Annotated in this window: 53 protein-coding genes and 2 tRNA genes (2 of these 55 only partly in view); 6 read left to right on the top strand and 49 right to left on the bottom strand. The window is 59.6% G+C overall.

From position 1 onward, the window contains the following. Both HDE75_RS04660 and HDE75_RS04665 read right to left on the bottom strand, forming a co-directional pair. A protein-coding gene (locus HDE75_RS04660; RefSeq protein WP_183676006.1) for an NAD(P)-binding oxidoreductase crosses the window boundary here: on the bottom strand, positions 1-85 show its 5' portion. 590 nt of this gene lie to the left of the window's left edge; 85 of the gene's 675 nt are visible here — the first part of the coding sequence; its start codon is at positions 83-85; its stop codon lies off the left edge, out of view. Next, entirely contained in the window at positions 82-909 is an 828-nt protein-coding gene (locus HDE75_RS04665; RefSeq protein WP_183676005.1) for an inositol monophosphatase family protein, read from the bottom strand. The genes HDE75_RS04660 and HDE75_RS04665 overlap by 4 nt, the downstream gene beginning before the upstream one ends. An 80-nt stretch (positions 910-989) precedes the next feature. On the opposite strand from HDE75_RS04665, the gene HDE75_RS04670 reads away from it, so the two are divergent. After that, a complete protein-coding gene (locus HDE75_RS04670) occupies positions 990-1,607 on the top strand; it encodes a TetR/AcrR family transcriptional regulator (RefSeq protein ID WP_183676004.1) in 618 nt (205 codons plus the stop codon). A 65-nt stretch (positions 1,608-1,672) separates the two neighbouring features. On the opposite strand, the gene HDE75_RS04675 is transcribed toward HDE75_RS04670, so the two are convergent. Further along, positions 1,673-1,987, bottom strand: a complete 315-nt coding sequence (locus HDE75_RS04675; RefSeq protein WP_221291753.1) for a hypothetical protein — start codon at positions 1,985-1,987, stop codon at positions 1,673-1,675. Positions 1,988-2,374: 387 nt separating this feature from the next. Between HDE75_RS04675 and HDE75_RS04680 the strand changes: the two genes are divergently transcribed. Beyond that, the gene (locus HDE75_RS04680; RefSeq protein WP_183676003.1) at positions 2,375-3,355 is read left to right on the top strand and encodes an alpha/beta fold hydrolase; all 981 of its coding nucleotides are present in this window, start codon (positions 2,375-2,377) and stop codon (positions 3,353-3,355) included. 143 nt (positions 3,356-3,498) lie between these two features. Here HDE75_RS04680 and HDE75_RS04685 read toward each other — a convergent pair. From HDE75_RS04685 to HDE75_RS04700, 4 genes are all read right to left on the bottom strand, one after another. Beyond that, a tRNA-Asn gene (locus HDE75_RS04685) sits at positions 3,499-3,574 on the bottom strand. A gap of 91 nt (positions 3,575-3,665) precedes the next feature. Next, the gene (locus tag HDE75_RS04690) at positions 3,666-3,995 is read right to left on the bottom strand and encodes a Dabb family protein (protein WP_183676002.1); all 330 of its coding nucleotides are present in this window, start codon (positions 3,993-3,995) and stop codon (positions 3,666-3,668) included. Between the two features lie 136 nt (positions 3,996-4,131). Continuing rightward, a tRNA-Asn gene (locus tag HDE75_RS04695) sits at positions 4,132-4,207 on the bottom strand. Positions 4,208-4,336: 129 nt separating this feature from the next. Then, positions 4,337-5,551 carry an amino acid aminotransferase gene (locus tag HDE75_RS04700; RefSeq protein WP_183676001.1) on the bottom strand — a complete coding sequence of 405 codons (1,215 nt, stop codon included), beginning with the start codon at positions 5,549-5,551 and terminating at the stop codon, positions 4,337-4,339. Between the two features lie 110 nt (positions 5,552-5,661). Here HDE75_RS04700 and uvrB point away from each other — a divergent pair, with 110 nt between their 5' ends. Then, the gene (uvrB, locus tag HDE75_RS04705; protein WP_260173681.1) at positions 5,662-7,749 is read left to right on the top strand and encodes an excinuclease ABC subunit UvrB; all 2,088 of its coding nucleotides are present in this window, start codon (positions 5,662-5,664) and stop codon (positions 7,747-7,749) included. A gap of 2 nt (positions 7,750-7,751) precedes the next feature. Here uvrB and HDE75_RS04710 read toward each other — a convergent pair whose 3' ends face one another. From HDE75_RS04710 to HDE75_RS04745, 8 genes are all read right to left on the bottom strand, one after another. Continuing rightward, positions 7,752-8,150 (bottom strand): DUF3224 domain-containing protein, encoded by a 399-nt coding sequence (locus tag HDE75_RS04710; RefSeq protein WP_183676000.1) that lies wholly within the window; start codon positions 8,148-8,150, stop codon positions 7,752-7,754. After that, the gene (locus tag HDE75_RS04715; RefSeq protein ID WP_183675999.1) at positions 8,147-10,390 is read right to left on the bottom strand and encodes a DEAD/DEAH box helicase; all 2,244 of its coding nucleotides are present in this window, start codon (positions 10,388-10,390) and stop codon (positions 8,147-8,149) included. Before HDE75_RS04715 ends, HDE75_RS04710 begins: the two co-directional genes overlap by 4 nt. 16 nt (positions 10,391-10,406) lie before the next feature. Then, positions 10,407-11,714 (bottom strand): ATP-binding protein, encoded by a 1,308-nt coding sequence (locus HDE75_RS04720; protein WP_183675998.1) that lies wholly within the window; start codon positions 11,712-11,714, stop codon positions 10,407-10,409. Then, the gene (locus tag HDE75_RS04725; protein ID WP_183675997.1) at positions 11,711-13,756 is read right to left on the bottom strand and encodes a TerB N-terminal domain-containing protein; all 2,046 of its coding nucleotides are present in this window, start codon (positions 13,754-13,756) and stop codon (positions 11,711-11,713) included. Before HDE75_RS04725 ends, HDE75_RS04720 begins: the two co-directional genes overlap by 4 nt. A 457-nt stretch (positions 13,757-14,213) precedes the next feature. Then, positions 14,214-14,519: an NIPSNAP family protein gene (locus tag HDE75_RS04730; RefSeq protein ID WP_183675996.1), complete on the bottom strand. Its 306-nt coding sequence runs from the start codon at positions 14,517-14,519 to the stop codon at positions 14,214-14,216. Further along, entirely contained in the window at positions 14,516-15,442 is a 927-nt protein-coding gene (locus HDE75_RS04735) for a WD40 repeat domain-containing protein (RefSeq protein ID WP_183675995.1), read from the bottom strand. The genes HDE75_RS04730 and HDE75_RS04735 overlap by 4 nt, the downstream gene beginning before the upstream one ends. Further along, positions 15,439-15,948: a GNAT family N-acetyltransferase gene (locus HDE75_RS04740; RefSeq protein WP_183675994.1), complete on the bottom strand. Its 510-nt coding sequence runs from the start codon at positions 15,946-15,948 to the stop codon at positions 15,439-15,441. Before HDE75_RS04740 ends, HDE75_RS04735 begins: the two co-directional genes overlap by 4 nt. A gap of 79 nt (positions 15,949-16,027) precedes the next feature. Continuing rightward, positions 16,028-16,660 (bottom strand): NAD(P)H oxidoreductase, encoded by a 633-nt coding sequence (locus tag HDE75_RS04745; protein ID WP_183675993.1) that lies wholly within the window; start codon positions 16,658-16,660, stop codon positions 16,028-16,030. A 102-nt stretch (positions 16,661-16,762) separates the two neighbouring features. On the opposite strand from HDE75_RS04745, the gene HDE75_RS04750 reads away from it, so the two are divergent. Beyond that, positions 16,763-17,656: a LysR family transcriptional regulator gene (locus HDE75_RS04750; RefSeq protein WP_183675992.1), complete on the top strand. Its 894-nt coding sequence runs from the start codon at positions 16,763-16,765 to the stop codon at positions 17,654-17,656. A gap of 177 nt (positions 17,657-17,833) precedes the next feature. Here HDE75_RS04750 and HDE75_RS04755 read toward each other — a convergent pair whose 3' ends face one another. The 16 genes from HDE75_RS04755 to ndk all read right to left on the bottom strand — a co-directional run bounded on the left by HDE75_RS04755 (position 17,834) and on the right by ndk (position 34,811). Next, positions 17,834-18,379 (bottom strand): phosphoribosyltransferase, encoded by a 546-nt coding sequence (locus HDE75_RS04755; protein ID WP_183675991.1) that lies wholly within the window; start codon positions 18,377-18,379, stop codon positions 17,834-17,836. Between the two features lie 79 nt (positions 18,380-18,458). Further along, on the bottom strand, positions 18,459-19,772 hold the full coding sequence (locus HDE75_RS04760; RefSeq protein WP_183675990.1) for an adenylosuccinate synthase: 1,314 nt from the start codon (positions 19,770-19,772) through the stop codon (positions 18,459-18,461). Positions 19,773-19,775: 3 nt separating this feature from the next. Beyond that, positions 19,776-20,936, bottom strand: a complete 1,161-nt coding sequence (locus HDE75_RS04765; RefSeq protein WP_183675989.1) for an ATP phosphoribosyltransferase regulatory subunit — start codon at positions 20,934-20,936, stop codon at positions 19,776-19,778. Between the two features lie 248 nt (positions 20,937-21,184). Continuing rightward, positions 21,185-22,072: a protease modulator HflC gene (gene hflC / locus HDE75_RS04770; RefSeq protein WP_183675988.1), complete on the bottom strand. Its 888-nt coding sequence runs from the start codon at positions 22,070-22,072 to the stop codon at positions 21,185-21,187. Beyond that, complete coding sequence (hflK, locus tag HDE75_RS04775) at positions 22,072-23,364, bottom strand: FtsH protease activity modulator HflK (RefSeq protein ID WP_183675987.1); 1,293 nt, start codon at positions 23,362-23,364, stop codon at positions 22,072-22,074. Before hflK ends, hflC begins: the two co-directional genes overlap by 1 nt. 2 nt (positions 23,365-23,366) lie before the next feature. Further along, a complete protein-coding gene (gene hflX, locus HDE75_RS04780) occupies positions 23,367-24,596 on the bottom strand; it encodes a GTPase HflX (RefSeq protein ID WP_183675986.1) in 1,230 nt (409 codons plus the stop codon). A gap of 144 nt (positions 24,597-24,740) precedes the next feature. After that, the gene (gene hfq, locus HDE75_RS04785; protein WP_008450615.1) at positions 24,741-24,977 is read right to left on the bottom strand and encodes an RNA chaperone Hfq; all 237 of its coding nucleotides are present in this window, start codon (positions 24,975-24,977) and stop codon (positions 24,741-24,743) included. Positions 24,978-25,253: 276 nt separating this feature from the next. Next, positions 25,254-26,597: a ribosome biogenesis GTPase Der gene (gene der, locus HDE75_RS04790; protein ID WP_183675985.1), complete on the bottom strand. Its 1,344-nt coding sequence runs from the start codon at positions 26,595-26,597 to the stop codon at positions 25,254-25,256. 4 nt (positions 26,598-26,601) lie between these two features. Then, positions 26,602-27,747: an outer membrane protein assembly factor BamB gene (gene bamB, locus HDE75_RS04795; protein WP_183675984.1), complete on the bottom strand. Its 1,146-nt coding sequence runs from the start codon at positions 27,745-27,747 to the stop codon at positions 26,602-26,604. 84 nt (positions 27,748-27,831) lie between these two features. Then, complete coding sequence (locus tag HDE75_RS04800; protein WP_183675983.1) at positions 27,832-28,500, bottom strand: YfgM family protein; 669 nt, start codon at positions 28,498-28,500, stop codon at positions 27,832-27,834. Between the two features lie 90 nt (positions 28,501-28,590). Beyond that, positions 28,591-29,952, bottom strand: a complete 1,362-nt coding sequence (gene hisS, locus HDE75_RS04805; RefSeq protein ID WP_183675982.1) for a histidine--tRNA ligase — start codon at positions 29,950-29,952, stop codon at positions 28,591-28,593. Positions 29,953-29,986: 34 nt separating this feature from the next. Next, positions 29,987-31,252, bottom strand: a complete 1,266-nt coding sequence (gene ispG / locus HDE75_RS04810; RefSeq protein WP_183675981.1) for a flavodoxin-dependent (E)-4-hydroxy-3-methylbut-2-enyl-diphosphate synthase — start codon at positions 31,250-31,252, stop codon at positions 29,987-29,989. Between the two features lie 40 nt (positions 31,253-31,292). Continuing rightward, on the bottom strand, positions 31,293-32,261 hold the full coding sequence (locus HDE75_RS04815) for a helix-turn-helix domain-containing protein (RefSeq protein WP_183675980.1): 969 nt from the start codon (positions 32,259-32,261) through the stop codon (positions 31,293-31,295). 13 nt (positions 32,262-32,274) lie between these two features. Further along, a complete protein-coding gene (gene pilW, locus HDE75_RS04820) occupies positions 32,275-33,087 on the bottom strand; it encodes a type IV pilus biogenesis/stability protein PilW (protein WP_260173684.1) in 813 nt (270 codons plus the stop codon). Positions 33,088-33,098: 11 nt separating this feature from the next. Continuing rightward, positions 33,099-34,274 (bottom strand): dual-specificity RNA methyltransferase RlmN, encoded by a 1,176-nt coding sequence (gene rlmN / locus HDE75_RS04825; protein WP_183675978.1) that lies wholly within the window; start codon positions 34,272-34,274, stop codon positions 33,099-33,101. A gap of 120 nt (positions 34,275-34,394) precedes the next feature. Further along, the gene (gene ndk, locus HDE75_RS04830) at positions 34,395-34,811 is read right to left on the bottom strand and encodes a nucleoside-diphosphate kinase (RefSeq protein WP_183675977.1); all 417 of its coding nucleotides are present in this window, start codon (positions 34,809-34,811) and stop codon (positions 34,395-34,397) included. Between the two features lie 220 nt (positions 34,812-35,031). Here ndk and HDE75_RS04835 point away from each other — a divergent pair, with 220 nt between their 5' ends. Further along, positions 35,032-35,718, top strand: coding sequence for a Bax inhibitor-1/YccA family protein (locus HDE75_RS04835; protein ID WP_183675976.1), 687 nt, complete (start codon positions 35,032-35,034; stop codon positions 35,716-35,718). Positions 35,719-35,783: 65 nt separating this feature from the next. Here HDE75_RS04835 and HDE75_RS04840 read toward each other — a convergent pair whose 3' ends face one another. The 4 genes from HDE75_RS04840 to HDE75_RS04855 all read right to left on the bottom strand — a co-directional run bounded on the left by HDE75_RS04840 (position 35,784) and on the right by HDE75_RS04855 (position 41,139). Further along, positions 35,784-36,635: a LysR family transcriptional regulator gene (locus HDE75_RS04840; RefSeq protein WP_183675975.1), complete on the bottom strand. Its 852-nt coding sequence runs from the start codon at positions 36,633-36,635 to the stop codon at positions 35,784-35,786. A gap of 40 nt (positions 36,636-36,675) precedes the next feature. Then, positions 36,676-37,836, bottom strand: coding sequence for a cyclopropane fatty acyl phospholipid synthase (cfa, locus tag HDE75_RS04845; RefSeq protein WP_260173685.1), 1,161 nt, complete (start codon positions 37,834-37,836; stop codon positions 36,676-36,678). Between the two features lie 264 nt (positions 37,837-38,100). Continuing rightward, positions 38,101-39,141, bottom strand: coding sequence for a cupin-like domain-containing protein (locus HDE75_RS04850; RefSeq protein WP_183676636.1), 1,041 nt, complete (start codon positions 39,139-39,141; stop codon positions 38,101-38,103). Positions 39,142-39,228: 87 nt separating this feature from the next. Then, the gene (locus tag HDE75_RS04855) at positions 39,229-41,139 is read right to left on the bottom strand and encodes a glycosyl hydrolase family 18 protein (protein ID WP_260173686.1); all 1,911 of its coding nucleotides are present in this window, start codon (positions 41,137-41,139) and stop codon (positions 39,229-39,231) included. Positions 41,140-41,248: 109 nt separating this feature from the next. Here HDE75_RS04855 and HDE75_RS04860 point away from each other — a divergent pair, with 109 nt between their 5' ends. Next, the gene (locus HDE75_RS04860) at positions 41,249-41,476 is read left to right on the top strand and encodes a hypothetical protein (protein WP_183675974.1); all 228 of its coding nucleotides are present in this window, start codon (positions 41,249-41,251) and stop codon (positions 41,474-41,476) included. A 45-nt stretch (positions 41,477-41,521) separates the two neighbouring features. On the opposite strand, the gene rlmD is transcribed toward HDE75_RS04860, so the two are convergent. From rlmD to odhB, 14 genes are all read right to left on the bottom strand, one after another. Beyond that, complete coding sequence (gene rlmD, locus HDE75_RS04865) at positions 41,522-42,865, bottom strand: 23S rRNA (uracil(1939)-C(5))-methyltransferase RlmD (RefSeq protein ID WP_183675973.1); 1,344 nt, start codon at positions 42,863-42,865, stop codon at positions 41,522-41,524. A gap of 133 nt (positions 42,866-42,998) precedes the next feature. After that, positions 42,999-44,030, bottom strand: coding sequence for an RNA polymerase sigma factor RpoS (rpoS, locus tag HDE75_RS04870; RefSeq protein WP_183675972.1), 1,032 nt, complete (start codon positions 44,028-44,030; stop codon positions 42,999-43,001). A gap of 8 nt (positions 44,031-44,038) precedes the next feature. Next, complete coding sequence (locus HDE75_RS04875) at positions 44,039-44,968, bottom strand: peptidoglycan DD-metalloendopeptidase family protein (RefSeq protein WP_183675971.1); 930 nt, start codon at positions 44,966-44,968, stop codon at positions 44,039-44,041. 43 nt (positions 44,969-45,011) lie between these two features. After that, positions 45,012-45,863 carry a protein-L-isoaspartate(D-aspartate) O-methyltransferase gene (locus HDE75_RS04880; protein WP_183675970.1) on the bottom strand — a complete coding sequence of 284 codons (852 nt, stop codon included), beginning with the start codon at positions 45,861-45,863 and terminating at the stop codon, positions 45,012-45,014. Next, complete coding sequence (gene surE, locus HDE75_RS04885; protein ID WP_183675969.1) at positions 45,860-46,597, bottom strand: 5'/3'-nucleotidase SurE; 738 nt, start codon at positions 46,595-46,597, stop codon at positions 45,860-45,862. Before surE ends, HDE75_RS04880 begins: the two co-directional genes overlap by 4 nt. A 71-nt stretch (positions 46,598-46,668) precedes the next feature. After that, a complete protein-coding gene (locus HDE75_RS04890; RefSeq protein ID WP_183675968.1) occupies positions 46,669-49,110 on the bottom strand; it encodes a tetratricopeptide repeat protein in 2,442 nt (813 codons plus the stop codon). Positions 49,111-49,131: 21 nt separating this feature from the next. After that, on the bottom strand, positions 49,132-49,737 hold the full coding sequence (locus HDE75_RS04895) for a toll/interleukin-1 receptor domain-containing protein (protein ID WP_183675967.1): 606 nt from the start codon (positions 49,735-49,737) through the stop codon (positions 49,132-49,134). A gap of 187 nt (positions 49,738-49,924) precedes the next feature. Next, a complete protein-coding gene (locus tag HDE75_RS04900) occupies positions 49,925-51,949 on the bottom strand; it encodes an ATP-dependent DNA helicase (RefSeq protein WP_221291754.1) in 2,025 nt (674 codons plus the stop codon). 63 nt (positions 51,950-52,012) lie between these two features. Beyond that, positions 52,013-52,213 carry a YdcH family protein gene (locus tag HDE75_RS04905; RefSeq protein WP_183675966.1) on the bottom strand — a complete coding sequence of 67 codons (201 nt, stop codon included), beginning with the start codon at positions 52,211-52,213 and terminating at the stop codon, positions 52,013-52,015. Between the two features lie 137 nt (positions 52,214-52,350). Further along, positions 52,351-53,061, bottom strand: coding sequence for a hypothetical protein (locus tag HDE75_RS04910; protein ID WP_183675965.1), 711 nt, complete (start codon positions 53,059-53,061; stop codon positions 52,351-52,353). A 19-nt stretch (positions 53,062-53,080) separates the two neighbouring features. Beyond that, entirely contained in the window at positions 53,081-54,178 is a 1,098-nt protein-coding gene (gene zapE / locus HDE75_RS04915) for a cell division protein ZapE (RefSeq protein WP_183675964.1), read from the bottom strand. 69 nt (positions 54,179-54,247) lie between these two features. Further along, positions 54,248-55,678, bottom strand: coding sequence for a dihydrolipoyl dehydrogenase (lpdA, locus tag HDE75_RS04920; RefSeq protein ID WP_183675963.1), 1,431 nt, complete (start codon positions 55,676-55,678; stop codon positions 54,248-54,250). Continuing rightward, on the bottom strand, positions 55,668-56,051 hold the full coding sequence (locus HDE75_RS04925; RefSeq protein WP_183675962.1) for a PspC domain-containing protein: 384 nt from the start codon (positions 56,049-56,051) through the stop codon (positions 55,668-55,670). The genes lpdA and HDE75_RS04925 overlap by 11 nt, the downstream gene beginning before the upstream one ends. A 102-nt stretch (positions 56,052-56,153) precedes the next feature. Next, positions 56,154-56,859, bottom strand: partial view of a 2-oxoglutarate dehydrogenase complex dihydrolipoyllysine-residue succinyltransferase gene (gene odhB, locus HDE75_RS04930; RefSeq protein ID WP_183675961.1) — the 3' portion only. Its footprint extends 551 nt past the window's final position; only the last 706 of its 1,257 coding nucleotides appear in the window; its start codon lies off the right edge, out of view; the stop codon is at positions 56,154-56,156.

Genomic DNA, 56,859 nt, shown 5'->3' on the forward strand with positions numbered 1-56,859 from the left:
GCACGGTATCATTGCGCGCCGCCAGCGCAGCGACAATTTCACGCCCCGTGCCGCTGCTGGCGCCGATCACGGCATAGCGTTTCATGCTTGCCCCGCATCGGCAAGGTCAACCGCAGCGCGCAGGCAGGCGACGGCCGCAGCGTGGATGCCGGGCGCGGCGGCCAGCATATCCAGGCTGGCAAAACTCCAGGGCTGGCCATGCGTGTCCGTGACCACGCCACCGGCTTCAGCGACCAATAAGGCGCCGGCAGCAAGACCCGAACGCACCTGGCTGTATTGCCAAAAACCATCCATGCGCCCGCTGGCCACCTCGATCAGCTCCAAGGTCGCCGGCACCGCCATCCGCACCAGCAAGGCAGATTCGAGCATGGCAAAGACCGAAGCACCGATCGCGGCATGCACGGCCCTCCCCTCGCCTGGCCGGGCTTGCCCCGTGCCGACAATCGCCGCATGCAGCTGCGTTTTTCTGGAGACCTGCAGCGGCATGCCATTGACTGTGGCGCCCTGCCCCCGCACAGCCGCATATACCGTTGCCATGGCTGGCAAGCTTACTACTGTCAACACAGCCAAGCCGTCAACCACCAGGGTTGCCGATACGGCCCACGCAGCGCTGCCATGAATATGGTTGACATTGCCTTCGACCGCATCGACGATCCACCATTCGCCATCCGGCAATGGTCCACCACCCTCTTCATCGTCCACCCAATGGCTGCCGGGCAGCATGTGCAGCAAAGTACTCTGCAATGCATCGCTGACCGACACATCATTTGCCTCGATGGCGGCAAGCAACGCCGCCAGGTTATCGGGCCTGGCATCGGCAGAAAAGCGCGCCAGCAAAGTACGGCCTGCCACTTCAACAGCATCTATCACTGCCGGCAACAATGCCTTTAAATCATTCGTATGCATCATGAAAGTTCCTTCGAGATAAGTTGCGGAAACAGGTTCATAATACGAGCAGATACTCGCATTTGATACTCGCATACGACGCCATGAGCCACCGCCCGCCGCCCCCATCCACGACGCCCCGCAAACAGCCTCGCCAGCGGCGCTCCGCCGTCACCGTGGCCGCCATCCTGGAGGCGGCCGCTCGCATTCTCGAAACCACGGGCTACGATGGCTACACCACCAATGCCGTGGCGGCGCGGGCCGGCGTCAGTGTCGGTTCGCTATATCAATACTTTCCCAACCGGGATGCGATCACGCGCGCACTGATCGAACAGGAGTCCGGCGCCCTGCTGAGCGACATTCTTGCCATGGAAGTTCAGGACAATGGCCAGCAAGGCATACGGTCATTGCTGGCCATTGCTGTCCACCACCAGTTGCGGCGGCCACGTCTGGCGCGCTTGCTCGACGCCGAAGAAGCCCGGCTGCCTGCCAGCGCGGAGTTACAACACAATGGGGAGCGCGCAGCAGCGGTGCTGCGGGGATGCCTGGAAAAAATGGGACTGCCGGAAGAGGCAATCGCCAATACCGCCGTGCGCGACGTGATGGCAATCACGCGCGGCATGGTCGATAGCGCAGGCAGCCATGGTGAAAGCGATCAGCAGGCTTTGCTGGTACGCGTGACGGCGGCGGTGTCAGGATATCTGGCGGCGATAGCAAGGTGACGCAATAGGGGATGTGGGGGACTTCAATCTGCCCGGCAGTGCGGCGCTGGCAAAGGCGTGCCGGCTCAGCGCGCTGCAACGGCTTGGGCGCCATTCTCTTGCCGCCACTTGCGCACCATCTCAGCCGTGATCTCGCGGTCATAGCAAATCGGCGCGTAGCCACCTTTGCGGCTCCACGCACTGCGGCCTCCGCAGGCACTGCCATTTTTGGCGGCATTATAGGGACAGGGACAACGTCCTGGGTAGGAGGCAATCGACTCGCCGATGATCTGCTGCCTGACCTGCGCATCCGAAGGCGGCTGGCCCTTTTGGGCATAAACCTGCGGCGCGCAAACCATACCGGCAATGATGATCAACAACCTGGCAGCAATATTTTTCATGAACGGGACGTCATCTTTCAGCTGGGTAAGCTAACCGGTGCGAATGGCATCCAACAGCCACGACCGCTCTTTTCAGCGCAAAGAGTATGACAGATGCATTTCGGCAAATTTACACCAAATGTCACGCCCCTGGTCCAAATGCAAAAGCCCAGGCAAGGGCCTGGGCTTTTTGATGCTGCGGATGTGCTGACTCCCGATCGCCTGACCAGGCCAAGTCTCGCAGCGGGAAGATGAGATGCTGCGCAGATATTTCATATCCAACATGCTATTCTAGCAATCTCAGCCGTTGCCTGGCAGCCACTGAGATCAAAAAACACCTATGCCGCAACTGTTTGAACTCTATGCAACATAAACCAACATCAACAATCCACAAATGATTGCAAAACAATGAAAAAAATTATATTGGCAATTTTATTTATAACACTTATTCCACTTCAGGAATCCAAAGGCCAAAACATAACAGAGCCAGAGCTTATTCCGCTTGCAATCAACAGATCCCTGACACCAGAAATTGGCGGCATAAAACAAGTTATAGAAATTAAAACTGATGATCTCAACAAACCAGTTCTTCTGTTTTTATCCGGCGGCCCAGGAAGCTCCATGATAAAGGGTGCGGACTCCTTTACCAATCTTTTGAAAAATAGATTTACCATCGTTCAATGGGATCAAAGAGATGCCGGGAAAACGTTGAAATTAAATCCCTCGCCAACGCAGCCAACGGTTGCACAAATGCAAAGCGATACGCATGAAGTTGTAGAGTTTGTCAGGAAAGAACTACATCAGGAAAAAATATACTTGCTAGGTAGCTCCTGGGGAAACGTTCTGGGATTTTACATGGTTAAAAATTATCCTGAACAACTTCATGCTTATTTTGCCTCCAATCCAGTGATCAATCAGTTTCCAAGCGAAAAAGAGTTACTTGAAACCTTGCAAGTTCATTTTAAAGACAACCCTATCGCCAGCAAAGAACTAGCTAGCGTAAACACTTCCTTTCAAACTGATGAGGATTTATTCTATCTACGAAAGTGGCTTTTCTACAAAGAAGGAAAAGAATTTGCAGTAAGCAATGAGTTCAAAGATATGTTTTTTCAATGGGCAAAAACCTGGTCGCCTGTGTGGAAAGATGTCATGAAAATAGACCTGACAAAAACCCTGAAAACGATTGACTGCCCAGTCTATTTTTTCGTTGGAAAAAATGACATTCAAACATCCAGAAAAATTACAGAAGCATACTTTGCCGAGTTAAAGGCGCCAAAAAAAGAATTATTCGTATTTGAAAATTCCGGGCATCAGATCCATCAAGAGGAATCTGAGAATTTTCAACATACCATCATCAACATATTGGATGCGAGTCAATCCGGGAAGTAAATAATGCTGAATTCCGCAAAAGTCCAGGGTGAAGATGCGCCACTGACGCCCAATACATAGAATCAATATATAGAATCAATACATGGACTTGAAATGCAAAAAGCCCAACCGAAAGGCTGGGCTTTTTGATACTGCTGATGTTCTGGCTCCCCGACCTGGACTCGAACCAGGGACCTGCGGATTAACAGTCCGTCGCTCTACCGACTGAGCTATCAGGGAAAAGAGGCCGCATTATATAGGGCAAATTTTCAACTGTCCAGATTTCCTCAGGAAAATGTTTATCTTTTCCCCAGCCACCTTTCAATCCATATCAGGCCAGCGTTTCCTGCGCTACATAGTCAATCACCAGCACCCTGCCCAGCCAGGGCTTGAGCAAGTCGACGAACAGCAGGTGCTCTGGGTGGACCAGATAGGCGTCGCGCGCGGCGGCGCCGCTGAAGGTCAGGGTGAAGCAATCGGTGTAGCCGTCATCCAGTCCTTCCGCGCTGACATTCTGCCCCCATTCGAACTTCAGTACGCCTGGTATGCGGTCTTTCAGCTGGGAAAACTCACGCACGAGTTCGGCGTGCTTGGCGGCGCTGATGTCGTCAATAAATTCGCACAGCACAATGTGGCGCAAGGGGGCGGTGGAACAAGCCATGGCTAACTCTCCTGTAGATAGTCTCAGCAGGATAGCGCAAATCGCTGGCAAGCATACTCAGGCGGCTGAAACCACCATGGCCCAGCTCAGCGCACAACGAAAAAAGCCACGTTTTTCAACGTGGCTTTTTGAATTCTGGCTCCCCGACCTGGACTCGAACCAGGGACCTGCGGATTAACAGTCCGTCGCTCTACCGACTGAGCTATCAGGGAAAAGAGGCAATATTATATGTCGTTTATTTGGTATTTACAAGATCCAGTTACTATCTTGCTTAACACGCTTATCACAACTTTTTATTGCCATCAGCGCGCTCTTGCAAGCAGCGCCGAAGAAGCAAGATATTAAAGGACTTTGGCGATGGCGTCAATAACGATGTCGATATTGCGCGAATTCAAGGCTGCCACGCAGATACGACCCGTATCGACGGCGTAGATCGATCGCTCGCGCAAGGCTGCCACTTGTTCCTTGGTCAAGCCCGAGTACGAGAACATGCCGATTTGCTCGCGCACGAAACCGAAGTCGTGTGCAGGCGCTTTCTCTTTCAGCTTGGCAACAAAGGCATTGCGCATTTCGCGGATACGCAGGCGCATGCCGGCCAGTTCCTCTTCCCACAGCTGGCGCAATTCCGGCGTAGCCAGCACGGTAGCGACCACCTTGCCGCCATGCGTAGGCGGGTTCGAGTAGTTGGTGCGTACTACGCGTTTCAGTTGCGACAGCAGGCGCGACGCTTCCTCGGCGCTGGCAGCGACCACGCTCAGGGCGCCCACACGCTCGCCATACAGCGAGAACGATTTCGAGAACGAATTCGACACCAGCAGCGGGCCGCCAGCATCCGCGAAACGGCGTACCACGGCGCCGTCTTCGGCGATGCCGTTGGCGAAGCCCTGGTAAGCCATGTCCAGGAACGGCACCAGGCCGCGCGCGGTGACTACCGAGATGATCTGATCCCACTGGGCCACGCTCAGGTCGGCGCCGGTCGGATTATGGCAGCAGGCGTGCAGCACGACGACAGAACCCGATGGCATGGCGTTCAGGTCAGCCAGCATGCCGTCGAAATTGACGCCGTGGGTAACAGCGTCATAGTAAGCGTAGTTGTTGACTACGAAACCGGCGCTTTCAAACAGCGCGCGGTGGTTTTCCCAGCTAGGGTCGCTGATGTAGACTTGCGCGCCTGGCGCGAAGCGCTGCAGGAAGTCGGCGCCGATTTTCAGTGCGCCCGTGCCGCCGATGGCTTGCACGGTGATGGCGCGGCGCTCTTGAATCACGGCGCTATCGGCCCCAAATACCAATTCTTGCACCGCTTTGTCGTAGGCAGCCAGGCCTTCGATCGGCAGATAGGTGCGTGGCGCGCCCTGTTCGATCAGGATCGCTTCTGCCTTGCGTACGCAAGCTAACAGAGGCACTTTGCCGTTGTCGTCATAATAAACGCCGACGCCCAGATTGATTTTGGCGGGATTCTGATCCGCGTTAAATGCTTCGGTGATGCCCAGGATCGGGTCGCGTGGGGCCATCTCGATGGCGCTAAACAGACTGGCAGAAACAGTTGGGTTCGTCATGATAAGATTGGATTCGATTGGAAGCAGGTTCACAGCGGAGTTGTCGGCAGCACCCAAAAATAACTCCAGGGCCGCCAGCAGAGCACTATTCTAACAAAGGTCTGATTCACATGCCCGATTTATCCCATGCCAATGACGCGCAAGCCACCGTCGTCACCTTTCCCGATTCGCCGTTTCGCCTGCACCAGCCGTTTCCGCCGGCCGGCGACCAGCCGACGGCGATTGCCGGACTGACCGAGGGCATCGCCGATGGCCTAGCCTTCCAGACCCTGCTGGGCGTGACCGGTTCGGGCAAGACCTACACCATGGCCAACGTGATTGCGCGCATGGGCCGCCCCGCCATCATCTTCGCGCCCAACAAGACCCTGGCCGCGCAGCTGTACAGTGAATTCCGCGACTTTTTCCCGGAAAACGCCGTCGAATACTTCGTCAGCTACTACGATTACTACCAGCCGGAAGCCTACGTGCCCCAGCGCGACCTGTTCATCGAGAAGGATTCCTCGATCAATGAGCATATCGAACAAATGCGTCTGTCGTGCACCAAGTCGCTGATGGAGCGGCGCGACGTGATCATCGTCGCCACCGTCTCGGCCATCTACGGTATCGGTAACCCGAACGAATACCATCAAATGATTCTGACCTTGCGCGTGAAAGACAAGGTCGCCCAGCGCGACGTGATCGCGCGCCTGATCCAGATGCAGTACACGCGCAATGAAGTCGACTTCGGCCGCGGCACTTTCCGCGTACGCGGCGATACCATCGACATCTTCCCCGCCGAGCATGCGGAGCTGGCCGTGCGCCTGGAAATGTTCGACGACGAAATCGAATCGATACAGCTGTTCGACCCGCTGACAGGCCGCGTGCGGCAAAAAATCCCGCGCTTCACGGTCTACCCCGGCTCGCACTATGTCACGCCCCGCTCCACCGTGCTGCGCGCCGTGGAAACCATCAAGGACGAGCTGCGCGAACGGCTGGAATTTTTCCGCAAGGAGAACAAGCTGATCGAAGAGCAGCGCCTGGAACAGCGCACCCGCTTCGACCTGGAAATGATGGCGGAAATCGGTTTTACGAAGGGCATCGAGAACTACTCGCGCCATTTGTCCGGCGCCTTGCCCGGCGAACCGCCACCGACCCTGGTCGACTACCTGCCGCCCGACGCTCTCATGTTCCTCGACGAGTCGCATGTGCTGACGGGCCAGCTGAGCGCCATGTATAACGGCGACCGTTCGCGCAAGACCAACCTGGTCGACTATGGTTTCCGCCTGCCGTCCGCACTCGACAACCGGCCCTTGAAATTCGAGGAATTCGAACAGAAGATGCGCCAGACCATATTCGTCTCGGCCACGCCAGCCGAATACGAAAAGAACCATTCCGACCAGGTGGTGGAACAGGTGGTGCGCCCTACCGGCCTGGTCGACCCGCAAATCATCGTGCGCCCGGCTAGTACGCAGGTCGATGACCTGATGTCGGAAATCGTCGAGCGCATCAAAAAGGATGAGCGCGTGCTGGTCACTACGCTCACCAAGCGCATGTCCGAGCAATTGACCGAATACTTGGGCGACCATGGCATCAAGGTGCGCTACCTGCACAGCGATATCGAGACGGTGGAGCGCGTGGAAATCCTGCGCGACCTGCGCCTGGGCACCTTCGACGTGCTGGTGGGGATCAACCTGCTGCGCGAGGGCCTGGACTTGCCCGAAGTATCGCTAGTGGCCATCCTCGACGCGGACAAGGAAGGCTTCTTGCGTTCCGAGCGCAGCCTGATCCAGACCATCGGCCGCGCCGCGCGTAACCTGAACGGCACGGCGATTCTGTACGGCGACCGCATCACCGATTCCATGCGCCGCGCCATCGACGAAACCGAGCGCCGCCGGGCCAAGCAGATCTCCTTCAACACGGCCAACAACATCATCCCGATCGGCGTGAAAAAATCGATCCGTGAAATGATCGACGGCGTCTACAGCCCGCAGGAAGCGCGTGAAACCTTGCAAGCGGCGCAGGAAACGGCCAAGTTCGAAGCCATGAGCGAAAAGCAGGTCAGCAAGGAAATCAAGCGCCTGGAAAAACTGATGGTCGACCACGCCAAGAACCTGGAGTTCGAAAAAGCGGCGCAAGTGCGCGACCAGCTGCACGTCCTCAAGCAGCAGCTGTTCGGCGCACCGGGCAGCGACAATGTGGTGTCGATGCTGGGCAAATAAGCTTACTGCGGCAGCGAGTAGCTCAGTGCATAAGAATGCTGGCCATCTTTAATCACGATGGCCAGCGTGCCGCTGATCCCTTCCAGCTGTTCCGTACCCGAATGAGGCACGATGGCGATGACCAGTTCCTGCTTGCCATCGGCCATGGTGCCCGTATGTTGCACCACGAAGCTGCCTCTTCTACCCTGCAGCACGCCCGTAATCGCCTCGATGGCGACATAGCCAGCGGCGCCCTTGGTGTCGGTGACGGCGCTGAGCATTTCGCCACTGCCCGTGCCAACCAGATCGCCCGCATACACTTTTTCCAGCGAGGTGCGCCCCAGTGCCGTCCGCCCCGAGCGTTGCGGCGCCCCAGCGGGTGTCATGGTGACACTGAAGGTTCCGGATGCGTGTGTCTTCATATGATGATCTCTTTCGTGATTAACTGGGTTTCAAGCTCCAGGGCGTGCGCGTGCGCCTGCTCCTGCGCCCACGCATGGGCGCCAGCAATATCCATCTGCAAGCTGGCAAACGATTTCTTGAGCAGGTGCTCGGGCAAGGCCCAATCCCATTTTTCCCTGCGCAGGTTATACGCGCCTTCCAGCAATGCCTGTGCGTCGGGAAGCGCTTGGCTGGCGAAGGCAAGCAAGCATGCAGCGACGCGCTGCACGCTGGTTCCGGTGGCAAAAATCTCGATCATCGTCCCCTTAATCGCCACCGTGAAACCAGCGCGCCGCAGCACGGCCGCCAGTGCTTCATTCTGTTGATCGCCCAGCCATGTCAGCAAGAAGATGGCGCCGCCCTGCGTCAGTAGCAAACGCTGGTCCAGGCCAAAACGCGCATAGCTGTCGCGCCCTTCCTGCAGAAGGCGGACGGCGTCGGCATCGAGAAATCGCGGCACCTCGGTGCTGCGATACAGCTCGCGCATGCGCTCCCGTATCTTGGCATGCAGCTGGCCGCCAGAACTGGTGAATGCCGGCGCTTTCCCCGTGGATGTCTTGCTGACCAAAATCGTCTTGCCATCTTCATCGATGCTCTCGACGCGCCAGGTCTTGCCGGCAAAAACAATAAAGTCGCCGATGCCGATGGCGCTCGATATGGGCAGGGAACCGAGCACCCGGCTGTCGCACACCACACGGTATTCCTCTTCGGCCGCAAAGGCGGCATAGAAAGAGTAATGGTTGACGATGCGCTCGCCTTTCACACCATGCAATAGCAGGCCGGAAGACTCTTGCTGTATCAATTCGAGTTTCCCCATATGCCGCAGCAAGTCGAGAAAGTCGCTCTTTTCCAGTCCGGCGAACGGCCCTTGCACGCACAGCGTGCGGTAGGCGTCGGCAGCCTGCATGCCGCCGCGCTGCGCAATCAGGGACAATAACTGCTGTATGAAGGTGGAAAAATGCAGGCCGCCCGTTTGCGGTGGTTCCACCCATTTTTCCAGCAGCAGGCTGACCATCGCGGTAAACGTCAACAGCCCGGTGCGCAATTGCACCTCCAGTGATGACTGATCCGTCAACTCATGTTCGATCACATAACCACGCAAAATTGCCGGCTCGCCGGGGCGCCGCCCTGAACGCCCCAGCCGCTGGCGCATGCTGGCTACCGAGGGCGGACTGCCGACTTGCGCAATGCTTTTCACAGCACCGATATCGATGCCCAGTTCCAGGGTGTTGGTGCAAATGGCGGTGGCAGGACGTCCCTTGTTTTTTAACGCTGCTTCCGTCTCCTCGCGAATTTCACGCGACAGGTTGCCATGATGGGGCCAGAACTCGTTGGCGATCTGATGCGATTCGCACAGGCGGCCCAGGGAGTATGCATATTCCTCGACCAGGCTGCGGCTATTCGGGAAGACCAGATTGTTCGAGCCGCGCAAGGTATGGAACAAATGCTGCGCAATCAAGGCGGGCGATGTGGCGACAACGGCATGCTCGGTTTCCGGCAAATGCGCAGGTTCCACATAGGCCTTGATTTGCAGGTCCAGCCGCGCCGGATCGGCATTGGAATGGATGATCTCGACCGCCGCGCCAGCGCGCAAGCGCAGAAACTCGGCCGCCATGTCCAGGTCTCCCAGGGTAGCCGACAGTCCCACGCGCACGACCTTTCGCCCTACCGCCAGGTCGAGGCGCTGCAGCAACGACTGCAATTGCTTGCCCCGTTCGGATCCGATAAAGGCATGCAGTTCGTCGATCACAATGTAGCGCAACTTTGCCAGCAACTGTGGCACCTGGAAACCACGGTTGCACAGCATGGCTTCCAGGGACTCCGGTGTGATCAGGACCACGCCTGACGGCTGCTTGAAAAAACGGTTCTTCGATGATGATGAAATGTCGCCATGCCATGGCCACACAGGAATGTCCAGTTGCTTGCACAAGCGCTCCAGCCGCAGGAACTGGTCATTGATCAAGGCCTTGATCGGGCTAATATAAATGCATAGCCCCGTGCCTTCGCCATCGGCCAGCAAATGCGTCAGGATAGGAAAAAAGGCAGCCTCCGTCTTGCCCGCTGCCGTCGCAGCGGCAATCAGGACATCGTGATCGCAAGCCACCAGCGCCGGAATCGCCCGTTCCTGGGCATCGCGCATGGCGCTCCAGTTTTCCGCCCAGATCCAGCGCTGGATACGCTCGTCAAGCAGCGCAAACGAGGATGACTGCCGTTTCGTCATGGTCTCAACACTCGATTCAGAGCTTGAAGGAGGCCAGTTCCGCATCCTCTTCAGCCTCCACTTCGCCATCGCTGGCGCCGCCGTGATCGGCGCGCACCTCGACGGCTCCCAGCAGCTCTTGCCAGGATGTGCCGGGATTTTGTTCCAGCACCGCCAGCAAATTGATGAAGGCCGTGATGGTGGTGCGCGGCGTGCGGAAATAACTGTCGCCGAGCCGGCGCGCGCAATGCTCCATGAAGACTGGCAGCGCATCATCGGGCAGCAGGAATTTCGCCGCATCCCCAAAGGCGTACACATTGCGCAGCTTTTGCAGCAGCACGTAAAAATCCTCGGGCGCCAGGCTGGACAAACGTAGCACCGGGCCGCTGTAATCAACCAGGCCCGCACTGGCGAAGGTATTGTCGGCCAGCCGGCTTTGCAATGCAGGGTAGCTGAACAAGCCACGGCGCGGGTCAGACAGGAAATCGGGCGTACCGCCCAAAATGAATCCCAAGCCGACGGCCGAGCCTTGCAGCGAGTCGTTCAAGATCCGCAAGATCTGTTCATAGTTGGCATTGCGGGCGGCGGTATTGGACAGCTTGTACAAATTGACCAGTTCATCGAGGCAAACCACAAAGCCGGCATAGCCCGCCAGGCGGACAAACCGTGCAAACAGTTTTAACTGGTCATAAAATGAGGCGTCATCAACGATCGCCCGCACACCCAGCGCCTGGCGCGCTTCGGTCTTGGTATTGAATTCGCCACGCAGCCAGCGAACCGCATCGGCTTTCAACTGCTCATTGCCTTCTTCAAAACCCTTGCAATACGCCGCTATCACTTCCGCGAAATCGTAGCCGTTGACCATTTCCGTCAAGTGCTCGAGTTTTTCGCGGATGACTTCCTCGCTGCTCTTGTCCTGCGCCTTTGCCTCGGACTTGGCGTTGGTAATGAAGCGCTCGACGATGCCCGCCATCGCGCCGCCATCGGGCTTGGTACGCGTGGAGAGGTTACGCATCAATTCGGCATACAGCGAGCGCGCCTGGCCGCCGGTGGCGTGCAGGCGCCGGTCTGGATTGAGGTCGGCATTCGCGGTGACCAGTTTTTTCTCCATCGCTACCGAACGTATCAGATTGAGAAAAAACGTCTTGCCAGCGCCATATTCACCGATCACAAAGCGGATCGTCGAACCGCCATCGGCAACCCGGTCCAGGTCCGCCACCAGGGTTTCCACTTCATGCTTGCGGCCGACCTGTATCAAGTGCTGGCCGGCGCGGGGAACCACGCCGGCACGCAGGGATTGGATCACCGCGTCACGATCGCGGGGACGAATAGCAGGAACATTCATGCGCTAACTCTTTCATGGATTTCAGGATTGATTTCAATCGGATCGTCGCCTTCGGTACAAGGCATGTCGAACGCATCCAGGCTAGCTTCATTGATGCGCTCCAGCGCGCCATCGAGCATGATGTCCAGCTGCGCCGCCATCGTCACCAGTTCGCCACGCGACCACGCCGCGCGCGCCAGCAGCCTGCGGACGAATTGCGAGTGGGCCGCATCGAGACCTGGCAAGGCGCTATTCGCAACGGCGGGCGTGGCCACCGCAGGCGCAGGATGCGCTGGTTCGTCGCTAAAGATATCGCCCAACAAGGCAGACACCCTGACGCTGTCTTGCTGGAGTTCAGCGATACGCGCCAGGTCGAGCTTGATACCGCTGGAAGCTTGATCATCCATCGGCGCGATGACAGGCACACCAAACATCGCATGGACTTGCTGCTCCAGTTGCGCCATGTCGCATCCCAGCAGGGCAAACAGACGCCCCAGTATCGTCACCTCTTCCGGCATCAGGCTGGCGCCATTCTGCGCCATCGCCAGCAGATTGCTTGCGACGCCATCACGGCCAGCCTGGTCCAGCGCTGCGATCCTGTGCTGCAGCGACGCTATCGGCACCGGTTCGCAAGACAACAAGCGGATGCGCGCCTTCAGCCGCTGTTGCCAGGCTGACGTCAATTGGTCCCACGAATCGATGTGCGGATCAAGCAAGGCCAGTTTATCGTCGCGCCATACGCCTCCGGCCTGGGCCAGCACGATCAGCAATTCCAGACTGAACGAGGCGATATCGCATGATGATGCCGGCGTTTCATCGCCTGCATCCGGCAGCGATGCATATAGCGCGACCGTATTACCGGCCAGCGCACCGGACAGCACATCCGGTTCCATCATGATCTGCTGCTGCGCCAGCACTTTTGCCAGGCCGCGTAAAAGATCGCTGTTGATCACCGTGTTCGCGTTAAAGCGGCTGGCCAAGGCCTGTGGCGATGTCAGCAAAACCGTATCGTTCACGGCAACCTTCAAGTCGCTTAATGCCTGCATCGCCTGCGGCCAATCTTGCTGCAGCCTGTCATGGACATCAAGCTCAGGGGCACAGTCATCGACAATTTTTTGCAGCGCCATCACCGGCTCGCTCAATACGGTGACGTCGGTGATATCGCCGAGATCCAGAGAGATGCCGGTTTCATCGCGCAAGGCGTGCGATGCGGGCAAATACGTGTATCCCAGCTTGCGGCGTCCTTCCGTTATGGTGAGCCCATCGCCGAATGCGCGGCGATACTGCGCCAGGAACAGCGTGCGGAATACATCGGGATGGCGGCGTGCCGCAGCGCCCCATTTCACATCAGGATCGCACCGTATCCAGGCCCACGCCAATTCGGCAGGAATCGGACGTTTATCGGCAATTGCCTGGCCGATGGCTACCCGCAAATACAGGGCAAAACCGGCTTCCGGTAAAAACTCGGGAATCGCCTGTTCGTATAATCTGGCCGGAACTGAATAGAATGTGAGGAAATTGAGCAAGCCATAACACTGCCTGGAAAAATCAGCTGATTTGGCGCCATAATGTTTCAGCAACCTGTGTAATTCCTTGGAGATCTGGCTGAATTCGGCAGAAATAGAACGGTCTGCGACAGCATCGATAAAAATCCGCCGTTCCAACCCATAAAAAAATAGCCAGATATTGCTGATATGGGCTTCGGGGCTACTGCGTCCATCGGCCAGCCAACGCAAATAAGCGCCGCGTGCACGTGGCGAGGCATCAGAATAATTGGGCCAGTCCGTATGCACATGGTGATCTTGTGCGTAATCAGCTTTCAATTCCACTGTTTTCCGTGGATCGATCAGGCATGGATCGGGCGTGCCATCTTTTCCCGGCAGGCGCTCTCCCACATACAGCATGCCGCCAGGGATGGACAAGCCGGCGATATGGACTGCTACATTGCGGGGCGACCACCGCGCCATTGATGGCTGCGGCGGAATCAAATAGTCGACAGGCGCATCGCCTGCTTCAGCCGGACTATCAGGAAATAAACGCTTGCTATCGTCGTTTGCATTCATGGGAACTGGCGCCGCCACGGTCAATGGAGATATCTGGACTTCATGCGCCGGAAGCGATACTGGCGGCACGAGATGATCTACCTTGCCGGCACGGGATTTGTTGAGTTGATGATGATAATACCTGACACCGACATATGCACATCCGGCCAGCAGCGATAAGGTGCCGGCAATTCCCGAATCAGGTGCTATCAGGAATAACACCAACACTCCACAGAGGATCAATGACCAGAATAATGAAGCACCAAGATTCTTTTTGCCCACTATTCCCCCTGTTTTGAGCATCAGCTAATTCATAGGCGACAGCTCAAAAAATAGATGGCATAGAAACAGCTGCACCCATCATATCCACAATAGCAATAAAAAGAAACGCTTTGGCTGCATGTTGCTGCTTTTTACAACGGGAATGAAAGAGCAGAAATACTCGAATGGTTTATCACTCTCCCGATTATTCAGCAGCTCAGGCAAACACCGGCCTGAAAAAGCTGCGCTCATAGCTGACGATGCAGCGCGTTTCTTCGGCGTAGCGGAAGGCGGCCTGGCAGTCGGCGTCTTGCAGCGAATCGATGCGGTATTGTTCGTACAGGGCCAGGCTGGGAAACGAGAACATGGCCAGGGCCACGTTGCTGGCGCCTTCAGATGGCAGGAAGTAACCGTGGTGCTGGCCGCCGAAGCGCTCGACCAGCGGTATCCACAATTTGCCGTAGGCTTCGAACTCCTTCAGTTTATACGGGTCGATGATGTAGCGCAGATAGCAGGTAATCATGTGGTCTCCAATTGCAGATTCAATTCCGTCAGCATGCCGGTTTCCCAGGAGCCGATGGCGATGGTCCTTGTGCCGGGCAGGAAAGCCAGCGCACAGGGATACGTAAAATCCAGTTGCTGGCGCACGGCGAGTCCAGGCCAGCCGTAGAACAATAGCTTGCCCTTGCCGATGCGCCCCAGCGTGCTGCCGTCTGGCAGCCATGTCAGCTCATCGCCCGTGCCGCCACCCGCCTCTACCGCCACGCTGGTGAGCAAACCACCATCGCTCATCGCATAGACCGACACGTATTCCGTGCCGCTTGCGTAGTGCAGCACGGCCAGCAGGGCGCCATCCGTCGAGACCGCGCATGACTTCAGCCCAGACAACGCCACCACCACTTTCCCGGCCCCGGCCTGCAAGGGCCAATCCCAGACGGTGCAGTAATCGGGTGGCTGGTCTTCGCCGTCGGGCACCGATTTGACACCATGTAGTACCAGCAGGCGCTGCCCGCCATCGATGGCATGCACGGCACGCAGCATCTCGCGCGGGTACTCTTGCGTAAAGACGACTTCCCCGGTCTGCGCTTGCCGCACCTGCAGGCGGCCATCCCAGCTGCCATCAGCGAGATAGCGCCCGCACGGCGACCATGCCGCGCCACTGCCTTCGCCATCCTTCTTGTTACGGAAGTTAGCCTCCAGTTGGCCAGAAGCGGCATCGATCACGCCCAGCTGCCCGCTGGTGCTCTTGATGGCCAATTGCGAGCCATCGGGCGAGAAAGCCATGCTGGAAGTGTGGGCGATGAATTTGCCACGCCACAGTTTCTGGCGTGCCGCCACATCCCACAGGATCAGATCGTTGCCCAGCACGGCCAGGCGCGTGCCGTCCGGCGAAAACGCCACCTTGTAGCTGCAGCCAAGCTTGAGCGGTTTGACTTCCGCCGTCATGGGCGCGGCAGGCGGTACACCACCGATTCAAGACCATAATGCACGCCGCGGCCCTGGTACTGCATGCCCAGGCGCGTCATGACCTTGATCGAGGCGGCGTTGTCGGGATGGGCTACGGCGACGACTTCGGGAGCTTTGACGACGTCGAAGGCATGCGCGACGATGGCCTCGGCTGCTTCGCTGGCATACCCTTGTCCCCAGCCTGCACGTGCCAGGCGCCAGCCGACTTCATGCGGCTGGTTTCTGTCGCCATCGAGGTGCTGCAGGCAAGCCATGCCGACCAGCACACCATCCTCGAGGCGTATCAGCGCCCACCACGAATAACCCCACTCCAGCCAACGCTGCTTGGTACGCTCCACCGCCATGCGGGTTTTTTCTTCCGTCTCCGGCTGGCCCGCGTTCAAGTAAGTCATCACTTCGGGATCGGTATTGAGCACGCGCATGCGCTCGTAGTGGGCTTCGGTAATCGGTTCCAGGCGCAGGCGCGCCGTATGCAATACGGTCATGTATAGGTCTCCAGATAAAAGCGATCCGCGATCACTTTGACAAGACCTATTCTAACCGCACCGCAGTGTATGACTACACTCACACCATACCGGACACCAGGGCAGTCGCCTGGCCGATCAGCGCTGCATGGTGCTGCTCGACATTCTCGGTCGCTTCCTCGAAGGCGATCGTATTGTAGAGGAAGGTGATCGTCGAATCCGGGACGCCGCAATAGGCAGCAATGCCGTCACTGAGCAGCGCTTTCATGTGCTTGTCCCAGCCATGCGCCTCGAATTTTGCCTGCGCCCCGCCCACCAATGCCACCCAGCGGATGGAAGATGCCGGAATGCGCTTGCCGCCGCCATACACCAGGCCATAGTTCCACACGCGGTCGATATACCCTTTGAGCATGGCGGGAACGGCATACCACCAGACGGGAAAGACCACCACGATATGTTCGAAGGCGTCCAGCGACTGCGCCAGCGCCGTCGCTTCGGCCGAATGGACTTGCTGCTCGCTGGCCCAGTCGGGTTCGTCCTCTTCCCGCAACACGGGATCGAAACCGGAGCGGTACAGATCGAGTTCTTCCACCGCCAGGCCTTGCGCCTCGGCTTCGCGCCGGATGCCCGCCACTACGCGCGCGGTCAGGGAATTGCGGCGCGGGTGCGCCCAGATCAGCTGGATTTTTTTGCGCGCTTCGGCACCCGTATTGTATGCGACTGCTGTTGCCATTTTTTCTTCCATTGAGAGTGTCATCGAAGCAGCCAGCTTACGCTGCGCCGATTGTCCTGATAAGAGCTAAAATATGACATCAGAACTGAGAAAAATTCATCAATGAAAGCCAGCCTCTCCGACCTCGCCACCTTCGCCGCCGTCGCCAGGCACCGCAGCTTTCGCGCCGCCAGCATCGAGCTGGGCGTGTCCTCATCGGCCGTCAGCCATGCACTGCGCCAGCTGGAAGAGCGGCTGGCGCTACGTTTGGTAAACCGCACCACGCGCAGCGTCTCGCTGACGGAAGCGGGACAAAAACTGTACGACAACCTGGCGCCCGCCATGCTCGATATCCACCGCGCCGTCGAGATGCTGTCGCCCCTGCGCGATACGCCCACCGGCACCTTGCGCATCACGGCGGCGCGCCAGGCGGCAAGATTGGTGCTGCTGCCGCTGGCCACCGCCTTCGTCCAGCAGTATCCGGGCATGAAGGTAGAGATCGTCGCGGAAGATAAATTGTCGGACGTGATCAAGGAAGGGTTAGATGCAGGCGTGCGCCTGGGCGAGATCGTGGCGCAAAACATGATCGCCGTGCGGCTTGGGCCACCCGTGCGTTTTGCCGTGGCCGCCACGCCCGATTATTTCAAGCACGCCCCGCCGCCGCGCCACCCGAAAGATCTGCTGGCCCACAAATGCGTGGTGTTCCGTTTTCCGACCAGGGAAAGCGCCTACCGCTGGGAGTTCGAACAGGGAGCCACGCGGCTGGCGATCGACGTCAATGGCGACATCGCCGTCAACGATATGGACCTGGCGTTGGATGCGGTACTGCGCGGCGCCGGCATCGGCATCTTTCATGTCGAGCAGGTGCAGGAACTGGTCGCCGCTGGCAAGCTCGTAACGGTGCTGGACGACTGGCTGGTCGACCGGCCCGCATTCCACCTGTACTACCCGAGCCGGCGTCAGATGCCGCATGGCTTCCGCCTGTTCCTGGCGTTTATCCGCGACTTCACATGGTAAAAAAGCCGCACCCGATTTCTCGGACGCGGCTTTTATGGGGCATAACGTGCAATCACAACGCCTGACAAAACCGATGCGAGCGGAAGGCAGAGGTGGCTAAGAAGCGCAACCGTACGGAGGTACGGTGAGCATCGCAGGCCGCCTATACCGACGCGCAGCAGGTTTTGACAGGTGTTCTTATTTGGCCGTTTCGCCTTTCTTAATCCAGGCTGCCAGCTGGTGCGGGCGGATACCGTCGTAGTCTTCGAACGGCTGGTGGATCCATGGGTTGTGCGGCAGTTCGTCCAGGAAGTAATCAGGACGCACCACGGAGCAGCCTTTCAGCCAGATCACGGCCGATTTGACTTCGGTCACGCCAGGGAAGTTGTCCTTCAGGTGACGCGTGACTTTATCGAGGGTGACGCCGGAATCGGCCAGGTCGTCCACCAGCAGGATGCGGCCAGCCAGAGGGCCCTTGGTCATGGTCATGTACTTGGCGATATCGAGGTCGCCCTGGGTCGTGCCCTTGTCTTCGCGGTAGGAGCTGGTCGACAGAATCGCCAGTGGCAAATCAAAGATGCGCGAGAAAACGTCGCCAGGGCGCACGCCGCCGCGCGCCAGGCACAGCACCTGGTCGAATTTCCAGCCCGATTCGTACACCTTGAGCGCCAGGCGCTCGATCAGGCGGTGGTACTCTTCCCAGTTGACCCAAAGGTGTTGATCGTTCGATTGTGGGGTAGTCATGATATTAAATTTTTTGTTATGAATGTGGATATGCGGGGTTAAAAAAATCCGCCTTGCGGCGGATTGTGTCCAACACAGTTTATTCGAATGGGTGGCGCAGGACGATGGTCTCTTCGCGGTCCGGGCCCGTCGACACCATGTCCACCGGTACGCCGACCAGCTCTTCGATGCGCTTGATGTAGGCGCGCGCCGTTGCCGGCAGGGCTGCCAGCGATTTCGCGCCGACGGTGCTTTCCGTCCAGCCTGGCATCTCTTCGTACACTGGCACGCAGCGGGCGGCTTCTTCAGCACCCGATGGGAAGATGTCCACGTACTCGCCGTCGATGGTGTAGCCGGTGCACAGTTTCAGCGTTTCGATACCGTCCAGCACGTCCAGCTTGGTCAGACACATACCGGTCACACCGTTGATTTGCACCGAGCGGCGCAGCAAGGCAGCATCGAACCAGCCGCAGCGGCGGGCACGGCCCGTCACGGTGCCGAATTCATGGCCGACTTGCGCCAGATGGTGGCCGACGCCTGCATCGGTAGGCAGTTCCGAAGGGAACGGGCCGGAGCCGACGCGCGTCGTGTAGGCCTTGGTGATGCCCATGATGTAGTGCAGCATGCCTGGGCCCACGCCCGAACCGGCGGCGGCATTGCCGGCCACGCAGTTCGACGAAGTGACGAATGGATAGGTGCCATGGTCGACGTCGAGCAGGGAGCCTTGCGCGCCTTCGAACAGCAGGTTGGCGCCAGCCTTGTGGGCTTTGTACAGCGCGCTCGATACGTCGGTGACCATAGGACGCAGACGCGGCACGTAGGCCAGCGCGTCATCCAGGGTTTTTTGATAATCGATGCGTGGCGCCTTCAGGTAGTGCTCCAGCACGAAGTTATGGTAATCCAGGTTTTCGGCCAGTTTTTCAGCGAAACGGGTTTCGTTGAGCAGGTCGGCAACGCGGATGGCGCGGCGCGCCACCTTGTCTTCGTAGGCCGGGCCGATGCCCTTGCCAGTGGTGCCGATCTTGGCCGCGCCGCGCGCAGCTTCACGGGCCAGGTCGAGTGCCGAATGGTAAGGCAGGATCACTGGTGCGGCGTCCGACACTTTCAGGCGCGAGGCGACTTCGACGCCGACGGCTTCAAGCTTGTCGATTTCGCGCAGCACGTCTGGCACGGAAACGACCACGCCGTTACCGATGTAGCAGGCCACGCCTGGACGCATGATGCCCGAAGGGATCAGTTGCAGCGCGGTTTTCACGCCGCCGATGACCAGCGTGTGGCCTGCATTGTGGCCGCCCTGGAAGCGCACCACACCCTGGGCGTGATCGGTCAACCAATCGACGATCTTGCCTTTACCTTCATCGCCCCATTGGGTGCCGATGACAACGACGTTCTTTGCCATAATTTTCTTTGACATCACTTAACCTAAGTTTTTAAGAATCCAGCTACTACCATTATCGGCAAGTACCAGCGCGCGATCGCACTCGAACTCGTCTTGTTCATTACTGTGACCCGGTAAGCTCTGGATCACGACCTCGCCCGCCTTGCGCAACTCGGCGATTTTTTCCTTCAATTCTGGTGCGCTGCCCCATGGCGCGCGGATCGAATGCTTACGTTCCGCCGTTGGGAGCAAACGCGCCAGTTCGCGCAAATCGAGCGAGAAGCCGGTCGCGGGACGTGCCCGGCCGAACGCTTCGCCGACGTGGTCATAACGGCCGCCGCGCGCCACAGCGTTCGGCAAGCCAGGTACATACAGCGCAAACATCGCGCCACTTTCATATTGGTAGCCGCGCAGGTCGGCCAGGTCGATCGCCACTTCGGCGCGGCCGATGGCGGACCCGGCCAGCGCGGCCAGTTCAGCCAGTGCCTTGGTCACGCCCGGCAACGCCGGCAAGACTTCGCGGGCGCGGGCCAGCACGTCGATATCGCCATACAGGCCAGGCAAGGCCAGCAGCGCATCGCGCGTGACAGCATCATAGTTTGCGGTCAACTCACGCAAGCCCGGCGCATCCTTGGCGCGCAGCAGGGTGTACAGCATCGCTTCATCGCGCCCGGCCTGGGCATCTTGCGCAATGATAGCGCGCAGCAGGCCCACGTGCGACAAATCGAGGCGCACCGCATCAAAGCCGGCCAAAGCCAGCGAGGCAAGCGCCAGTTCCTGTATCTCGGCATCGGCTTCCAGGCCGGCATGGCCATAAATCTCGGCGCCGATCTGCAGCGGTTCGCGGGTCGCGTGCAAGCCCGACGGGCGGGTATGCAGCACGCTGCCGGCGTAGCACAAACGCGTCACGCTAGCGCGGTTCAGCAAGTGGGCGTCGATGCGCGCCACTTGCGTGGTCATATCGGCGCGCAGGCCGAGCATGCGGCCAGACAGCTGGTCCACCAGCTTGAACGTGCGCAGGTCGGTATCCTTGCCGGCGCCGGTCATCAGCGATTCCAGATACTCGAGCAGCGGCGGCATCACCAGTTCATATCCGTACAGACGGAAATTATCCAGCATGAGGCGGCGCAGCTCTTCAATCTTGCGCGCTTCCGACGGCAAAACATCGGCAATATTTTCGGGCAAAAGCCAATTCGGCATGAGGGAGCGAGATACGGAAGAAAGTTGAAAAATGCACCATGCGAGGCAGCGGCTAGCGCGCCAGGCAAGAGGCCGAACCTGATATTTTACGCGAAAACAACGCCGCTTAGGGATAAGTTCTCGTCTTGCGTGGCATATCCGGTGAAAAAAACGCCATTCTACGCCTTCTTGCAACGCACTGGCTGGCACAAAAAAACGGGGCCGGCATCGCTGCCGGCCCCGCTTGCACCATCACTGGCGACTTATTTTTACTTCTTCGCTGCGCCGGCCGAAGGACCGCCCTTGAAGTACTTGAAGAATTCCGAGCTAGGATCGACCACCATCACGTCGTTCGGTCCCTTGAACGTGGCGCGGTAAGCTTCCAGGCTGCGGTAGAACTTGTAGAACTCCGGATTCCTGCCAAACGCTTCCGAATAGATCTGCGATGCCTTGGCGTCGCCTTCACCGCGGATATTCTCGGCCTTGCTATACGCTTCGGCCAGGATCACGGTGCGCTGCTTGTCGGCGTCGGCGCGGATTTTTTCCGAATCAGCCGAACCGGTCGAACGCAGCTCATTGGCCACGCGCACGCGCTCGGACTTCATGCGGTCATACACCGAGTTGTTGATCTGCTCGACGTAATCGACACGCTTCAAGCGCACGTCGACGATGTCAATGCCGATCACCTTGGCTTCGGCCGTCACCTTGGCGCGGATCGCTTCCATCACCTTGCCGCGCTGGCCGGAGATCACTTCGCGCACGGTGCGCTTGGTGATTTCATCGTTCAGGGCAGCCTTGACGATTTGCGACATGCGGTTGCGGGTGCGGCTGTCATCGCCGCCAAAGCTGCGGAAATACAGCTTTGGATCAGCGATGCGCCATTTGACGAAGGCATCGACCAGGATGTTTTTCTTCTCGGCCGTGATGAAACGCTCCGGTTCCGGCGTATCGATGGTTTGAATACGCTTGTCCAGATACATCACGTTCTGGAACGGCGGCGGCAGTTTGAAATACAAACCCGGTTCGCTGATCACATCCTTGACTTCGCCCAGGGCGAAGACCACGGCGTACTTGCGCTGGTCGACGATGAACACGGTCGAGGACAACAGCATGATCGCGATAAAGCCCGCGATCAGGGCGGCTACGATACGGTTCATTAGCGGCTCTCCCGTTCACGCGAAGAACGGCCATCACGGCGCGAATTGACTTCGACTGTCTGCATGGTTTCCTGTGGCAAAACGGTGGTGGTGGCAGGCGAGGCAGCTGCACGCGCCGCCGCAGCGGTGGCGTCCGATGCGGCCGTCTGCGCAATCAGCTTGTCCAGTGGCAGGTACAGCAGATTGCTGCCCGTCTTCGCATCGACCATGACCTTGCTGGTGCTGGAGAACACTTGCTGCATCGTTTCCAGATACATGCGGTCACGCGTCACGGCCGGCGCTTTCTGGTACTCGACCAGCACCTGCTTGAAGCGCGAGGCATTACCAGTTGCGTTCTCGGTCACCATGGAGCGGTAGGCTTCGGCTTCCTGGATCAGGCGGAAGGCGGCGCCGTGCGCTTTTGGAATCACGTCGTTGGCATAGGCTTCGCCTTCATTTTTCTGGCGTTCGCGGTCTTGACCTGCCTTCACGGCATCGTCGAAAGCGGCTTGCACCTGCTCCGGCGGCTGCACGGTCTGCATCGTCACATTGTTGATCAGAGCGCCGACCTGGTAGCGGTCGAGGATCTGCTGCATCAACTGCTGCGTTTCATACGCGACCTTTTCACGGCCTTCGTACAGCACGAAGTCCATCTTGCTGCGGCCGACCACTTCGCGGATCGCCGTTTCGGCAACCTGGCGCAAGGCCTCTTCCTGGTCGCGGTTATTGAACAGCCAGGCGACCGGATCTTTCAGGGTGTATTGCACCGCGAACTGGATGTCGATGATGTTTTCATCGTCCGTCAGCATCAGCGATTCGCTGGCTTTCTTGTCGCTCAGCGATTGGCGATAACCCACTTCCACCGTGCGCACCTGCGACACATTGACGGTTTCGTCGGTCTGGAATGGATACGGCCAGCGCCAGTTGAAACCGGCCGGCGTGGTACGCGTGTATTTGCCGAAGGTCAGCACGACACCGCTCTGGCCCTCTTGCACGATGAAGGCGCCGCTGGCGAGCCAGATCAGCACCGCGATCACGCCGACCACGCCAGCAGTGATGCCCGCGCCCTTCATGTCCGGACGGGGGCCATTGCCGCCGCCACCGTTGCCGCCATTATCGGGACGATTATTCTTCTGTCCGAAAAAGGCGTTCAGGCGCTGATTGAAATCGCGCCACAACTGATCGAGGTCCGGCGGACCTTCACCGGGCTTTTTGCCTTCTTGGGCTTTCTTGCCGTCGTCCTTGCGATTGCCCCAGCGGGGATCATTCAGGGATAACTTCAAGCCTGTTTTTTTGAGTAGGGAGACAAGCATAACTATCGTGTTCCGACTTGAGAGTGGGTGGAAAACCTATCATCCTGGTCTGGCTCTGTGGCCTGATCCGGGGCGGCGCCATCGTGCTGCTGGTCGTGCTCGTGCTGACTGTATTCGTCTTGCTGTTGCGCTTCGCCATCCTGGTAGAGATGGGCCGAACCTGGCGCATTCTTCGCCATCTCGACGATCGCCTCGCGCAGCAGGTCCAGCCCGCTGCCTTTTTGCGCACTGACGAAGACGCGACTGATCGTAGCATATTCATCACGCTCTATCGACGGCTCCAGCCCGGCCGCATCGATCTTGTTCCACACGAGGATTTGCGGAATATGATCGGCGCCGATCTCTTTCAAGACCAGATTGACCTGTTCGATCTGCTCCATGCGCACCGGCGACGAAGCGTCGACGACGTGCAGCAGCAGATCGGCATGGATGGTTTCTTCGAGCGTGGCGCGAAAAGCGGCCACCAGCTGATGCGGCAATTCGCGCACGAAGCCGACCGTGTCGGAGATCACCACATTGCCCACTTCCTGGCCCAGGTAAACCCGGCGCGAGGTGGTGTCCAGCGTGGCGAACAACTGGTCGGCGACATACACGCCAGCCTTGGTCACAGCGTTGAACAGGGTCGACTTGCCGGCATTGGTATAGCCAACCAGCGACACGGAAAACGTGTGATTGCGGCCGCGCGCACGGCGCTGCGTCTCACGCTGCTTGTGCAGCTTTTCCAGGCGAGCCCGCAGTGCCTTGACACGGTCGCCGATCAGCCGGCGGTCGGTCTCGAGCTGCGTCTCGCCGGGACCGCGCAAGCCGATACCGCCCTTTTGCCGCTCAAGGTGAGTCCAGCCGCGGATCAGGCGCGTGGCCAAATGCTGCAACTGGGCCAGCTCGACCTGCAGCTTGCCCTCATGGCTCTTGGCGCGCTGTGCAAAGATGTCGAGGATCAGGCTGGTACGGTCCAGCACCCGCACATTCAGGCGCTTTTCCAGATTGCGCTGCTGTGCCGGCGAGAGGGCATGATTGAAGATGACGATTTCCAGCTTGTCATTGACGACGGCGTCGCCAATCTCGTCCGCCTTGCCGCTACCGACAAAATAAGCAGAATCGGGACTGGAACGCTTGGCCGTGATGGTGGAAATCGGATCGGCGCCAGCCGAGCGCGACAACAGCATCAATTCCTCCATGCTGGCGGCAAAGTCGCTGTGACCGAAGTCAACCCCGACTAGTGCCGCGCGCATGATGGAAACAAATGAGTTGAAGCAAACACAGGCGCGATCAGTGGCGCCGATGCAAATGCATCAGCGCCGCTGACGCGGACACGCGCGCAATTGCGCGCGCGGGCGATGGAGGGTGAGAGGCGCTGGGCCGTCAAGCTCAACGCTTTACTCCGCTTCTGATTCAATATTGAGATTGACGGCACGGGCCGGCACCACTGTCGAGATGGCATGCTTGTATACCATCTGAGTAACCGTATTGCGCAGCAATACGACATATTGATCGAACGATTCGATATGGCCTTGTAATTTAATACCATTGACCAGATAAATCGAGACCGGAACATGCTCTTTGCGTAATGCATTGAGGAATGGGTCTTGTAACAGTTGCCCTTTGTTGCTCATAACAGCTCCGTTGTTTATGTTGTTGTGTAGAAATTGGAGGCGACTCGCTTGATTTCAAGTGCTCACACAGTATTCTCTTGCAGAGAATGATGCATCGCAGCTACTGTAACCTGTTTTCGCGATCGCTGTCGCGCATGGTGCATAGTTACGGCAATATCACCGTGACTATGTCCAGATTATTTAAAATCGGCACCGCATTTTCCATGCGGCGCCTTAATGTAAACTTAATTACAAGCCATTTAAGCAATCAACCGTATTTTACAAATTCAAACCAGTTTATTTTGGCGTTCTGGCAAACGGGTTTTTACCGGTACGCAATTCAATGCGCAATGGCGTGCCCACCAGCGAGAAAGTATCGCGGAAATGTTTTTCCAGATAACGCTTGTATGGCTCGCCCACGGCGTCGAGTGCATTGCCGTGTATCACGATCACCGGCGGGTTCATGCCACCCTGGTGAGCATAACGCAGTTTCGGGCGGATCGAACCCTTGCGGCGCGGCTCCTGCTTCTCTACCGCTTCGATCAGGGCGCGCGTCAGCTTCGGCGTCGACAGGTCGCACATGGCGGCCGCGTAGGCTGCGTTGAGCGATTTCATCAATGGGCCGATGCCGCTGCCTTTCAGCGCCGAAATAAAGTGCATATTGGCAAACGACAGGAAATCGAGCTTGCGGTCGAGGTCGATCTTGATCTCATCGCGCTCGTGCGATTGCAAGCCGTCCCATTTATTCACGGCCACCACCAGTGCGCGGCCCGATTCCAGGATAAAGCCGGCGATATGCGCGTCTTGCTCGGAAATATCTTGCTGCGCATCGAGCAGCAGGATCACCACGTTGGCTTCGGAAATCGATTGCAGCGTCTTCACTACCGAGAATTTCTCGATCGCTTCAAACACCTTGCCACGGCGGCGGATACCGGCCGTGTCGATCAAGGTGTATTGCTGGCCATCGCGCTCGAACGGAATCTCGATCGAGTCGCGGGTAGTGCCCGGCATGTCGAAGGCGATCACGCGCTCTTCGCCCAGCAGGGTGTTGACCAGGGTCGACTTGCCCACGTTCGGGCGGCCGACCAGCGCGATACGGATGCCGCGATCAGTCTTTTCCAGCTCTTCAGGCTCGTCCGGACGCTGCGCAAAGGCGGTGTCCAGCATGACTTCGACCAGGTCGGTCACGCCGTCGCCGTGCGCGGACGAGATCGCATATGGATCGCCCATGCCCAGCTCGTAGAAGTCCGAGACCACGGCCGTATAGCGCATGCCTTCGCTCTTGTTGACCACCAGCATGACCGGACGGCCACTCTTGCGCAGGAAGTCGGTGATGGTCTTGTCATGCGGCGTCAGGCCCTGACGGCCATCCACGATAAAGACCACCACGTCGGCTTCCGCCACGGCCTGCTTGGTCTGCAGTGCCATCTGGTGCATGATGCCTTCCTTGGCGACGGGTTCGAAACCACCCGTATCGATGACCAGGAAGGGACGTTCGCCGACACGGCCTTCACCATAGTGACGATCGCGCGTCAACCCAGGCAAATCCGCCACCAGCGCATCGCGCGAGCGGGTCAGACGATTGAATAAAGTCGATTTCCCAACATTGGGTCGACCTACTAGTGCTATTACCGGCTTCATTGTATTACTCGACCGCGAGAGCGATCACTGTCCCTGATTGGGTTTGAAAAATCAAATTCGAACCGGCGACAACGGGGGCCGAAACAATCGGACTACCGTCGGTGCTGACCCGACCTATAAATGCGCCATCTTCCCGTGACAGGAAGTGGATGTAACCTTGATAATCGCCAACCGCAACGCTGCGGCCAAACGAGGCTGGCGTCGACACGCGACGGCGTGCCAGTCCGTCATTCTTCCAGGCGCTCTGCCCTGCTTCGCGGCTGAACGCCGTCACGGCACCCTGTTCATCGACGGCAAACACGAAGCGCTGGTCGACCGCCACGCCTACGTCGGACGAGTAAGGCTTGGTCCAGCGGGGCACGCCGGTGGCCGCATCGAAGCAGCCGGCCTTGCCCTGGTAAGTGACGGTGCACACTTCGTTTTCAAACACCACCGGCGCACCGGCGATGTCGGACACGCGTTCCAGTTCCGTGGCGCCGCGCGGTTCGCTGACCACGTTTTCCCAGCGTACTACGCCGGTTGCCGTGGTCAACGCCATCAGCTTGCCACCCGGCTGTGCCACGTAGAGGTTGGCGCCGCCCACTACCATGCCCGGCGCATTGCGCAGGGTCAATGCTGGCGTTGCGCGCTGTACTACCCACTTGCGCTCACCCGTCTTGGCATCGATGCCGACGATGCGGTTATCGACGCTGCGTACGGCGACGATACCCTGGCTGACGACAGGCGCCGTCAACACTTCGCTCGACGCCTGGTAGGTCCACAATGGTTTGCCATCGGCATCAAAAGCCAGCACGGTGCCCTTGGCGCCGCCCACGGCGACGATGCTGCCATCGGTGCCGGCGCTGGAAGTGATGTCGCTACCGGCCTTGACGCGCCAGGTTTCACGGCCGGTGGCTGCATCGAGGCGCGCCAGCGCGCCATCGGCACTGACCACGTACAGGCTGCTGCCGGACAGCGCCGGGCTGAAGGCATACACGCCTGACTTGCCGATGGAATATTTCCATGCATCGCGCACGGCGAGGCTCGATTTTAACTCGACCAGTGGTGCCGGCTCGACTTTCGGATCTTTCTTGGCAAACGGATTCAAGGACGAGCAACCCGCCACCAGCACCAACAGGCTTGCAGCTACCAGCTTTTCAGTGACACGCATAAGTGTTATCCAACCTTCTTCTTGTACTTGTAAGGGTCGAGCCGCCGGCAGTAACGCCGCGCAGCAGAACCGGTAGTTTTCCTATCAGGCCGCAGCTTGATCTGCCTTGGCTTTGTCTTCCGGCACCGTGCCGCCGATCGCTTCCAGTTTCACCTGGATCAATTGACGGCCTGGATTATCCTTGGCGGTAGCAGCCAGCGCTGCCAGGTAGGCGGTGCGGGCGTCGGCCAGCTTGTTTTGCGCGACCAGGATATCGCCCTTGCGGTCCGCCACGGCGCCGGCAAATTGCGGCAGGTTGGCGGACGCCAGTACTTTCAGCGCTTCATCGTACGACTTCTCATCCATCAGCACGCCAGCCAGGCGCAGTTGCGCGATGACCTTGTATTCTTCGCTGCCATGGTCCGCTACCCATTGCAACTGGGTCTTGGCGGCTTTCAGATCATTCGCGTCGAAAGCCGTCTTGGCGGCGGCCAGCGCAGCCATCTGCGCGTAGGCGGTGCCGCTGAAACGCGACTGCATGTCGGACGCCGCGCGCTGCACCTTGACGTTGTCCTTGGCGACGATGGCGTTTTGCAGTTCATCGTACAACTGGCCAGCTTGCGCCGCCTGGTTGCGCTGATAGTACTGCCAACCGGCCCAGCCGCTGTAGGCGGCCAGCGCGACGATCAAGACCCAGGAGGTCACGTTGCCGTTGCGTTGCCACCAGGCTTTGAGGGTTGCCAGTTGTTCTTGTTCTTCGTGATCGTATGCCATGAGTCGTCAGTTTTAATGAATAGTTAATCGAAGTTAGCGAAGGGTAGAACGGTATTGTTTCAGATTAATAAGACAAATTAATAGCGCAGATTAATGATGGTGATGCACGTGGCCATCAGCACCATGGTCATGGCCGCAATCATGGCTGCCGATGATCTGGTCCACCAGGTAATCGACGACGTCGTCGAACGGCACCGTGTTTTGCTGCGACCCAGCTTCCGCTTCGCGCATGGCTTTTACGGTGGCAACGTGGTTGGCGATTTCATCGTCGCCCAGGATCACGGCAAACGCCGCGCCGCTGGCGTCGGCCTTTTTCATCTGGTTCTTGAAGGCGCCGCCGCCATTGCTCGCTGCGCAATGTAGCACAACGTCCAGGCCGGCATCGCGTATCCGCTCGGCCAGCACGAAGGCCTGCAAGCCCGCTTCTTCGCCTTGATGCACCAGATACACGTCGCACAGGGCTGGCTGTTCTGGCTCGGCCGCATCTTTCATCAGCAAGACCAGGCGTTCGACGCCCATGCCGAAACCGACCGCCGGCGTGGACTTGCCACCAAACATTTCCACCATGCCGTCATAGCGGCCACCGGCGCAGACCGTGCCTTGCGCACCCAGCTTGTCGCTGACCCACTCGAACACGGTGCGGTTGTAATAATCCAGGCCGCGCACCAGGCGTGGATTGATGGTAAATGGAATATTGTTGTGGTTCAAAATCTTTTGCACGCCAGCAAAGTGCGCCAGCGATTCTTCGCCCAGATAGTCCAGCAGCTTCGGCGCGCCATTGACCAGGTCCTGCATGGCAGGATTCTTGGTGTCGAGGATGCGCAGCGGATTGCTGTGCAGGCGGCGCTTGGCTTCTTCGTCGAGCAGCTCGCTATGGCCTTCCAGATAGGCGATCAGGTCGGCCCGGTGGCGCAGGCGCTCGGCCGCATCGCCGATCGAGTTCAATTCCAGGCGGATGCCTTCCAGGCCCAGGTCATCCCACAGGCGGCGCGTCATCATGATCAGCTCGGCATCGATATCGGGACCGGTAAAGCCGATCGCTTCCGCGCCAAACTGGTGGAACTGGCGGTAACGGCCTTTTTGCGGACGCTCGTGGCGGAACATCTGGCCCTTGTACCACAGGCGTTTCGGCCCTTCGTAGACCAGGTTGTGCTCGACCACGGCGCGCACTACGCCAGCCGTGCCTTCAGGGCGCAGGGTCAGGTTGTCGCCGTTCATCGAATCGGTGAACGAATACATTTCCTTTTCCACGATATCGGTCACGGCGCCAATCGCGCGCGCGAACAGCTTCGTTTCTTCGACGATAGGCGTGCGGATTTGCTGGAAGCCATAGCTTTGCAGCACGGATTGCGCCGTGTTTTCAAACAATTCCCATAGGGCCGCGTCGGCCGGCAGCACGTCATTCATGCCTTTGACGGCGGTGATTTTATCGAATTTCTTATTTTCAGACATAGTGTTCTTCTTTACTGTTTTTACCGGTATATGCTCAGGCCGCTACTTTGCCGTAGTGGCTCTTCACATAATTCAAGACGATGTCCTGGAATTCTTCCACGATGCGCTCGCCGCGCAGGGTGACGACTTTTTCGCCATCGACAAACACGGGCGCAGCCGGCGATTCGCCAGTGCCGGGCAGGCTGATGCCGATGTTGGCGTGTTTCGATTCGCCGGGGCCGTTGACGATGCAGCCCATCACGGCCACATTCATCGCTTCCACGCCCGGATAGGATTTTTTCCATTCCGGCATCTGCTCGCGCAGATAGGTCTGGATATTGTCAGCCAGTTCCTGGAACGTGGTCGAGGTGGTGCGGCCGCAACCGGGGCAGGCAATCACCATCGGCGCGAACTTGCGCAAGCCCATGGTTTGCAGGATTTCCTGGCCCACGATCACTTCGCGCGTACGGTCGCCGCCCGGCTCGGGCGTGAGCGAAATACGGATGGTGTCGCCGATGCCTTCCTGCAACAGCACCGCCAGCGCCGCCGTCGAGGCCACGATGCCCTTGCTGCCCATGCCCGCTTCCGTCAAGCCCAGGTGTAGCGGATAATCGCAGCGTTGGGACAATTCGCGGTAGACAGCGATCAGATCCTGCACGCCCGACACCTTGCACGACAAAATAATCTTGTCGCGGCCCAGACCCAGCTCTTCGGCACGCACGGCGTTTTCTATCGCCGAGGTTACCAGCGCTTCATACATGACCGCTTGCGCCGGCCACGGTTCGGCACGGCCCGCGTTCTCATCCATGATGCGGGCGAGCAAGGCTTGATCCAGGCTGCCCCAGTTCACGCCGATGCGCACCGGCTTGTCATACTTGCAGGCCGCTTCGATCATTTGCGCAAATTGCGTATCGCGCTTGGCGCCCTTGCCCACGTTGCCAGGGTTGATACGGTACTTCGACAGCGCGCGCGCGCAATCAGGATAGTCGTTCAACAGCGTATGGCCGTTGTAATGGAAATCGCCCACCAGCGGCACGTCGATACCCATCTTGTCGAGCTGGTCGCGGATGTAGGGCACGGCGGCAGCCGATTCGGGACGGTCCACCGTCAGGCGCACCAGTTCGGATCCGGCACGCGCCAGTTCCTTGATCTGGATCGCCGTACCGATCGCATCGGCCGTATCCGTATTGGTCATCGACTGCACCACCACGGGGGCGTCGCCGCCCACCCAGATCTGGCGCTGGCCGTGCGCGATCAGCACTTTGCGGCTGTCGCGGCGGCCTGAAGGACCGGAACCGATCGCTGTATTCGAGGTAGCCATATGTTTCGTCTTGTGAGTTGTTTATTGCAATTGTGACTATTTATTCGATGCTGACACGTGCAATCGTACCACCAGGTACGGTCGGCAAGTCCAGCTTGGCGCCACGCAAGGTCGCTTGCACGGCGCCTGGCTTGCCGACCACCAGTGTTGCCGGGCCGGCGATATTAAATGTTTCAGTGCTGCCAGCGCGCATCATGCGCGACACCAGCGGCGTGGTACCGCGACGGCGAATTTCTACCCAGGAATCTTGCTCAATTTTCAGCACCAGCGCGTTGGCGCTTGCTGCTGCGGCCGGCGGCGTGACAGCGGCCGCTTCAGGTGCAGGAGCGGGGGCTGGCGCGGCAGGAGCGGCAGCTGCCGGGACCGACGCTGCAGCCGACGCGGCCGTTCCCGTCTGCGTATCATTGGCCGGCGGCGGCACGGAAATGAGCGGCACGGATGGCGTCTGCACGGGCGTCAGATCCTGGCCCGGCTTGATCAGGGTGGTTTCCACCGGACCGGACATCGCAGGATGATCGGCTTCCTTGTCCTTGTCCACATGGGCCATCAAGGCTGCCGGAACATAGCCGAGCTTGTAAGCGCCAAAGGCGGCAACTGCCACCACGACCACGGCGCCAACGATCCATACTACGGGCGAACTGGACGAGCGATGCGTCATCGATGGAAAGCGCGACTCTGAAAACGTCGCCGAAATTTCCCGCCGCACCGGCGTGGCCGGATCTTGCGTCGGCGCTGCCGCCACTTCGATCAGGGCCACCAGCGGCGCCGCATCGAGCCTGACTACCTTGGCATAAGCGCGCACAAAACCGCGCACCACCGCCACATTCGGCAAAGCGGCCGTATCACCCTGCTCCAGCGCGATCACCTGGCGCGGCGCCAGCTTGAGCTGGTCCGCCACCTGTTCCACCGGCCAGCCCAGCGCTTCGCGCTGCGCCTTCAATTGCGCCCCTGCCGACGCCAGACCACCCTGGGGCTGCTGCTGAGGCGTCTCTGCCTGCTCTGAATTCATTGGTATCCCTGTCTCACTCATCAAACGCCCCATTTTGATAAGCAGCATATTCGGGGGAGGCGGAATGGTGGTGACGCAATTGCGCCGCCAGGCCAGCCTCCGCGCCCACATCCCCGAGCTGATGCTGCACCTTGATCCCGAGCCACAGCACATCGGCCGTTTGGCTCTCCATAGTCGCTACTTTACCGAGCCGCGCAAGATAAAAAGCCGCTTGCCGGTAGTCTTGCTGTTCGTAATATACGCGCGCCAGACCGGCATTTGTCGCCGCCACGTCTGGTGCGATCTGCAGCGCCCGTAACCAATACGCGCCAGCGCGCTGATATTGTTTCAAACTCGCACTGCATGCGCCCGCATTATGCAGCGCCTTTTCCGGTGTTACATAGGAAACATCTTGCAGCGCCGCATCAAAATAAGCCAGCGATTGCGCCGCGCGTCCCGTCTGGCACAGAAACAGGCCGTAATTATTGCTCAACTCAGGATTGTGGGGCGCAAGGCGCAAGGCGTAAAGGAAATCTTTCTCAGCAGGCAAATTTTGCTGCCGGCCCGCCTGGATCAGCGCACGCATGCCATAGGCCTGGGCGTCGCCTGGCGCCAGCAACAACGCCTGCGTCACTTCCTCAAACGCCACGTCCAGCTGGCCTGCGCCGTAGTAGGCGCTGGCCAGCTGCAAACGCAGGCTGGCGCGCTGCTGGGCCGGATTGGTGGCAGTGGCAGCAGTGGCGGCAGTGGCACCCAAGACCTTGTCATCATGCGCAGCGGAAGCACAGCCGACCAGCAGCACAGCCAGGCTAACAGCAGCCACAGCGAGCAAGCGATGGTAAGCCATGCCTTCCCCCATCAGGAGCGGATCTCCACGATTTTTCCGAAATTGGCGCCAAACTTCTGCTGGTATTCCGTCATTTTTTCCATGCGCTCCTGCACCCGCGTGCGGTCCTTGACTTCGCCGGCCAACTGGCCGCAGGCGGCGTCGATATCGTCGCCGCGCGTCTTGCGCACGGTGGTGATGATGCCGCCATCCATCAGCACCTGGGCAAACGCCTTGATGCGCGGGTTTTTCGAACGGAACAGGCCCGATTCCGGGAACGGGTTGAACGGGATCAGGTTGAACTTGCAGTTCACGCCGAACTCGCGGTCTTGCACCAGCGCCAGCAGTTCGCGCGCGTGTTCGTCGCTATCGTTGACGCCATCGAGCATGCAGTATTCGAAGGTAATGAAATCGCGCGGCGCGAATTCCAGGTAGCGCTTGCAGGCCGCCATCAATTCCTTCAGCGGGTATTTCTTGTTCAGCGGAATCAGCCCATCGCGCAGCTTGTCGTTCGAGGCGTGCAGCGAGACGGCCAGGGCCACCGGCACTTCCTGCGACAGCTTGTCCATCATCGGCACCACGCCCGAGGTCGACAAGGTCACGCGGCGGCGCGACAGGCCGTAGGCGTTATCGTCGAGCATCAATTTGAGGGCGGTGACGGTCGGCTCAAAGTTAAGCAGGGGCTCGCCCATGCCCATCATCACCACGTTGGTGATCTGGCGCTCGCCTTTCGGGCCTGGTTCGATACCCTTGGTGCGGCGCAATTCAAATTCTGCCATCCACAACTGGCCGATGATTTCACCGACTGTCAGGTTGCGGTTGAAGCCTTGCTTGCCAGTCGAGCAGAAACGGCAATTAACGGCGCAGCCGGCCTGGGTCGAGATGCACAGGGTGCCGCGGTTGTCTTCCGGGATGAACACGGTTTCCACGGCATTGCCATTGCCCACGTCGACCAGCCACTTGCGCGTGCCATCCGTCGACGTATGGTCGCTGATGATGGCCGGGGCGCGCACTTCGGCGCGCGTCGCCAGCTTGTCGCGCAGCGACTTGGCCAGGTCCGTCATAGCGTCGAAATCGGAGGCGCCGAACTGGTGTATCCAGCGTTGCAATTGTTTCGCACGAAACGGTTTCTCTCCCAACTCGGCGCAGTAAGCGATGAGTTGCGCGGGATCGAGGTCCAGCAAGTTGGTGAGTGTCGTCGTAGTCATGATCATATCTATTCTAAAAATCCGTCCCCGCGCGCGCAAAAAAAAACCAGGCGCAGCGGGAACAGGGGGTGATAAAGTTATTTCACAGATAACGCCAGGAAATAACGTTATCTAAGGCAATTAAGCCTTCAGTTCTGGGAAGAAGTAAGCGATTTCTACTTTGCCAGCTTCGACAGCGTCGGAGCCGTGTACGGCGTTAGCGTCGATCGAATCAGCGAAATCGGCGCGGATCGTGCCTTTTTCTGCTTTCTTCGGATCGGTTGCGCCCATCAGATCGCGGTGGGCCAGAACGGCGTTTTCGCCTTCCAGAGCCTGGATCATGACTGGGCCGGAAACCATGAAGTCCACCAGGTCTTTGAAGAAGCCGCGCTCTTTGTGCGCTGCGTAGAAGCCTTCAGCTTGTTCGCGCGACAATTGGGTCATGCGGGCTGCAACGATTTTCAAGCCAGCGTTTTCGAAACGGCTGTAGATTTGGCCGATTACGTTTTTTGCAACTGCGTCTGGTTTGATGATCGACAGGGTGCGTTCGATTGCCATGTGTGAAAACTCCAATAAAAAGAAAGGTTTAAAACGTAAATTGAGAACTCAATCAACCTTTGATTTTACCATACTAAGCCCCATATCTCCCAGACAAGCAGGGTACATCTTCCAGCCCCAGCTGAGTTTAATGCAATCTTAAGCTGTTTTTTTTGCAAAAAGCGGGGTCCATGCTATCCTTGGCCGCAGTAGCAATTTGAATCGATCACACGGAGGCACTATGAATCAGAACATGCAACGCACTTTTGACCTGTCGGGAGGCATGCAGCAAGTACGCCACCAGGTCTTGCGCAACACTTACTGGCTGCTGGCGCTGTCCATGATACCGACCGTGATGGGCGCATTCGTCGGCGTGCAGCTGCACCTGCCAATGCTGCATGGCGGCATGGGCTTCATCATCTTCATGGCGGTCGCCTTCGGCTTCATGTTTGCAATTGAAAAAACCAAGAACTCGGGCCTGGGCGTCGCCGTCCTGCTGGGCTTCACCTTCTTCATGGGCCTGATGCTCACGCCTATCCTGACGCGCACGCTCGGCTATTCGAACGGCGGCACCCTGATCATGACGGCGTTCGGCGGCACGGCCACCATCCTGGCAGTGATGGCAACCATCGCCACGGTCTCGAAACGCGATTTCTCTGCGATGGGCAAATGGCTGTTCGCTGGTGTGATCGTGCTGATCCTGGCATCGGTAGCGAACATCTTCCTGGGCCTGTCGGCACTGTCGATCGTCATCTCGATGGTTGCCATCGCGATCTTCTCGGCCTACATCCTGTATGACGTGCAGCAAATCATCAACGGCGGCGAGACCAATTACATCTCGGCTACCCTGCGCATCTACCTGGACGTGTACAACATCTTCACCAGCCTGTTGTCCCTCCTGGGCCTGGCCGGCGGCAGCCGCGACTAATCATCACGCGTCAAAAATCAAAAGCCGACCTGCGGGTCGGCTTTTTTACGCCTGTACCACCAGCTTTACATCGTTCGCCACCGCTCGGCCACCAGACGCAGGCAGGCGCGGGCGCGGTCCAGCGTGGGATTGTCGCGCTGGGCCGCATACACGGCGTAGGCAGAATGCGAGAATTCCGGCGCGCCGTGGACGCGGAACAGCTGGCCCGCTTCGAGATACGGGCGCGCCATGCCGACGCGGAAATAGCTGGCGCCACCCACTTCGCGCAAATACACCAGCGCCAGCGGCCCCAGCGAAATCGACACGGGCGGACTGCTCAGCTCGGGAAACGCCGCCTGGTGGTTGGCCGCAAAGCTGGGGCCCCAGTCGACATACACATAGGCGTCCGCATGCATCTGCCCATCGGGACGGGTGGTCAGCATCACCAGCTTTTCCTCGGCCAGCAATTCACTGACCAGGCCAGGGCGCTGCGGCGGGTTGTACAGCACGGCCAGGTCCAGCGAACCGTCATGCACGGCGTCGAGCAGCCGCGCCGGGTTGTCGACTTCGGCGCGCAAGGCGATCTTTGGACAATCGCGGTTCATGCCGATCAGCCATTCGCCCAGCATCGGCTGCCACAGGCTCAGCTCACAACCGATGCTGACGCCATCCTCCCTCCCTGGCGGCAAGGCCACCTGGTGGCGCGCCCGCTCCCACACTTGCACCATGGTTGCCGCGTGGCGCATGAAACGCTCGCCAGCCGGCGTCAGGCGCGCGCCAGCCTTGTTGCGCACGAATAGCTGGCGCCCCAGTTGCTGCTCCAGGGTACGGATGCGGGCGCTGACCGCCGTTTGCGTCACATGCATGCGTTCGGCCGCCATAATGAAACTGCCGCAGGAAGCCACTTCCAGAAAGGTACGCGCTTGATTGATATCCATCAGGCGATGATAGCAGTTAGGCCCTGGTTCATGCCGGCCATCAGCTGACCCGCTGGTAGCCGCCCAGCACGCCCTGCTTGGACAGCACCCACTGCCACAGCTGCAAATCACGCGCGCGGAAAGCCCCGGCGCAGGACAGCAAATAGTAGGACCACATGCGGCGGAAGCGCTCACCCAGCTGATCGGCAAAACGGGGCCAGGCTTGCTCGAAATTGGCGTGCCAGGCCATCAGGGTCTTGTCATAGTCGGCGCCGAAATTGTGCAGGTCTTCAGCCACGAACAAATCATCCATGGCGTCGCCGATCTGGCCGATCGACGGCAAGTCGCCATTCGGGAAGATGTATTTGTCTATCCACGGGTCGCTGGTCGACTGGCGCTTGTTCTTGCCGATGGTATGCAGCAGGAACAGGCCATCGTCTTCCAGGCAGCGGTGCGCCACTTCCATGTAGGTGCGGTGGTTTTTATGGCCCACATGCTCGAACATGCCGATGCTGACGATACGGTCGAAGCGTTCGTGCATGTCGCGGTAGTCCTGCAGGCGGAAATCGAGGTTTGCACCGCCCGGCAAGCTGCGCGCATACTCGGCCTGCTCCTTCGAGATCGTCACGCCCACGCATTGCACGCCGTATTTTTCAGCCGCATAACGCATGAAACTGCCCCAGCCGCAGCCGATATCGAGCACGCGCATGCCGGGCTCCAGGCGCAACTTGCGGCAGACCAGGTCCAGCTTGGCTTCCTGCGCCTCGGCCAGGTTGCTGGCGTCTTTCCAGTAGCCGCAGGTATAGGTCATGCGCGGATCGAGCATGGCGGCGTAAAACTCATTGCCCAGGTCGTAGTGTTCCTTGCCCACCATCCAGGCGCGGCGCTCGCTTTGCAGATTGAACAGACGCGCCGTCAGCGCATGAAAAGCCAGCCGCACCGGCTTGACTTCATCGCCCAGCCGCGCGCGCAGCAAGTGGGCAAAAAATTCGTCGAGCTGGCCCGCGTCCCAGTCGCCATCCATATAGGCTTCGCCCAGCCCCAGGTTGCCGCTGGCGAAAGCCCGCTCGGGCACGCCCGGCTTGCGCAGCTGCATATCCCAGGCAGCGTCGCCATTCAAATGGATGTCTGCCCTGGCCAGCAAGTCGGCTGCCGCGCGGTACAGCCGCGAGTCCGTATTGACTACCGCTTGTAGCTCTTGTGTCGTGTGTTGCATGTTCATGCCCTACTGCCTCCACTAGTCATGCCTGCGCCGGCCGGCAAGTCGGGAAAAGGTGCCTGGCAGCGCAAGAGCAACAAAATTATCCACCCGTCATGCCCATCTGGATAATGAAAGATGATGGCAATTCACAGCAAAATAATTGCGCTGAAATGACTTGAATCAATTATTTAAAACTAATATTAGCGGCAAGAAGCGTGCTGAAGCATAAAAAAGCCGCCTGTTCGGCGGCTGTTGTCAGCGTGTTCGCGTCATACGGGGCAACGCTCAAAAGTCGTGATTCTTGGGATACTTGCTGTAAAAGTCGTTTTCCCATTTGAAGTTGGTGAAAGCGACCGTCAGCGAAATATCGAGCGCTTCGACAAAATGCCAGCAGCCGACCGGCAAAAACAGGATCTCGCCAGGCGCCAGGATGCAGTCGCGCACCTGCACGTCGCCCATCAAGGGGTGGCGCTGCAAATCGATCTCGCGCCCATCGACGGGCGTGAAGCAATGGCGCTGGTTATACACGCGCGCCACTTCGCAGGCGGCCATGATGCGCACGCGCTTGCGCCCCGCCACCTGGGCCATGAAATTATTCGTCAGGTCGTGATGGAATGGCGTGACTGTGCCCGCCGGGCCAAACCACAGAAAGCCCGTGCGCTCGCCCTGCACCAGGTATTCAGGCAGTTGGCCGATATCGTCCCACAGCTCGCGCAAGGCTTGCCGGTTTTGCGAACTGTTATTGGCCGTCATGTAGAAATCATTCGTCTGGCCGCTGTTTTCCACCATGCTGGCGTACTCGCCAAAGGCCATCTTGCGCTTGTGGACCAGGCTATTCATTTCATACTGCGCATCGGCTTCGCGACCGAACTGCACTTCCACCACACGCTCGGCAAAATGTTCGCGGAAATAGGCGGGACTCCATTTGCTGCGGGCCGGCCAGTCTTCCATCATGCCAGTGATGATCACGGGCTGGTTCAAACTATAGAATTCATCGAGGAAGGCTTGCGCCGGCAACTGGTGGCGGCGCGGGATTTCGGGGGCGCGCAATTGGTTCAGACGGCGCTGGATATCGATCACCCAGTCGCGCTTGGCCAGCCGGTTCGACAGCCGCACGGCGCCAGCCAGATACGGGCTTTGCAGTGCCAGCTCCACTTCGCGGCGCGCCAGTTTTTCGGCGATGCCCGCCTGCTGCAGCACCGGCATCAGGCTGGAAGGATGACTGCCCAGCATCAGGTTTTCCGCGATCCAGCTGCGCCACTCTCGGCTCAGTTCCTGCACGCCCTGAGCACCCTGCTGCCCTGTCAATGTCGCTACCGCCGCCATCACCGCCTCCTGTGTTTGCATGTCTTTAACGTGAACGGCCGGGCAGCAATGCTACCCGGCCGCGCCCTACTCTACACTAGCAAGGTTTCACCGCACTTTCCATACTTCATTGGCCAGCACGCCATTCGCGTCGCCATCGAGCGACCACGAGAAGGCGCCGCGCAGGCCCTGGTCCTTGACATATTGCATCTTGGTGCCAATCACGGTCGGATCGTCATAGCTCCACCATTGGCCGCCAGTACCCGTGTACAGATACAGCTGCTTGGTGACCGGATGGTAGTAGCGCGTGCCAGCCTTGGCGACGAGCAAGCGGTAGTCTTCGATGCCTGCCTCATAAGAGCCCGGCGCCGCACCCGTTGCAGTCTGATACAGGCCATTGCCATTCGGCCCTGGCGCCACGCCGGTCCAGCCACGGCCATAGAACGGAATACCCAGCAGCAGTTTGTTGCGCGGTACGCCGGCATTGATCATGTACTGGATCGCCCTGTCTGCCGTGTATTCGCGAATCACGCCGATCGATGGATCGGCCGGGTCGGCATACAGATGGGCATTGAAGTTGGTACTATTTTCCCAACCACCATGGAAGTCGTACGTCATCAGGTTGATCCAGTCCAGCGACTGCGAATACAGGGCCGGTTCCGTATTGTCGATCTTGTCCTTGCCGGCACCGACAGCGGCCGTCAGCAGGTAGCGCTTGCCGGTGGTGGCGCCCAGCGCATCGAGCTGGCGGCGGAACTCTGCCAGCAGCAAGGTGAAGTTCTGCTTGTCGGCCGGGCTGGCCGTGTTGTATGGCTGGCCACCACCCATCGGGTATTCCCAATCGATGTCGATACCATCAAACACGTTCACTGCCGCAGCTGGCCCGCCACGGCCGCCCTGCACTGGCAAATTGCCCTTGATGTAGATGTCGATGCAGGAACTGACCATCTGTTTGCGCAGCGCATCGGTGGCAGAACCGGCCGAGAAGAACTTCGACCAGCTCCAGCCGCCCAGCGAAATGAAGACCTTCAGGTTGGGATTGGCCGCCTTCAGCTTTTTGAGCTGCAGGAAGTTGCCCGACAACGGCGCATCCCACGGTATGGCCTGGCCATCGACAGTGCGTACCGGCGTGCGGATGTAGTCGGCTTCGGCATCGCCGCCCGTGCCTGCGTCCGGCGCATTCGGATTGGTCGCACCAGGCTCGGCCTTGGTGATCATGTCGCACACATAGCCGCCGTTCTTGGCGTAGATATTACCGAAGGCGTAGTTAATGAAGGTCAGCTTGCTGGCAGTGCCGCTGCTCTGGATATTGGCCACTTCATAACCACGCTGATACACGCCCCACTGCGCAAAGTAGGCGCCGACTTCGCGGCCATTTGGCGTTGGGGTAGGTGTCGGCGTTGGTGTTGGGGTAGGCGTTGGGGTGGGAGTCGGCGTTGGTGTCGGAGTTGGAGTGGGCGTTGGGGTCGGCGTGGTGCTGCAGTTGTCGACGATGGTCCATGGTTTGCCGGTGCCGGGGCCGCCGTTGTTGGTGGCCGGGTTGTCGCCCTGGGTCCAGTAATTGGCGCGGTAATTGACGCCGTTATAGCTGACCGTGGCGCCGCCCGTGTAAGCCGTGCTGGCAACCCACGCCAGGGCGCAGGCGCTGGCCGCCGCCGGGTCAGCCGTTGGGCCAGGCGCCGCCACTGGTGCAGGCGCCGGGGTAGGCGTTGGCGTCGGTGCCGGCGTTGGCGTCGGAGTAGGCGTGGATTCTGCGCCGCAAATGCCGCCAGCACTCCACAGGCTAGGCGAGGCGACAGGATTCCAGCCAGAACCGGCGTAATCGGTCTGCGTTACCAGCGCCGTATAGGTGCCGCCCTGGTACGTGACGACCGAGCCGGCCGTGTAGGTACCGCCCTCTTGCCAGGCGGTGCAAGCCACCGTGCTGGCCGCCAGCATCTTCGACGCGGCTGGCGCACTGGCCTCGCCACTGCCACCACATGCCGCCAGCACACCGCCGCTGGCCACGCATAACATCATGTTCCTGATCGTTTTTCTGAGTATTAAATTTTCCACGCTATCTCCTGTCTGGGTTTGCGGAAGACGACTCTTTGTTTTAGATAAATAATGACCCTGTGGATTGTTACAGTTGCGTGACGAGCATGCTGCTGAAGAAATAGGTAGTCAAGTGGTTTTGCAGTGGCATCAAACAGGTCAATACCACTTGGCTCAAAATTCAACTGAGCTTAGAAAGATGGCGTGTTGTCCTACTGGAGGAAACACAAAATGCAGGGGGAAGGAGGAAAAAATCGATATTGCCTTGGAGGAACATACCAATTTCGATAATATTGAAAGTGGTATTACACTGGCTTTATGATGACAGGACGGGCGCCTGCCAGGCCGCCCGCCAGTTCTACAAGAATTACTGAGCCAGATCAAACACCGCCATCGACTCGACGTGCGACGTATGCGGGAACATATTCACTACGCCTGCCTTGCTCAAGGTGTAGCCTGCTTCCAGCGCCAGGATGCCGGCGTCGCGCGCCAGGGTTGACGGGCTGCACGATACATACACGATGCGTTTGGGCAGCATATCCGGACGCGTCTGCGCCAGGCCCACCAGCGCCTGGCACAGGGCCATGGCGCCATCGCGCGGCGGGTCGATCAGGATGCGGTCAAACTTGCCCAGGGCGATCAGGTCATCCGTCGTCACTTCAAACAGGTTGCGCGTGGAGAATGAAGTCTTTGCCGACAAGCCATTCGCTAACGCGTTTTCCAGTGCGCGCTCGGTCAAAGTGGTACTACCTTCGATGCCAACCACTTCGCTGCCCTGAGTGGCCAGCGGCAGGGTGAAGTTACCGAGGCCGCAGAACAGGTCGGCCACGCGGTCTTGCGGCTGCACTTCCAGCAGGCGCAAGGCCTTCGATACCAGTACCCGGTTGATGTGGTGATTCACCTGGGTAAAGTCGACCGGCTTGAACGGCATCTTGACGCCAAATTCCGGCAGCAGATAATGCAGCTGCTTGTCCAGCGGGTAGAACGGCACGGCCGTTTCGGGGCCCTTCACCTGCAACCACCATTGCACGCCATATTCGTCGGCAAACGCCTTGAGCTTGTTTTCATCGTCGCCCGTCAATGGCGCCATGATGCGCAACACCATGGCGGTGACGTCTTCGCCCACGGCCAGCTCGATCTGCGGCATCTGGTCGAAGATCGACAGCGAGGCGATCAACCCGCGCAGCGGCAGCAGCATGTTCGATACGTGCGGCGGCAGGATCTCGCAGCTATCCATGTCGGCCACGAAAGCCGATTTCTTTTCATGGAAACCCACCAGTACGGCATCTTTTTTCTTGACGTGGCGCACCGACAGGCGTGCGCGGTAGCGGTAGCCCCAGGTCGGGCCATACATCGGGCGCATGATGTTAAGCGGACGCACCTTGCCGATATGCCACAGATTATCTTCCAGCACGCGCTGCTTGATGGCGACCTGGGCCGACGGCTCCAGGTGCTGCATCGAGCAGCCGCCGCAGTTATCGAAATGCTTGCACTTGGGCGTGATGCGCATGGCCGATTCGCGGTGCAGCGCCGTCATGCGGGCCATTTCCCAGTTCTTCTTTTTCTTGAACGTGACAAAGCTGACCTTCTCGCCCGGCAAGGCGCCTTCAACAAACACGACTTTGCCCGGCGTGCCGTCTTCGTTTTCAATATGGCCGACGCCGCGGGCGTCCATGTCGAGCGATTTGATTTCGATGATATTTTCTTGCATAGCGATCAATAGATAAGAGTGGGCCGGGACGCAGGGCCGCGCTGGAACTTGTAGAAAGGGGGAAAAGGTCAGGCGCCGCGAGCGGGGCGTATGATAGCAGATGCAGACCCCGAGTAGCCGGGGCCTGTTATCTTCACAATAATGAGTCTCTGACGACGCCGCGTGCCGCCATCGCGCGTTTCAGTTTGATCAAGGCTTCCTGCTGGATCTGGCGCACGCGCTCGCGCGTCACGCCCATCTCTTCGGCCAGGGTTTCCAGGGTGGCTGGATCGTCATTATCCAGGCCGAAGCGGCGCATGATGACCACGCGCTGCTTGTCGGGCAGCTTGGTCAGCCAGTCACGCACCAGCACCGTCATTTCATGGTGTTCGGCGCGCGCATCGGGGCTGTCTTCGGCGGCGCCGGGCAGCATGTCCATCAAGGATGACTGTGGGTCGTTGTCGAGCGGCGCGTCGAGCGAGGTGGCATGTTCGGACAGGGCCAGGATATCCTGCACCTCTTCCACCGGACGGCCAACCAGGTGGGCGATGTCTTCGGCGGTGGCGTCCTTGCCGTCATGGTGCTGCGCTTCGAGGTGGTATTTGCCGCGCAGGATCTGGTTCAGCTCGCGCACCATATGCACCGGCAGGCGCACCGTGCGGGCCTGGTTCATGATGGCGCGTTCGATACTCTGGCGTATCCACCAGGTGGCGTAAGTGGAAAAGCGGAAACCGCGCTCGGGCTCGAACTTGTCGATCGCCCGCATCAGGCCGATATTGCCTTCTTCTATCATGTCGAGCAAGACCACGCCGCGGTTGATGTAATGCTTGGCGATCGACACGACCAGGCGCAGGTTATGCTCGATCATGGTTTGCCGGGCTTCGAAATTGCCCTGCTTGGCGAGGGTGGCGTAATGCACTTCTTGCGGCGCCGTCAGCAGGGGCCGCGTGCCGATCTGGTTCAGATAGTGCTGGGTGGTATCGGTCGACAGTTCGGCCGCCAGCACTTTTTTCAATTCATCGACACTTTCGACCAGCACGCTGACGCTGGCAGGCTCGGCGCCCTCGCCAGCCTCGACGGCGTCGATGCCGTCGAGTTCGCCAACATCTTCCGTCACGATGTCGTCCGCGCCCTCTTCCGGCGGATCCATGTCATCGTCCAGCTGGTCATGCGGCGCGTGTGTCATTGCTTTACCTAACGGTTAGGCAGGAATTTCGAAGGATCGACAGGTTTGCCTTGTTGTCGGATTTCAAAGTGCAGCTTCACGCGGTCCGCATCGGAATCGCCCATTTCGGCAATCGTCTGGCCCTTCGTGACGTTCTGTCCTTCCTTCACCAGGATGCTGCGGTTATGCGCATAAGCCGACAATAAACTATTATTGTGCTTCACGATAACAAGATTACCATAACCACGGATTCCGCTCCCGGCATACATGACTTTTCCTGCGCCAGCGGCCACCACCGGCTGCCCGGCCTTGCCGGCGATGTCGACGCCCTTGTTCTTGCCTTCGTCAAAAGTAGCGATGACCTTGCCTTCGGTCGGCCAGATCCAGCCGATCTTGTCGTCACCAGCAGACTGTGCCGCAGACGCCGCTGCGGATGCCGCCGGCGCAGCGGCCACGGCGGCCGGCGCGGTGGCCGCCGCAGGAGCAGGTTTGGCGGCCGGCGCATCGCCATCGGCGCGCAATTCAGCCAGAGTAGCATCGGAATAGGGACGCTTCTCGCCGCGCGGACCGGTTTTCTTTTGCACGGCCGGCGTCGATGGACGCGTTTCAATCGGTGGCGCCATCACAACGGCAGAGGTCTGGGCACCGCCCGACTCGCCATTCGGCGGCAGCACGCGCAACACCTGGTCGACCTTGATGTCGTTCGGATTGCTCAAGTCATTCCAGGTCACCAGATCGCGGTAATTCTGGCCATGTTCGAGCGCGATGCGCAACAGGGTGTCGCCACGCTTGACCGTGTACAGGGCGGGATCCTTATCCTTGGCATCGTTTGCCGCCGCGCTGCTGGCCGGGGCCGGCTGGCGCTCCACGACCGGCGCCTGGACACCCGTGGTGCCGCAGCCGCTGAGGATGGCAGCCAAGCTGAGGCTGCCTATGAGTAGCTTACTTTTCTTAATCATTCGCATGTAATTGTATGTCCTGCTTTGCTATCCGATCCGGGGATCATATGGTGCCCGGGCGCAAAGGTACGAAATGGCAATCTTCCAGGGTCTGGCTGGTCCACTCCATTTTCCCCACCCGGGTAATCAGTTGTAAATGCTGCAATTTGGCGCCCACCGGCGCAACCAGACGCCCGCCGATTGTCAGCTGTTCCAACAAGGCATGCGGGACTTCCAGGCCGGCAGCGGCAAGGATGATGCCGTCAAAGGGCGCCGCCTGCGGCAGGCCAAGCATACCATCTCCGTACTGCAAACGCAGATTCGACACGCGCAAGGGCCGCAAATTGGCCTTCGCCAGCTCATGCAAAGGCTTGATGCGCTCGATCGAAAACACCTCTTTCGCCACCAGCGACAATACCGCCGCCTGGTAGCCACAGCCAGTACCGATCTCGAGCACGCGCTGCAAGGGGCTGCCCTGGCGCATGACTTCGATCATGCGGGCAACGATATACGGCTGGGAAATCGTCTGGTGATGGCCGATCGGCAGCGAAGCATCGATATACGCTTGCGAGGCCAGCGCCTCGTCCATGAACAGATGGCGCGGCACGGCCAGCATGGCGTCCAGCACCACATGATCCTGCACACCCTGCTTGGCGATGCGCGCCACCATGGCGCGCCGTACGGCTTCGGACACCAGCGGATGTTGCCGCGATGGCGATGGCGCTAACGCTGACGCCGGCGCCCGCTCATGCCCCGGTCCCTGCACACTGCGTCCCGCGCTTTGCGCCGCATTCTGGGTTGCCGTCTGGGGCGTGGCCACGCGCGATTGTGCCAGCGACTGCGCCCCGCCCTGCCGGGCAGGCTTGCCAGCGAGCGAGTCCAGGGTCAGGGGAAAGTTGCGCGGCTTGTCGCTCATGCCAGACCTTTTGCCAATGCATCGAGTTCAGTGCGATGGGTCAGGTCGATCTGCAGCGGCGTGATCGATACCTGGCCTTGTGCCACGGCATGGAAATCCGTGCCGGGTCCGCCTTCCCTGGCCACGCCGACGGGGCCGATCCAAAAGATTTCACGGCCGCGCGGGTCGAGTGCGCGTATCACCGGCTCAGACGAATGGCGCCGGCCCAGGCGCGTGGCGACCGTGCCGCGCAATTGTTCGTAGGGGATGGCAGGGATGTTTACGTTCAGCAAATAAGGCTTTTGCAAGTCGTCAAAGCGGCGCTCGACGATTTCCCTGGCCACGCGCGCGGCGGCATCCAGGTTGGCCCAGCCATATTCGGCCTGTGAAAAGGCGATGGCGGGAATGCCAAACAGATACCCCTCCGTCGCAGCCGCCACGGTGCCCGAATACAGGGTGTCGTCGCCCATATTGGGGCCGTTGTTGATGCCGGACACTACCAGGTCGGGCCGTTCCTGCATCAGGCCCGTCAACGCCACGTGTACGCAATCGGTGGGCGTGCCATTGACATAATAAAAACCATTGGCGGCCTTGTGCAAGGATAAGGGCCGGTCCAGCGAGAGTGAATTGGAAGCGCCGGAGCGGTTGCTGTCCGGTGCGACCACTACCACCTCGGCGATAACGGCCAGCGCATCGGCCAGTGCCTGCAGGCCGGGCGCGAGGTAACCATCGTCGTTACTGATAAGAATTCTCATAACGAGATTTTACCTGAAGCAATGCCCCCGCTGCGCGTACGGAACAGCCTTATTTGATGTGCCCGGCTTCCCTAGCGTTGCCCAATGCCCGCTTCCGACAATGCCCCCTCCAGCGCCAGCACCTCGTCTTCCTGCAAGGCCAGCAAGGCGGCCAGGTCGCCCTGCTGCTTGTACAGTCTTTTTAGCTGGCCCATGCCGCGCTTGCGCAGCCTGCCCGGCACGCCCGGGCGCAGCAGGCATGGCTTCAAATGCTCGACCAGCTCACCGGCCTGATGGTACTGCTCGCGCTCGATCATGTCTTGCAGCATGCCGATCATGCTACCCAGCGTATCGGGCTCCGTGGCGCGCTCGGCCAGGATGGTTTGCTGCAAATGGCGCGCACCATCGAGCATGCTTTCTTCCTGCGGACGCGGCATGCCTCCACTGCGGCCATTGAGCAGCCGGTCGCTGCCGCTGAGCACGGCGTCTTCCAGCAGGCGCGCTGCCTCGCTCTCGCCCTGCTGCTGCAGGGTGCCGGCCAGCTGCTTCTTGCTATGCAAGGTGTCCAGGTGGTCCTCGCCCAACAGGCGCGCATGCACTTCCAGCACCTGCTCCTGCACGCTGCGGGCGGCATCGAGGTCGCCACGGCGCAGCAGCGCCTCGGCCAGCTTGCGCTGACTCATCAAGGTTTCCTGGTGATCCAGGCCCAGCGTGCGCTCACGCGCCGCCACCTGGTTTTCGTACAGCTGGCGCGCGCCGGCCCAGTCGCCCTGGCGCGCCAGCACTTCAGCCAGCCGGTCGCGCGTGTCCAGGGTGGCGCTGTGGTCCATGCCCAAACGCCGCTCCTGCACTTGCAACACGGCCTCCAGCAGCTGCCGCGCCCCCTCGAGTTCACCCTGGCGTACCAGGGCCTGCGCCAGCGCCAGCTTGCTGTGCAGGGTATCGCCATGTTCGGCGCCGAACAGGCGCGTGCGCGCCGTCACCACGGTATCGAGCAAGGCCTGCGCCTGCGGCAAACGTTCCATCTGCAACAAGGTAATCGCCCGGCTATCCATCGCCGCCAGGCTCAAGGGATGCTCGGCGCCCAGCAACTGCGTGTAGCTGGCCAGCACCGCATCCTGCAAGTGCAGCGCCGCAACATGGTCGTGCTGCAGCACCAGCGTTTGCGCCAGGCAAGCCTTGGCCGCCAGCGTATCGGGATGCTCGCCACCCTGCAGGCGCTCGCGGATCCTGATCACTTCCTCCTCCAGCAGGCGCGCCTCGTCCAGCTTGTCGAGCTGGCGCAGCAACCGCGCCATGCCGCTCTTGGCAGCCAGGGTATCGACATGTTCCTCGCCCAGCATGCGCGCGCGGATCTCGACGCTTTGCCGCAGCACGTCGAGCGCCTGCGCCATGCGGCCGTCTTTCCGGTACAACTCGCCCAAGCGTCCCAGGTCGCGCGCCAGCGGCAAGGCCACGGCCCGCCCCGGCTCGAGCAGCAAGGCATTCTGCGCTTCATTGATGGCCGCCAGCAAATGAATTTCGCGGCTGGACTGCCACGGAAAATAGCCGCCCGTCAGCCAGTGCAAAAAGGCTTCGAAGGTGCGCGTCAGTGAAAAGCGGTCGCCGCCCTGGTCGATGCGCACGGCCAATTGCTCGCCATAGGCAAAAGTCTTGGTCTGCTGCAATTGCACTTCATCGAAATAGCTGTCGAGGGCAATCTGCGGCAAGCCGTAGGACACCCGCAGCAGGCGCTCGAACATGGGCTGGAAGCCGGCGATGCTTTTTTGCGCATCGCCACGGCGCCATTCGGCACGCTGGGCGCCATCGCCCATTTCGATGCGCGACGGCAGCGGGTACACCAGCAGCGGCCGCTGTTCATCTTCATGGCTGCGGCGGTATTCGATCGCCCGCGTGACGAGCGCATCGACGCCTTCCAGGCTTTGCCGGTTCGGCGTGAACACCACCACCAGCTTTTTGGGCAGCAAGGTGGTGCAGATGCCGGCGCTATCCGTGCGCCCCGTGCGCGAATCGACCAGCACATAGCGGAAATGGGCAGCCAGGGTATCGGCAAAGCAGCGGAACAGGGCCGGGCAGGCGTCGAACAATTGATCCCAGCGCATCTGCGCCAGCCGCTCACTGTAACTGGTGTCGAAACGCCCCGCCCGCATCAGGTACAAGGGACTGCCCTCGTCCACCCGCACCACGTATTGCTGCCAGTCGATGGCGTCGAGTACGCGCTGCGCCAGCGCCTCGTCGCTACCATGCCGGCTTGCGGGCTCAAGGCGAAAACGCTCCAGTTGCTGGCGGCAGGCCTCGAAAAACTCCAGCACGCCGGGGCGTTCCTCGTGCTGCTCGAAATAATGATGCAAGCCGGGCGCTTCCATGTCCCAGTCGAGCATCAGCACCGGCACGCTGGCGTTTTCGCGCCGCGCCAGCAGCACGGCGATATTTGACAGCGCCATGGTGCGGCCGGTACCCCCTTTGTAGGAGTAAAAGGTGACCACTTCGCCGGGCGCGGTCAGTGGCGGCAGAGAAAGACGTTGGCATTCCATGACAGTTCCCTTTTGCGTGAATTAACGTGGAAAATGCGGCGGCGGAACGGTGCGCCATACCGGCGGAATATCGGGCATCACGAAGCGGCTGCAATCGTGGCCGGGAGGGGTTGAACGCTTGAGCAAGTGGTAGTGCGTGGCAATACGCTGCACGATCCGTTCGATATCGGGCAAGTATTGGGGATTGGACTTCAGGTCGCCGCTGGCCAGCGTATAGCCGGAAAAATCGACATACAGGCCCGGGCCGGTAATTTGCGCGGGCAGCCCGTCGGGGTGGCGCGTCATGATGATGGGAATGATCAGATGGCTGGGCAGTTCATACCAGGCGCTGCGCTCCTGTTCGATCAGCTGCATGGCGGCGAACTCGCGCCGCGTATAGCCATGTGCTTCGTATTTGGGCGTGTAGAGCACGATCATGCACACGCTTTCGCACATGGCGCGCGCCACGCGCCGGTCCAGGTCGTCGCCGCCGCCCAGCTGTTCGCTATCGATGAACAGGGCGTCTTCGCGGTCCAGGTGCGGTTCCAGATAGCAGGCCAGCGCTTCGATCAAGTCATTCTTGAACTTGTTCATGAAAGCATACTGGCCGTGCGCATAACTCAAGAAACAGCCGTAGCGGATATTCATGGCATCCCCTCCTGTTTCCTGTGCCACTCTTGTCATTGCCAGATGTTGATATGGCAAGACATGAGCCCACTCTAAACCGCTGAGCACGCACCCATTTGCGCTGGCGCAAAGATATATCTGGCGCCTTGGGCGCCAGTACCGTATGCAAGAGGAAAGATGGCTGACGCGGCTGCGCCAGCCGGCAGGGTCAAGCCGCCTTGGAAGGCAGGTTGCGGAAGAATTCCACCACTTCGGCCGTGTCGCGCGTGCGCTTGAACGGTGGCAGGCTTTGCCAGATACGTTTGCCGTAAGGCTTGGAAATAATGCGCGGGTCGCAAATCATCAGCACGCCCCGGTCGCCTTCGTCGCGGATCAGCCGGCCGGCGCCCTGCTTCAGGTTAATGATCGCTTCCGGCAAAGAATGATGCATGAAGCCATTCTTGCCCTGCTTTTCCATCACTTCGATGCGCGCCGCCAGCACCGGGTCGTCGGGCGGCGCGAACGGCAACTTGTCGATGATCACCAGCGACAGCGCATCGCCGCGCACGTCGACGCCTTCCCAGAAACTCTGGCTTCCGATCAGCACGCCATTGCCGGCCGCACGGAACTGGTCCAGCAACTCGGTGCGGCCCCGGTCGCCCTGCACGAACAGGGGGAAATTCAGGCCACGCTGCTTGAATTCGTCGGCCAGGCGCTCGGCCGCCCGCTTCACGGCGCGCAAGGTCGTGCACAGGAAGAAGGTGCGTCCACCGGCCGCCTCGATAATCGGCAAGGCGCAATCGATGACGGCGTCCGTGTAGCCAATGGAATTGGGCTGCGGCAAATTCTGTGGCACGAACAGCAAGCCCTGCTCGCCATAATCGAACGGCGACGGCCAGGTATGCGACGGTTCGCCCTCCAGACCCATCTGTTCCGAAAAATGCTTGAAGTCGTTTTTCACGGCCAGCGTGGCGGAGGTAAAAATCCAGCTGCGCGGCGAGCCTTCGCGCTGGTTGTTGAAGATCGGTGCGATCGACAGCGGGGTCTTGTGTAATTGCAGGGAACTGGAAAACGCTTCCACCCAAAACACGGCTTCTTCGCCGGCAGCCACCTTGGCCTTGGGGTCAAACTTCCAGCTGCTCAGCTGCTGCGCCAGTTCCACGCCGCGCACACGAACCTGTTCCAGCGTTTCGGCCCGCTCCGCCTGGCTTTCCAGCACGGCCACCATGCCGTCGAGCTCATCCTTGAGCGTTTCGAGCGCGGGGAAGAAATCGCTCGAGGCAGCGATTTGCGGCAGGGACAAGCGCACGATATCCTGCGGAAAAGTCAGGCGCAGGTCGCGCGCGGCTTTTTCCACCACCGTCACGGTCTTGGCCCAGTCGATGCCACGTGCGTGCGCCAGCCCTTCGGCCAGCACATCGCGGCACAATTCCAGGATTTGCGAGGTGGACACCGTGTTGCCAAAGAACAGGGTCGCCGTATCGGGCAGCTGGTGCGCCTCATCGAAGATGATAGTGTTGGCCGATGGCAGCAGCTCGGCCACGCCCGTATCTTTCAGGGCCACGTCGGCAAAGAACAGATGATGGTTGACTACCACCACATCTGCCTGCTGGGCTTCCTTGCGCGCCTTCATGACAAAACAATCCTGGTAATACTGGCACTCGGCGCCCATGCAGGTGTCGCGCGTGGACGTCACCAGGTTCCAGATCATGGCGTTCTCGGGCACCTTGGCCAGCTCGGCCTTATCGCCCGTATTGGTCATTTTCAGGAAACGCGAAATCTCGCGCAAATGGCCCACGTCGTCGCGCGAGGTCATGCGCCCGTTTTGCAAGGTGCGCTCCAGGTGGTAATGGCACAGATAGTTCGAGCGGCCCTTCAGCAGCGCCACCGAGACGGGCGCCTGCAAGGCCGCGCGCACAGTCGGTATGTCGCGCAGGAACAATTGATCCTGCAAGTTCTTGGTGCCTGTGGAAACGATGGTCTTGCCGCCCCACATCAGGGCGGGCACCAGATAGGCGAAGGTCTTGCCCGTGCCCGTGCCAGCCTCGGCCATCAGGGTGGTCTGGCTATCGATGGCGTTGGCAATCGCCTTGGCCATTTCAGTCTGCGAACGGCGCGGCTTGTAGCTGCCCACGGCAGGGCCCAGCGGGCCACCGGCGCCAAACAGACGCTCGATATCGGCATCGTGCTTGCCCGGTACCGCGATGGCGTCAGATGGTACGTCGGCAGCGATACCATCTTGGCTAGCAGGCAATAAATTGTGATCGGTCAAAATATACTTTACTCAGTGTCTCAAGCTGGGCGCGACAAGCGCCCTTCAGGCAGGAACATCGGGCACCAATTGCATCTTAAGCAAGGTGATGTGGTCTTTCAATTGCAATTTGCGCTTTTTCAGGCGGCGCAATTGCAGCTCATCATGATGGCCATCGAGTATCAGCAGCTCGATCACCGCATCGAGGTCACGGTGTTCAACGTCGAGTTCAATCAGGCGCCGCTGTATATGCTGTGCATCACTCATGTATTGCGTTCCAGGCAGTGTTGGGAAACGGGCGCGCGCACCGCTGAGGGTGCGCGCGCAGTCATGGCATAGTTTAACCCGCCACGCGGACGAGGGCACGCCATTTCAGGCCTGCCCTTGTCCATGCGACGGTGAGGTTACTTGCCGGAAGGATCAAAAGGTATCGGTGCGGCCGGTGGTGCGCTGCTGCTGGCAGCCGCAGCGGCAGCCGCCTTGGCCGCTTCAGCCTGGCGTTCGGCCAGGCGCTGGGCCACGCGCTTCTGGCGTTCGATGGCTTCAGCTTGCTTGCGGGCAAAATCCGCCTCGCGGGCCGCGCGCAGCGGCGCGTCTGCCGCTTCCTGGGCAGCCTGCTTTTTCACTTTCGCATCATGCTCGGCCTGGCGTTGTTCCAGGCTCATGCCGGCAGGCTTGGGCGGTGCAGGTTCGGGCGCCACCACTTTGACCGGTTTGGGCGTGGCAGCGTTGCGTTTCTCTGCATCGATCCGTGCATCTTCCTGTGTTTTCGCCAGTTCCACGTCGCGCAGGCGCACGGACTCGGCGCGCTTGAAGTGGTTCGCTTCAGCCTCGACGGCCCGTAGCCGCACCAGGATCAAACGGCGCTTTTCCTTGGCTTTGTCGAGGCAGTCGGTGACGAAAAACCGGGCGTAGCAGACTTGCTCGCGCTCGGCGAATTCGGTTTCCGCCGCCGCGCGCTCGCTGCTTGCCTGCTTCAGCTTGGCATCCGCCTCTTCGAGGCTGTGCGTGGCCGCTACCTGCGGCGCGCCGACCACATCGAGGGCGGCTTCGCCCTGGTGCGCGCAGGCGGACAATAACAGGACCAGTCCCAGCTTGGATATCGACTTTGCCATGATCTTCATTATGTCTGCCTCAAACGATCGCATCGGCCGCGCCGCGCTGTTCTTTTTCCATGTATTCGCGCGATTGCATTTCCACGATGCGCGATACGGTACGGTGAAACTCATTGGCCAGCATGCCGTTGGTGTACAACTCTTCCGGCGCCACTTCAGCCGACATGATCAGCTTGACTTTCTGATCATAGAATACATCGATCAGCCAGGTAAAGCGGCGCGCCTCGGAAGATTGTGCCGCCGACATCGCTGGTATCCCGGACAATATCACTGTATGGAAGCGGCTGGCGATTTCCAGGTAATCATTTTGCGAACGGGGACCGCCGCACAGGGTGGCGAAATCAAACCAGATGATACCGCCGGCGCGGCGCAGGCAGTGGATTTCGCGCGCCTCGATGCGGATGCGCGCCTCTTCGTCGGCCGTCTCGGCAATGCGCGCGTAAGCGTCGCGCAAGGCCTTGTCGGTGGCCGCGCCCAGCGGGGTGTAGTAACTATCGACCTGCTCGAGCGCGCGGCCACGGTAATCGACGCCGGCATCGACATTCATCACGTCGAGCTTGTCTTTGAGCAAGGCGATGGTCGGCAGCATGCGGTCACGGTGCAAGCCGTCCGGGTACAGCAGGTCGGGATCATAATTGGAGGTCATGATGAAGGACACGCCATTGTCGAACAGGGCCGACAGCAGGTTGTACAGGATCATCGCATCGGCGATGTCCGAGACGTGGAATTCATCGAAACAGATCAAACGGTATTTCCTGGCGATGCGCTTGGCCACTTCATCGAGCGGATTGGCCACGCCCTTCAATTCATCGAGCTGCTGGTGCACGCCGCGCATGAATTCATGAAAGTGCAAACGCGTCTTGCGCACCAGGGGCACCACGGAATAAAAGCTGTCCATCAGGAACGATTTGCCGCGTCCTACTCCACCCCACATATACACGCCCTTGGGCACGGCGGGACGGCTGAGCAGGCGGCGCAAGGTGCTCGAGCGCTGGCTTTTATAGGCCACCCATTCGTCATAGCACAGTTGCAGGCGGTCGACGGCGCGGCGCTGCGCGGCATCGGCCTTGAAATCGCGCTGCTGCAACGCGTTCTGGTAAAACTCTTCTACATTCATGGGCTTCGCTTCAACGCACAGGGGCGCTGGCGGCAAAAACCGCGAGCGCCCCTGCAGGACTAACTACAATTAAAAGTTCAAGGTACGCTTGTCAACGGCCAGTGCCGCTTCCTTGGTCGCTTCCGACAGGGATGGGTGAGCATGGCAGATGCGCGCGATGTCTTCGGCCGAAGCCTTGAATTCCATCGCCACTACGGCTTCGGAAATCAGCTCGGAAGCCATCGGACCCACGATATGCACGCCCAGGATTTCATCGGTGGTCGCATCGGCCAGGAATTTCACCATGCCCGAAGTGTCGCCCAGTGCGCGCGCACGGCCATTGGCCAGGAACGGGAACGAGCCTGCCTTGTAAGCGATGCCTTCCGCTTTCAGGGTTTGCTCGGTCTTGCCGACCCACGCGATTTCCGGCGAAGTGTAGATCACCCAGGGAATCGTGTTGAAGTTGGTGTGGCCATGCTGGCCAGCGATACGCTCGGCCACGGCAACGCCTTCTTCTTCCGCCTTGTGCGCCAGCATCGGGCCGCGTACCACGTCGCCCACTGCCCAGACGTTCGGCAGGTTGGTCTTGCAATCGCCGTCGACGGCGATGAAGCCGCGCTCGTCCAGTTGCAGGCCGACTTTGTCCGCACCCAGGCCATTCGTGTTCGGCGTACGGCCGATCGAAATGATCAGTTTGTCGAACACGGCTTTTTGCGCTTCGCCCTTGGCATCGACAAATTCAACGCTGACGTCGTTTTTGCCCGGGGTGATGGCGCCGATCTTGCAACCGAGGTTGATCTTCAGGCCTTGTTTGGTGAACAGTTTCGACGCTTCCTTGGCGATCTGCTCATCGACCGCGCCCAGGAAGACCGGCAGGCCTTCCAGTACGGTGACGTCGGAACCCAGGCGGCGCCATACGCTGCCCATTTCCAGGCCGATCACGCCAGCACCGATCACGCCCAGCTTGACTGGTACTTCGTCGATGGCCAAAGCACCGGTGTTCGACAGGATCAGTTTCTCGTCGAATGGTGCGCCTGGCAGTTCGCGTGCGTTCGAGCCGGTCGCGATGATGACGTGCTTGGACGTCAACGTTTCGCTGGCGGCGCCCGTTACGCTGATCTCGTAAGTGCCGGCAGCGGCAGCAGCGAAAGCGGCGCGGCCGTGGAAGAAGGCGATCTTGTTTTTCTTGAACAGGTACAGGATACCGTCGTTGTTTTGCTTGACGACCGTATCTTTACGCTTGAGCATCTGGCCCAGGTTCAGTTTCAGGCCGGCGACATCGATGCCGTGCTCGGCGAAGCTGTGGCCCGCGTGTTCAAAATGCTCGGACGATTGCAGCAGCGCTTTCGACGGGATGCAACCCACGTTGGTGCAGGTACCGCCAGGCGCGGCGCCGCCCTTGGCGTTCGACCATTCGTCGACGCAAGCGACGGAAAAGCCCAGCTGTGCTGCGCGGATGGCGGCGATGTAGCCGCCAGGGCCCGCACCGATGACAACAACGTCAAATTGTTTAGTACTCATTTTTTGTTATTCCAATCTCTTCGTCCGGGACGAAAATCCACAATAGAAGGTAAATCACCACGCCGAAGCCGAAGGTCAATGTAAACAGGACAAAGACCAGGCGCCAGATCCACGCTTCCATGCCGGAAGCGCGGCCCAGGCCACCGCACACGCCGCCTAGCCAGCGGTCGTTGCGCGAGCGGCGCAGGCGGTTAAATTCCTGCACCAGGTCATTCGTCGGGCTGGACGCCGACTCGGCGCCGGAGCTGGTGCCCGGCTTGTCCAGGTTGATGCCGCCCAGGAGCTTGGCCTTGGCTTGCGCAAATTCAGCATCGCTTAATGCGCCAGCCAGGTGCAAGTCGTGCAGTCGCTTGATTTCTTCAGAGACGTTCATGGGAATCCTCTTGTGTGATGAGATCAGCCAGCTGCGTCTTCTGGCACGGGGTACAACGGTACTGCCTACACTGCCCCGGCGGCTACGCCGGGGCAATCGCTATTACAGGTCCAGCAACAGGCGTGCTGGATCTTCCAGCGCTTCTTTCATCGCCACCAGGCCCAGCACGGCTTCGCGGCCGTCGATGATGCGGTGGTCGTACGACATGGCCAGGTAGTTCATAGGACGCACCACGATCTGGCCGTTCTCAACCACGGCACGGTCCTTGGTCGCATGCACGCCCAGGATAGCCGATTGCGGCGGGTTGATGATCGGGGTCGACAGCATGGAGCCGAAGGTGCCGCCGTTCGAGATCGAGAAGGTACCGCCGGTCAGGTCGTCCAGAGTCAGCTTGCCATCCTTGGCTTTCGCGCCGAATTCACCGATTTTTTTCTCGATGTCGGCGATCGACAGCTGGTCAGCGTTGCGGATGATAGGCACGACCAGGCCGCGTGGCGAACCAACTGCGATACCGATGTCGAAGTAGCCATGGTACACGATGTCGTTGCCGTCTACGGAAGCATTGATGATCGGGTATTTTTTCAGGGCAGCGACAGCAGCCTTGACGAAGAAGGACATGAAGCCCAGCTTGACGCCGTGCTCTTTTTCGAACTTGTCTTTGTATTTGTTGCGCAGATCGATGACCGGCTGCATGTTCACTTCATTGAACGTGGTCAGGATGGCGTTGGTCGATTGCGATTGAAGCAGGCGCTCGGCGATACGTGCGCGCAGGCGGCTCATCGGCACGCGCTCTTCCGGACGGTCGCCC

The sequence above is a fragment of the Janthinobacterium silvisoli genome (genome assembly GCF_014200725.1).
Lineage (GTDB): Bacteria > Pseudomonadota > Gammaproteobacteria > Burkholderiales > Burkholderiaceae_D > Janthinobacterium.

Bases quoted from the DNA above. Each gene is read 5' to 3' on its own strand.
- HDE75_RS04665 (WP_183676005.1), bottom strand. From the start codon at position 909: ATGATGCATACGAATGATTTAAAGGCATTGTTGCCGGCAGTGATAGAT.
- HDE75_RS04670 (WP_183676004.1), top strand. From the start codon at position 990: ATGAGCCACCGCCCGCCGCCCCCATCCACGACGCCCCGCAAACAGCCT.
- HDE75_RS04675 (WP_221291753.1), bottom strand. From the start codon at position 1,987: ATGAAAAATATTGCTGCCAGGTTGTTGATCATCATTGCCGGTATGGTT.
- HDE75_RS04680 (WP_183676003.1), top strand. From the start codon at position 2,375: ATGAAAAAAATTATATTGGCAATTTTATTTATAACACTTATTCCACTT.
- HDE75_RS04690 (WP_183676002.1), bottom strand. From the start codon at position 3,995: ATGGCTTGTTCCACCGCCCCCTTGCGCCACATTGTGCTGTGCGAATTT.
- HDE75_RS04700 (WP_183676001.1), bottom strand. From the start codon at position 5,551: ATGACGAACCCAACTGTTTCTGCCAGTCTGTTTAGCGCCATCGAGATG.
- uvrB (WP_260173681.1), top strand. From the start codon at position 5,662: ATGCCCGATTTATCCCATGCCAATGACGCGCAAGCCACCGTCGTCACC.
- HDE75_RS04710 (WP_183676000.1), bottom strand. From the start codon at position 8,150: ATGAAGACACACGCATCCGGAACCTTCAGTGTCACCATGACACCCGCT.
- HDE75_RS04715 (WP_183675999.1), bottom strand. From the start codon at position 10,390: ATGACGAAACGGCAGTCATCCTCGTTTGCGCTGCTTGACGAGCGTATC.
- HDE75_RS04720 (WP_183675998.1), bottom strand. From the start codon at position 11,714: ATGAATGTTCCTGCTATTCGTCCCCGCGATCGTGACGCGGTGATCCAA.
- HDE75_RS04725 (WP_183675997.1), bottom strand. From the start codon at position 13,756: ATGAATGCAAACGACGATAGCAAGCGTTTATTTCCTGATAGTCCGGCT.
- HDE75_RS04730 (WP_183675996.1), bottom strand. From the start codon at position 14,519: ATGATTACCTGCTATCTGCGCTACATCATCGACCCGTATAAACTGAAG.
- HDE75_RS04735 (WP_183675995.1), bottom strand. From the start codon at position 15,442: ATGACGGCGGAAGTCAAACCGCTCAAGCTTGGCTGCAGCTACAAGGTG.
- HDE75_RS04740 (WP_183675994.1), bottom strand. From the start codon at position 15,948: ATGACCGTATTGCATACGGCGCGCCTGCGCCTGGAACCGATTACCGAA.
- HDE75_RS04745 (WP_183675993.1), bottom strand. From the start codon at position 16,660: ATGGCAACAGCAGTCGCATACAATACGGGTGCCGAAGCGCGCAAAAAA.
- HDE75_RS04750 (WP_183675992.1), top strand. From the start codon at position 16,763: ATGAAAGCCAGCCTCTCCGACCTCGCCACCTTCGCCGCCGTCGCCAGG.
- HDE75_RS04755 (WP_183675991.1), bottom strand. From the start codon at position 18,379: ATGACTACCCCACAATCGAACGATCAACACCTTTGGGTCAACTGGGAA.
- HDE75_RS04760 (WP_183675990.1), bottom strand. From the start codon at position 19,772: ATGTCAAAGAAAATTATGGCAAAGAACGTCGTTGTCATCGGCACCCAA.
- HDE75_RS04765 (WP_183675989.1), bottom strand. From the start codon at position 20,936: ATGCCGAATTGGCTTTTGCCCGAAAATATTGCCGATGTTTTGCCGTCG.
- hflC (WP_183675988.1), bottom strand. From the start codon at position 22,072: ATGAACCGTATCGTAGCCGCCCTGATCGCGGGCTTTATCGCGATCATG.
- hflK (WP_183675987.1), bottom strand. From the start codon at position 23,364: ATGCTTGTCTCCCTACTCAAAAAAACAGGCTTGAAGTTATCCCTGAAT.
- hflX (WP_183675986.1), bottom strand. From the start codon at position 24,596: ATGCGCGCGGCACTAGTCGGGGTTGACTTCGGTCACAGCGACTTTGCC.
- hfq (WP_008450615.1), bottom strand. From the start codon at position 24,977: ATGAGCAACAAAGGGCAACTGTTACAAGACCCATTCCTCAATGCATTA.
- der (WP_183675985.1), bottom strand. From the start codon at position 26,597: ATGAAGCCGGTAATAGCACTAGTAGGTCGACCCAATGTTGGGAAATCG.
- bamB (WP_183675984.1), bottom strand. From the start codon at position 27,747: ATGCGTGTCACTGAAAAGCTGGTAGCTGCAAGCCTGTTGGTGCTGGTG.
- HDE75_RS04800 (WP_183675983.1), bottom strand. From the start codon at position 28,500: ATGGCATACGATCACGAAGAACAAGAACAACTGGCAACCCTCAAAGCC.
- hisS (WP_183675982.1), bottom strand. From the start codon at position 29,952: ATGTCTGAAAATAAGAAATTCGATAAAATCACCGCCGTCAAAGGCATG.
- ispG (WP_183675981.1), bottom strand. From the start codon at position 31,252: ATGGCTACCTCGAATACAGCGATCGGTTCCGGTCCTTCAGGCCGCCGC.
- HDE75_RS04815 (WP_183675980.1), bottom strand. From the start codon at position 32,261: ATGAATTCAGAGCAGGCAGAGACGCCTCAGCAGCAGCCCCAGGGTGGT.
- pilW (WP_260173684.1), bottom strand. From the start codon at position 33,087: ATGGCTTACCATCGCTTGCTCGCTGTGGCTGCTGTTAGCCTGGCTGTG.
- rlmN (WP_183675978.1), bottom strand. From the start codon at position 34,274: ATGACTACGACGACACTCACCAACTTGCTGGACCTCGATCCCGCGCAA.
- ndk (WP_183675977.1), bottom strand. From the start codon at position 34,811: ATGGCAATCGAACGCACCCTGTCGATCATCAAACCAGACGCAGTTGCA.
- HDE75_RS04835 (WP_183675976.1), top strand. From the start codon at position 35,032: ATGAATCAGAACATGCAACGCACTTTTGACCTGTCGGGAGGCATGCAG.
- HDE75_RS04840 (WP_183675975.1), bottom strand. From the start codon at position 36,635: ATGGATATCAATCAAGCGCGTACCTTTCTGGAAGTGGCTTCCTGCGGC.
- cfa (WP_260173685.1), bottom strand. From the start codon at position 37,836: ATGAACATGCAACACACGACACAAGAGCTACAAGCGGTAGTCAATACG.
- HDE75_RS04850 (WP_183676636.1), bottom strand. From the start codon at position 39,141: ATGGCGGCGGTAGCGACATTGACAGGGCAGCAGGGTGCTCAGGGCGTG.
- HDE75_RS04855 (WP_260173686.1), bottom strand. From the start codon at position 41,139: ATGATGTTATGCGTGGCCAGCGGCGGTGTGCTGGCGGCATGTGGTGGC.
- rlmD (WP_183675973.1), bottom strand. From the start codon at position 42,865: ATGCAAGAAAATATCATCGAAATCAAATCGCTCGACATGGACGCCCGC.
- rpoS (WP_183675972.1), bottom strand. From the start codon at position 44,030: ATGACACACGCGCCGCATGACCAGCTGGACGATGACATGGATCCGCCG.
- HDE75_RS04875 (WP_183675971.1), bottom strand. From the start codon at position 44,968: ATGATTAAGAAAAGTAAGCTACTCATAGGCAGCCTCAGCTTGGCTGCC.
- HDE75_RS04880 (WP_183675970.1), bottom strand. From the start codon at position 45,863: ATGAGCGACAAGCCGCGCAACTTTCCCCTGACCCTGGACTCGCTCGCT.
- surE (WP_183675969.1), bottom strand. From the start codon at position 46,597: ATGAGAATTCTTATCAGTAACGACGATGGTTACCTCGCGCCCGGCCTG.
- HDE75_RS04890 (WP_183675968.1), bottom strand. From the start codon at position 49,110: ATGGAATGCCAACGTCTTTCTCTGCCGCCACTGACCGCGCCCGGCGAA.
- HDE75_RS04895 (WP_183675967.1), bottom strand. From the start codon at position 49,737: ATGAATATCCGCTACGGCTGTTTCTTGAGTTATGCGCACGGCCAGTAT.
- HDE75_RS04905 (WP_183675966.1), bottom strand. From the start codon at position 52,213: ATGAGTGATGCACAGCATATACAGCGGCGCCTGATTGAACTCGACGTT.
- HDE75_RS04910 (WP_183675965.1), bottom strand. From the start codon at position 53,061: ATGGCAAAGTCGATATCCAAGCTGGGACTGGTCCTGTTATTGTCCGCC.
- zapE (WP_183675964.1), bottom strand. From the start codon at position 54,178: ATGAATGTAGAAGAGTTTTACCAGAACGCGTTGCAGCAGCGCGATTTC.
- lpdA (WP_183675963.1), bottom strand. From the start codon at position 55,678: ATGAGTACTAAACAATTTGACGTTGTTGTCATCGGTGCGGGCCCTGGC.
- HDE75_RS04925 (WP_183675962.1), bottom strand. From the start codon at position 56,051: ATGAACGTCTCTGAAGAAATCAAGCGACTGCACGACTTGCACCTGGCT.